General features: G+C 69.8%; 52 protein-coding genes (1 of these 52 running past the window's edge). 32 read left to right on the top strand and 20 right to left on the bottom strand.

Features of this window, described 5'->3' with window-relative positions; translation table 11 throughout:
• The 6 genes from FMP39_RS03075 to FMP39_RS03050 form a co-directional block, all read left to right on the top strand.
• Positions 1-348: the final stretch of a GAF domain-containing protein gene (locus FMP39_RS03075; protein ID WP_228557608.1), read on the top strand. 2,568 nt of this gene lie to the left of the window's left edge; the window shows 348 of its 2,916 coding nt (coding positions 2,569-2,916); its start codon lies off the left edge, out of view; it ends in the stop codon at positions 346-348.
• 41 nt (positions 349-389) lie between these two features.
• Positions 390-1,403, top strand: coding sequence for an OmpA family protein (locus tag FMP39_RS03070; RefSeq protein WP_228557607.1), 1,014 nt, complete (start codon positions 390-392; stop codon positions 1,401-1,403).
• A gap of 47 nt (positions 1,404-1,450) precedes the next feature.
• Positions 1,451-2,911, top strand: coding sequence for an adenylate/guanylate cyclase domain-containing protein (locus FMP39_RS03065; RefSeq protein WP_141588524.1), 1,461 nt, complete (start codon positions 1,451-1,453; stop codon positions 2,909-2,911).
• Positions 2,912-2,964: 53 nt separating this feature from the next.
• On the top strand, positions 2,965-3,387 hold the full coding sequence (locus tag FMP39_RS03060; RefSeq protein WP_141588523.1) for a type II secretion system protein GspG: 423 nt from the start codon (positions 2,965-2,967) through the stop codon (positions 3,385-3,387).
• A gap of 168 nt (positions 3,388-3,555) precedes the next feature.
• Entirely contained in the window at positions 3,556-4,917 is a 1,362-nt protein-coding gene (locus FMP39_RS03055; RefSeq protein WP_141588522.1) for a universal stress protein, read from the top strand.
• A gap of 136 nt (positions 4,918-5,053) precedes the next feature.
• Positions 5,054-5,641 carry a Fis family transcriptional regulator gene (locus tag FMP39_RS03050; protein ID WP_141588521.1) on the top strand — a complete coding sequence of 196 codons (588 nt, stop codon included), beginning with the start codon at positions 5,054-5,056 and terminating at the stop codon, positions 5,639-5,641.
• Positions 5,642-5,650: 9 nt separating this feature from the next.
• Here FMP39_RS03050 and FMP39_RS03045 read toward each other — a convergent pair whose 3' ends face one another.
• Positions 5,651-6,061 (bottom strand): hypothetical protein, encoded by a 411-nt coding sequence (locus tag FMP39_RS03045; protein ID WP_228557606.1) that lies wholly within the window; start codon positions 6,059-6,061, stop codon positions 5,651-5,653.
• A 189-nt stretch (positions 6,062-6,250) separates the two neighbouring features.
• Between FMP39_RS03045 and FMP39_RS03040 the strand changes: the two genes are divergently transcribed.
• Both FMP39_RS03040 and FMP39_RS03035 read left to right on the top strand, forming a co-directional pair.
• The gene (locus tag FMP39_RS03040) at positions 6,251-6,718 is read left to right on the top strand and encodes a hypothetical protein (RefSeq protein ID WP_194858216.1); all 468 of its coding nucleotides are present in this window, start codon (positions 6,251-6,253) and stop codon (positions 6,716-6,718) included.
• Between the two features lie 149 nt (positions 6,719-6,867).
• Positions 6,868-7,299, top strand: coding sequence for a hypothetical protein (locus tag FMP39_RS03035; protein ID WP_141588518.1), 432 nt, complete (start codon positions 6,868-6,870; stop codon positions 7,297-7,299).
• 111 nt (positions 7,300-7,410) lie between these two features.
• Here the strand turns inward: FMP39_RS03035 and FMP39_RS03030 are convergent, their stop codons facing one another.
• The gene (locus tag FMP39_RS03030; RefSeq protein ID WP_228557605.1) at positions 7,411-8,073 is read right to left on the bottom strand and encodes an SCO family protein; all 663 of its coding nucleotides are present in this window, start codon (positions 8,071-8,073) and stop codon (positions 7,411-7,413) included.
• A 242-nt stretch (positions 8,074-8,315) separates the two neighbouring features.
• Here FMP39_RS03030 and FMP39_RS03025 point away from each other — a divergent pair, with 242 nt between their 5' ends.
• Together FMP39_RS03025 and FMP39_RS03020 are read left to right on the top strand one after the other, a co-directional pair.
• Positions 8,316-9,410 (top strand): LysM peptidoglycan-binding domain-containing protein, encoded by a 1,095-nt coding sequence (locus FMP39_RS03025; protein WP_141588517.1) that lies wholly within the window; start codon positions 8,316-8,318, stop codon positions 9,408-9,410.
• Positions 9,411-9,606: 196 nt separating this feature from the next.
• Positions 9,607-11,070, top strand: a complete 1,464-nt coding sequence (locus FMP39_RS03020) for a hypothetical protein (RefSeq protein WP_228557604.1) — start codon at positions 9,607-9,609, stop codon at positions 11,068-11,070.
• A gap of 30 nt (positions 11,071-11,100) precedes the next feature.
• On the opposite strand, the gene FMP39_RS03015 is transcribed toward FMP39_RS03020, so the two are convergent.
• A complete protein-coding gene (locus FMP39_RS03015) occupies positions 11,101-11,874 on the bottom strand; it encodes a hypothetical protein (RefSeq protein WP_141588516.1) in 774 nt (257 codons plus the stop codon).
• A 153-nt stretch (positions 11,875-12,027) separates the two neighbouring features.
• Here FMP39_RS03015 and FMP39_RS03010 point away from each other — a divergent pair, with 153 nt between their 5' ends.
• The 4 genes from FMP39_RS03010 to FMP39_RS02995 all read left to right on the top strand — a co-directional run bounded on the left by FMP39_RS03010 (position 12,028) and on the right by FMP39_RS02995 (position 15,120).
• Positions 12,028-12,453, top strand: coding sequence for a nuclear transport factor 2 family protein (locus FMP39_RS03010; protein WP_194858215.1), 426 nt, complete (start codon positions 12,028-12,030; stop codon positions 12,451-12,453).
• Positions 12,454-12,822: 369 nt separating this feature from the next.
• Complete coding sequence (locus tag FMP39_RS03005) at positions 12,823-13,689, top strand: hypothetical protein (RefSeq protein ID WP_141588514.1); 867 nt, start codon at positions 12,823-12,825, stop codon at positions 13,687-13,689.
• 37 nt (positions 13,690-13,726) lie between these two features.
• On the top strand, positions 13,727-14,305 hold the full coding sequence (locus FMP39_RS03000) for a YceI family protein (RefSeq protein WP_090491236.1): 579 nt from the start codon (positions 13,727-13,729) through the stop codon (positions 14,303-14,305).
• A complete protein-coding gene (locus FMP39_RS02995) occupies positions 14,302-15,120 on the top strand; it encodes a ubiquinol-cytochrome c reductase iron-sulfur subunit (RefSeq protein ID WP_141588513.1) in 819 nt (272 codons plus the stop codon). The genes FMP39_RS03000 and FMP39_RS02995 overlap by 4 nt, the downstream gene beginning before the upstream one ends.
• 67 nt (positions 15,121-15,187) lie before the next feature.
• Here the strand turns inward: FMP39_RS02995 and FMP39_RS02990 are convergent, their stop codons facing one another.
• The 6 genes from FMP39_RS02990 to FMP39_RS02965 form a co-directional block, all read right to left on the bottom strand.
• Positions 15,188-16,336: a CBS domain-containing protein gene (locus tag FMP39_RS02990; RefSeq protein ID WP_141588512.1), complete on the bottom strand. Its 1,149-nt coding sequence runs from the start codon at positions 16,334-16,336 to the stop codon at positions 15,188-15,190.
• Between the two features lie 110 nt (positions 16,337-16,446).
• Entirely contained in the window at positions 16,447-17,571 is a 1,125-nt protein-coding gene (locus FMP39_RS02985) for an ArsA-related P-loop ATPase (protein WP_141588511.1), read from the bottom strand.
• A gap of 52 nt (positions 17,572-17,623) precedes the next feature.
• Positions 17,624-18,568, bottom strand: a complete 945-nt coding sequence (locus tag FMP39_RS02980; protein ID WP_141588510.1) for an ArsA-related P-loop ATPase — start codon at positions 18,566-18,568, stop codon at positions 17,624-17,626.
• A gap of 138 nt (positions 18,569-18,706) precedes the next feature.
• Entirely contained in the window at positions 18,707-19,927 is a 1,221-nt protein-coding gene (rocD, locus tag FMP39_RS02975; RefSeq protein ID WP_141588509.1) for an ornithine--oxo-acid transaminase, read from the bottom strand.
• A 133-nt stretch (positions 19,928-20,060) separates the two neighbouring features.
• Entirely contained in the window at positions 20,061-20,744 is a 684-nt protein-coding gene (locus FMP39_RS02970) for a hypothetical protein (protein ID WP_090491242.1), read from the bottom strand.
• A gap of 78 nt (positions 20,745-20,822) precedes the next feature.
• Positions 20,823-21,131: a hypothetical protein gene (locus FMP39_RS02965; protein WP_228557603.1), complete on the bottom strand. Its 309-nt coding sequence runs from the start codon at positions 21,129-21,131 to the stop codon at positions 20,823-20,825.
• 132 nt (positions 21,132-21,263) lie between these two features.
• Between FMP39_RS02965 and FMP39_RS02960 the strand changes: the two genes are divergently transcribed.
• Positions 21,264-22,214: a hypothetical protein gene (locus FMP39_RS02960; RefSeq protein ID WP_194858214.1), complete on the top strand. Its 951-nt coding sequence runs from the start codon at positions 21,264-21,266 to the stop codon at positions 22,212-22,214.
• Entirely contained in the window at positions 22,211-23,182 is a 972-nt protein-coding gene (locus tag FMP39_RS02955) for a zinc ribbon domain-containing protein (protein ID WP_141588507.1), read from the top strand. The genes FMP39_RS02960 and FMP39_RS02955 overlap by 4 nt, the downstream gene beginning before the upstream one ends.
• 22 nt (positions 23,183-23,204) lie before the next feature.
• Here FMP39_RS02955 and FMP39_RS02950 read toward each other — a convergent pair whose 3' ends face one another.
• Positions 23,205-24,557, bottom strand: a complete 1,353-nt coding sequence (locus FMP39_RS02950) for a protein kinase (protein ID WP_194858213.1) — start codon at positions 24,555-24,557, stop codon at positions 23,205-23,207.
• Positions 24,558-24,647: 90 nt separating this feature from the next.
• The gene (locus FMP39_RS02945; RefSeq protein ID WP_141588608.1) at positions 24,648-25,808 is read right to left on the bottom strand and encodes a serine/threonine-protein kinase; all 1,161 of its coding nucleotides are present in this window, start codon (positions 25,806-25,808) and stop codon (positions 24,648-24,650) included.
• Positions 25,809-26,028: 220 nt separating this feature from the next.
• On the opposite strand from FMP39_RS02945, the gene FMP39_RS02940 reads away from it, so the two are divergent.
• Positions 26,029-26,481: a helix-turn-helix domain-containing protein gene (locus FMP39_RS02940; RefSeq protein WP_194858212.1), complete on the top strand. Its 453-nt coding sequence runs from the start codon at positions 26,029-26,031 to the stop codon at positions 26,479-26,481.
• 46 nt (positions 26,482-26,527) lie between these two features.
• On the opposite strand, the gene FMP39_RS02935 is transcribed toward FMP39_RS02940, so the two are convergent.
• Positions 26,528-28,159 (bottom strand): PAS domain-containing sensor histidine kinase, encoded by a 1,632-nt coding sequence (locus FMP39_RS02935; protein ID WP_141588505.1) that lies wholly within the window; start codon positions 28,157-28,159, stop codon positions 26,528-26,530.
• 386 nt (positions 28,160-28,545) lie between these two features.
• On the opposite strand from FMP39_RS02935, the gene FMP39_RS37310 reads away from it, so the two are divergent.
• From FMP39_RS37310 to FMP39_RS02915, 5 genes are all read left to right on the top strand, one after another.
• A complete protein-coding gene (locus FMP39_RS37310) occupies positions 28,546-28,992 on the top strand; it encodes a hypothetical protein (protein WP_194858211.1) in 447 nt (148 codons plus the stop codon).
• Positions 28,993-29,087: 95 nt separating this feature from the next.
• On the top strand, positions 29,088-30,725 hold the full coding sequence (locus FMP39_RS02930; RefSeq protein ID WP_194858210.1) for a PQQ-binding-like beta-propeller repeat protein: 1,638 nt from the start codon (positions 29,088-29,090) through the stop codon (positions 30,723-30,725).
• 142 nt (positions 30,726-30,867) lie between these two features.
• Entirely contained in the window at positions 30,868-31,245 is a 378-nt protein-coding gene (locus FMP39_RS02925) for a response regulator (RefSeq protein WP_141588504.1), read from the top strand.
• Entirely contained in the window at positions 31,242-33,770 is a 2,529-nt protein-coding gene (locus tag FMP39_RS02920) for an ATP-binding protein (RefSeq protein ID WP_141588503.1), read from the top strand. Before FMP39_RS02925 ends, FMP39_RS02920 begins: the two co-directional genes overlap by 4 nt.
• Entirely contained in the window at positions 33,767-35,794 is a 2,028-nt protein-coding gene (locus FMP39_RS02915) for a response regulator (RefSeq protein ID WP_141588502.1), read from the top strand. The genes FMP39_RS02920 and FMP39_RS02915 overlap by 4 nt, the downstream gene beginning before the upstream one ends.
• A 10-nt stretch (positions 35,795-35,804) precedes the next feature.
• On the opposite strand, the gene FMP39_RS02910 is transcribed toward FMP39_RS02915, so the two are convergent.
• Positions 35,805-37,442, bottom strand: coding sequence for a hypothetical protein (locus FMP39_RS02910; protein ID WP_141588501.1), 1,638 nt, complete (start codon positions 37,440-37,442; stop codon positions 35,805-35,807).
• Between the two features lie 71 nt (positions 37,443-37,513).
• Positions 37,514-39,211 carry an LVIVD repeat-containing protein gene (locus tag FMP39_RS02905; RefSeq protein ID WP_141588500.1) on the bottom strand — a complete coding sequence of 566 codons (1,698 nt, stop codon included), beginning with the start codon at positions 39,209-39,211 and terminating at the stop codon, positions 37,514-37,516.
• A 293-nt stretch (positions 39,212-39,504) separates the two neighbouring features.
• Between FMP39_RS02905 and truB the strand changes: the two genes are divergently transcribed.
• Complete coding sequence (gene truB, locus FMP39_RS02900; RefSeq protein WP_141588499.1) at positions 39,505-40,413, top strand: tRNA pseudouridine(55) synthase TruB; 909 nt, start codon at positions 39,505-39,507, stop codon at positions 40,411-40,413.
• 633 nt (positions 40,414-41,046) lie between these two features.
• Here truB and tkt read toward each other — a convergent pair.
• The 3 genes from tkt to FMP39_RS02885 form a co-directional block, all read right to left on the bottom strand.
• Positions 41,047-43,110, bottom strand: a complete 2,064-nt coding sequence (tkt, locus tag FMP39_RS02895) for a transketolase (protein ID WP_194858209.1) — start codon at positions 43,108-43,110, stop codon at positions 41,047-41,049.
• A 171-nt stretch (positions 43,111-43,281) separates the two neighbouring features.
• On the bottom strand, positions 43,282-44,490 hold the full coding sequence (locus tag FMP39_RS02890) for a VWA domain-containing protein (RefSeq protein WP_141588498.1): 1,209 nt from the start codon (positions 44,488-44,490) through the stop codon (positions 43,282-43,284).
• A 12-nt stretch (positions 44,491-44,502) separates the two neighbouring features.
• A complete protein-coding gene (locus tag FMP39_RS02885; protein WP_141588497.1) occupies positions 44,503-45,351 on the bottom strand; it encodes a MoxR family ATPase in 849 nt (282 codons plus the stop codon).
• A gap of 185 nt (positions 45,352-45,536) precedes the next feature.
• Here FMP39_RS02885 and FMP39_RS37305 point away from each other — a divergent pair, with 185 nt between their 5' ends.
• The 3 genes from FMP39_RS37305 to FMP39_RS02875 all read left to right on the top strand — a co-directional run bounded on the left by FMP39_RS37305 (position 45,537) and on the right by FMP39_RS02875 (position 47,345).
• Positions 45,537-45,704 carry a hypothetical protein gene (locus FMP39_RS37305; protein WP_174257196.1) on the top strand — a complete coding sequence of 56 codons (168 nt, stop codon included), beginning with the start codon at positions 45,537-45,539 and terminating at the stop codon, positions 45,702-45,704.
• A 126-nt stretch (positions 45,705-45,830) separates the two neighbouring features.
• The gene (locus FMP39_RS02880) at positions 45,831-46,628 is read left to right on the top strand and encodes a cell wall protein (protein ID WP_141588496.1); all 798 of its coding nucleotides are present in this window, start codon (positions 45,831-45,833) and stop codon (positions 46,626-46,628) included.
• 162 nt (positions 46,629-46,790) lie between these two features.
• Entirely contained in the window at positions 46,791-47,345 is a 555-nt protein-coding gene (locus FMP39_RS02875) for a hypothetical protein (RefSeq protein ID WP_090491255.1), read from the top strand.
• Between the two features lie 171 nt (positions 47,346-47,516).
• On the opposite strand, the gene FMP39_RS37300 is transcribed toward FMP39_RS02875, so the two are convergent.
• Entirely contained in the window at positions 47,517-47,786 is a 270-nt protein-coding gene (locus FMP39_RS37300; RefSeq protein WP_194858208.1) for a hypothetical protein, read from the bottom strand.
• A 32-nt stretch (positions 47,787-47,818) separates the two neighbouring features.
• On the opposite strand from FMP39_RS37300, the gene FMP39_RS02870 reads away from it, so the two are divergent.
• The 4 genes from FMP39_RS02870 (at position 47,819) to FMP39_RS02855 (ending at position 51,898) form a co-directional block, all read left to right on the top strand.
• On the top strand, positions 47,819-48,931 hold the full coding sequence (locus FMP39_RS02870) for a 3-oxoacyl-ACP synthase III family protein (protein WP_141588495.1): 1,113 nt from the start codon (positions 47,819-47,821) through the stop codon (positions 48,929-48,931).
• On the top strand, positions 48,931-49,527 hold the full coding sequence (locus tag FMP39_RS02865) for a DUF2378 family protein (RefSeq protein WP_011557265.1): 597 nt from the start codon (positions 48,931-48,933) through the stop codon (positions 49,525-49,527). The genes FMP39_RS02870 and FMP39_RS02865 overlap by 1 nt, the downstream gene beginning before the upstream one ends.
• Positions 49,528-49,602: 75 nt before the next feature.
• Complete coding sequence (locus tag FMP39_RS02860) at positions 49,603-50,211, top strand: hypothetical protein (protein WP_141588494.1); 609 nt, start codon at positions 49,603-49,605, stop codon at positions 50,209-50,211.
• Between the two features lie 235 nt (positions 50,212-50,446).
• Positions 50,447-51,898, top strand: a complete 1,452-nt coding sequence (locus FMP39_RS02855) for a hypothetical protein (RefSeq protein ID WP_194858207.1) — start codon at positions 50,447-50,449, stop codon at positions 51,896-51,898.
• Between the two features lie 16 nt (positions 51,899-51,914).
• Here FMP39_RS02855 and FMP39_RS02850 read toward each other — a convergent pair whose 3' ends face one another.
• Positions 51,915-52,574: a hypothetical protein gene (locus FMP39_RS02850; protein WP_228557601.1), complete on the bottom strand. Its 660-nt coding sequence runs from the start codon at positions 52,572-52,574 to the stop codon at positions 51,915-51,917.
• A 9-nt stretch (positions 52,575-52,583) separates the two neighbouring features.
• The gene (locus FMP39_RS02845; RefSeq protein ID WP_141588493.1) at positions 52,584-53,066 is read right to left on the bottom strand and encodes a nuclear transport factor 2 family protein; all 483 of its coding nucleotides are present in this window, start codon (positions 53,064-53,066) and stop codon (positions 52,584-52,586) included.
• Positions 53,067-53,382: 316 nt separating this feature from the next.
• On the opposite strand from FMP39_RS02845, the gene def reads away from it, so the two are divergent.
• Entirely contained in the window at positions 53,383-53,889 is a 507-nt protein-coding gene (gene def, locus FMP39_RS02840) for a peptide deformylase (protein WP_140796157.1), read from the top strand.
• A 13-nt stretch (positions 53,890-53,902) separates the two neighbouring features.
• Positions 53,903-54,601, top strand: a complete 699-nt coding sequence (locus tag FMP39_RS02835) for a sterol desaturase family protein (RefSeq protein WP_141588491.1) — start codon at positions 53,903-53,905, stop codon at positions 54,599-54,601.
• Positions 54,602-55,448 lie beyond the last annotated feature (847 nt).

Genomic DNA, 55,448 nt, shown 5'->3' with positions numbered 1-55,448 from the left:
CCGGTGTCGGGGCACTGGGACCGGCTGCGGCTGGAGCAGGTGCTGGTGAACCTGCTCACCAACGCGGCGAAGTACGGCGCGGGCCGGCCGGTGACGGTGGAGGTGGAGGCGGTGGGCCCGGTGGCGCGGCTGTCCGTGCGCGACGAGGGCATCGGCGTGTCGCTGGAGGAGCAGGAGCGCATCTTCGAGCAGTTCGAGCGCTCCGCGTCGGTGCAGCACTTCAAGGGACTGGGCCTGGGCTTGTGGATTACCAAGCGCATCGTCGAGGCCCACGGCGGCAGCATCCGCCTGGCGAGCGAGCCGGGCAAGGGCTCCACCTTCACCGTGGAGCTGCCCTTGCCGGCTTGAGCGCCTGGACAGCTCGCACTCGCTGCGCTCTGGTGACGCGGATGATGAAGACGCGCGCACTCCACCGATTGGCCTTGCTCGCCGCCGCCGTGCTGGCCGTGGCCGCTCCGGGCTGCCGGCACGCGCCTCCGCTCGACCCGGGCTTGGATGCGGATGGGGACGGCGTCCTCAATGGGGCGGATGCCTGCCCCACCGTGCGCGGGCCCGCGCGGCTCCAGGGCTGCCCCGCGAAGGACACGGACGGCGACGGCGTGGAGGACGCGCTGGACAAGTGCCCGCGTCACGCCGGGCCCGCGTCGCGGGACGGCTGCCCCATCCGCGACTCGGACGAGGACGGCGTGGAGGACGCGAAGGACGCCTGCCCGCGGGTGTTCGGCCTGCTGGAGCGGCAGGGCTGCCCTGTCGACGACCCGGACCGCGACGGCGTGGAGGGCGCGGCGGACAAGTGCCCGGACGAGCCCGGGCCCGCCTCGCGCGAGGGGTGCCCCATCCGCGACGCGGATGGGGATGGCGTGCCGGATGAAGAGGACGCCTGTCCCGACGAGGAGGGACTGCCCTCGCTGCGCGGCTGCCCGGAGCGGGACGTGGATGGTGACGGCGTGGCGGACCACCGGGACAATTGCCCGCGTGAGCGGGGCGCGGTGGACAACCAGGGGTGCCCGGCGCCGCGCAAGCAGCGCGTCGTCATCCGCCCGGACCGGCTGGAGCTGTTGGAGCGCATCTCCTTCGCGCCCGGCACCGCCGCCCTCCAGCCGCGCGTCCAGCCGGTGCTCGACAACGTGGCCGAAGTCCTGCTGGTGCACCCGCGGCTGGGTGTCATCGCCATCGAGGGCCACACGGACAACCGCGGGGACCCGGACGTGCAGCGGGAGGTGACGCTGGCGCGCGCGGAGGCGGTGCGGAACTACCTGGTGGAGCGGGGTGTCCCACTGGAGCGGCTGGAGGCGTGGGGATTCGGCCCGGACAAGCCCGTCGAGTCGAATGAGACTGCCCAGGGACGCGAGGCCAACCGCCGTCTGGACCTCCGCGTGGTGGCGCCGCGCGGACGGCCGTAAGTCCCGGACTCCCCGTGGGTGGGGGGTGTGAGGTACACTCACCCACCATGAGTGCTTCCAGCCCCCTGTTTGGTGATTTGCTGCTCAAGCTGGGGATTGTCTCGCCCGGCCAGGTGCAGGAGGCGCTCGCCCTCCAGGCCCTCACCGGGCAGCGCGTGGGGGAAGCCCTCATCTCCCTGGGCTACGTCACGCGAGAGCAGATTCAGGACGCGCTGGGAGAGGCGCTCGGGCTGCACCAGGACAAGAGCCCCCTTCAGCCCGCGCTGGGGGAGCTGCTGGTGGGGCTCAAGTACGTGACGCTGGCGCAGCTCGACGAGGCGCTCGCGCGCCAGCGCCGCGACGGCCGCAAGCTGGGCGAAATCCTGGTGGAGCTGGGCCACTGCACCTACAAGCAAATCTACGAGGCGCTGGGGCTGCAGAACCGCATCGCCGGGCGGCAGGACCTGCCGCGCCCCTCCTCTGACGGCCGTCGCCGCGTGGTGGTGGTGGACGACAGCCCGCTGGCCTGCGCCTTCGTGCAGGAGGGCCTGGTGGCGCTGGGCTACGAAGTCCTCTGCTTCCAGGACCCGTTCGAGGCCCTGGAGAGCATGGGCCGCCTCCAGCCCGTCATCGTCCTCAGCGATTTGGAGATGCCCGGCCTGGACGGCGTGGAGCTGTGCCGCCGCCTGAAGGAAGGCCCCAGCCACGCGGTGCCCGCCATCATCCTCACCGCCAACGACGGGGAGGCCGAGCGCGTGCGCGGCCTGCGCGCTGGCGCGGATGACTACGTCAACAAGTCCGCGTCCATGGACGAGCTGGCCGCGCGCATCGAAAGCGTGGTGCGCCGCACCGGTGAAACGGAGCGCATGCGCAAGCTGTTCGCGCGCTACACGTCCGACGCGGTGGTGGAGGAAATCCTCAAGAGCGCGGACGCGGTGGTGCTCACCGGCGAGAAGCGCGAGGTGACGTTGCTGTTCGCGGACATCCGCAACTTCACCGGCCTGGCGGAGAGCCTGCCTCCAGAGCAGGTGGTGGGGGTGCTCAACCAGGTGCTCGGGCGGATGTCGGACGCGGTGCTCACCTGCGGCGGCACGCTGGACAAGTTCCTGGGCGACGGGCTGATGGCCGTCTTCGGCGCGCCGGTGGCCCGTCCGGATGACGCGCTGCGTGCGCTCCAGTCCGCGAAGATGATGATGGATGCGCTGACGGACCTGCGCATCGAGGCGGAGGCGGAGTGGGCGGCGGGCGGGCGCGAGGGCCAGCCGCTGGTGCTGGAGCTGGGCATCGGCATCAACTCGGGCGTGGTGGTGGCGGGCAACATCGGCAGCACGGTGCGCGCCGAGTACACCTGCATCGGTGACGCGGTGAACGTGGCCGCGCGGCTGTGCGCGCTGGCGGGCCCGGGGGAAATCCTGGTGGGGGAGCGCACCCGCGAGTTGGTGGACGCCAACGAGACGGCCTTCGAGGACCTGCCCCCCGTGCGGCTGAAGGGCAAGCAGCAGCCCGTTCCACTGTTCCGCGCCCTGTAACAGGTGAAGTCCACGCGCGCCTCGCGACCGGAAAGCGGCTATAGGAAGAGGTCATGAACGCCTCGTCTGACGAGCCCCCTCCGTCCCGCCGCTCCCCCGTGTTGTTCGTGGGGCTCGTCTTCGGACTCGGGTTGGTGGTCGCCGTCCTGGTGGGCGCGCTGAGCGGCTCCAAGGCCGTGCACGCCGACCGCATCCACCAGGACCTCGCCCTGCTGGAGGAGGCCCTGGGCCGCTACCGCGCGGACAAGGGCACCCTGCCGGAAGACGCGGACGTGGAGGAGCTGCTGGTGCCCGCGTACCTGCCCTCCGTGCCGTTGGACCCGTGGGGCCGGCCGTACCGCTACACGAGCAACGGCGACGAGGTGTTCCTGTCCACGTTCGGCAAGAGCGGAGACCGGGGTGGTTCGGGCGAGGAGCAGGACCACACCAACCATGACGGGCATGCCGCGCCCAAGGTTGCGCCTGAGCGTACGTGACGTGCGGGCGGGCAGGCGCTGGGGCGTGCCCAGGCCCCGCGAGCCCGCGGGTGCGGTGCGCGCCGGGCCCTGGAGCGAGCCAGCGTAGGGCGGGTGCCCGCTTCCTGGCGTCGCCATGGCCATTGTTTCCTTCACGGGGAAGGGTCTTCCCGAACCTGGAGGGCAGCCATGGCCATCGTGTGCGTCACCAACCTGTCCCCTGAGTCCCTCGCGGCTGCCCACGTGGCGGCGGCCGTGGCGGGGCGGCTGCAAGAGCCGCTGCTGCTCCTGGGCGTCGCGGAGGGCGACGCATTCCTCGACGATGGCACTGGCGCGCTGGCCCTCACCCAGCAGCGGTTGGAGGCGGAGGCCGCGCGGCTCGAAACGCTCGCGAGGGCGGTGCGCTACCGGCTGCAGGCGGGCACCTCCGCGGATGAAGTGCTCAGTGACGAGGAGTGCCGGCACGCGCGGTGGATTGTGGTGGCAGCGACTGGCTGGCGCACCCCGGCGTGGCGGCGGGCCACGGTGCCCGAACGCCTGTCCCGCTACGGCTGCGCGCCGGTGCTGGCCGTGCGCAGCGACACCGCGCTGACCGACTGGGCGCGGGGCCGCAGGCGGCTGTTGGTGTTGGTGGGCGTGGACCCCGGCTCCTCCACCACGGGCGCCGCGGTGTCCTTCCTGCGCGAGCTGCGCCGCGTGGGGCCGTGTGACGTGCTCGCCACCTACGTGTGCTCGCCCATGGACGAGCGGGAACGGCTGGGCATCCACAGCCCCGTGCACGTGGAGCTGCTGGAGCCGGCGCTGCAGGGCATGGAGGCGCTGGACCCCATCGTGGAGCGCGTGCTGCAACGCGAGGTGCGCGAGCAGGTGGGGGACCTGGTGGGCGAGGGCCGCGTGGAGGTGGTGCTGGAGCCCGGCTTCGGCCGTCCGGCGGACCACCTGATGCACGTGGCGCACACGCGCGGCGCGGACCTGATGGTGGTGGGCACGCACCAGCGCAGCGGGGTGAAGCGGCTGTGGCATGGCTCGGTGTCCGCGGGGGTGCTGCGGCACGCGGCGCAGTCCGTGGTGTGTGTGCCCCCCATGGTGCAGGCCCGGCGCGCGGACCGCCCACCGCGAAGCGTGCTGGTACCCGTGGACTTCTCCGAGGCCTGCACCAAGGCCATCTCCCATGCGCGCACGCTGGTGGGACCCGGGGGCCGGGTGCACCTGCTGCACGTCCACCGCCGCAAGCTGGAGGACCGCGGCTTCGCGGACCACTACGGCGTGCTGCCCGAGCCCGCCAGGGACAGGGACCAGGTGCTCCAGCGGCTGTGGGAGCTGGTGCCGCGCGACGAAACCGCCCAGACGGTGCGCTGGAGCGTGGAGGGTGTGACGGGCGAGGACGTGACGCTGGCCATCTGCCAGGCCACGGAGCGCGAAGGGGTGGACCTGGTGTGCGTGGGGACGTCCCTGGAGCCCTCGCGCCTGCGGGACGCCCTGGAGGGCGAGGTGGCCCATGAGCTGGTGACGCGTTGCCGCCGGCCCGTCATGGTGGTGCCCTCCGCCTGAGGCAGGTGTTTCAGACGGGGGATACCTGTCATCACATGAATGGATTGTCAGGTGGTGCCGGCTCCGACGTGCCCGGTAGGGCACGTCTGCATTAGAATCTAGAAATCACGCATTTCCAGACGCAGGGGGGCCGCCGGTGACACCGCAGGGTTATCGTGAAGTGGAGCTCGTCTGTAACCGTTCCTCGCTGCTCCTCCATGGCGGTACGGAAGAGGAGCGGCGCTGCTGGGCGCAGGAAGCCGCGCGCAACTTCAACGTGGAGCTGGTGGAGGTGCGGCAGGCGGCCGAGCTGCCGCAAGCGCTCCGGCATCCCAACGGGGTGGTGTTCATCCCGGACGTGGCGAAGCTGGGGCGGGACGCGCAGTTCGTCCTGCTGCAGTGCCTGCGGACGCAGGAGGAGCGGCCGAAGCTGGTGCTGGGCGTCTCCGGCTCGGCGGACGCGGCGCTGGCGCGCGGCACGCTGCGCGAGGACCTGCACTACCGTCTGCACAAGGCCCAGGTGGACCTGCAGAAGGACGGGCTGCGGGACGTGTTGAAGCGCCGCTGGGCGCAGCAGGCCGAACAGCTCGCGCTGAAGGCCGCCGCGGCCCGCGCCGCGGAGGAAGCGGCCCTCGAGGCGGCCATGGCCCGGCGCCCGGGCACGGTGACGCGCATCGCTCCCAAGCAGAAGAAGGTGAGCGGAGGCGCTCGAGCGAAGGCCGTGTCCAGGAACGCCGCCCGCTGAAGCCGCGCCTCAGTGCCGGTGCTTCTGCCCGCGCTTCGCCTTGGTGGCGGGGCGCGGTGTCTTCGCGGTGCCGCGCCTGGCGGCGGCGGCCTGGCCGGGCACGGACTTGCGGCCCACCTGATTGTTGGCGCCCGCCGCGGAGGCCGTCTTGATGGACGGTGACTTGCGGCGCGCCGGGGCCTTCGTGGGCTTGCCACTCTCGATGACGCCGCGGGCCGCCTTGGCCGTGCGCCGCGTCCCCTCCGCCGCCGCCGTCTTCACGCGGCCGCGGGCCGGGGCGCCCCGAATCTTGGACTGGAGGTTGGCCACTCCCCGGGCCGTCACCACCGCGGTGCCCAGGAGGACCCGCGCGCCGCGCGTGCCGGCCTGGACGGCCACCTCCTTCACCCTGTCCACCAGCCCCCGCTTGGAAATCGCCATGGCGCGCCTCGTCTCCGTGACTGTCCTTCGCTGGCGCCAAAGGTAGTCACGGGCACACGGGCGTGAAGCCGTCCCCCTCCCTCTCCCGCACGCGGGCTCCGGCCATTCCAAGGTGGGCGGGAATGTGTGAAGCGGGGAAACTGGGCTAGAGTCCGGCGCACTGTCCCATTTCCTTCTCGGAGCAAGAGCATGTCCCAGGAAAACACCGGAAAGCCGAAGCGCGGCCTGAAGCGACCCATCGAGGTCGTTCGCGCGGAGCTGCTCAAGGATCCGGAGACGAAGAAGATCGCCGAGGCCGTGAGCATGAAGCTCGAGGACTACGTGGAGCTGGTCCTCAAGTACGCCCAGGACAAGGACAAGGAGGCCGAGGTCGCCGTCATCTCCGACGAGGAGCTGCGCCGCAACGGCTTCAACCCCCTCTCCACCGAGGAGGCCGCCAACATCCTCATCAAGGGCATGAAGGGCGAGCTGCCCGGCTCCCCCCCGGACTTCGAGGCCTCCAAGTTCACCCAGGACAAGGTCTCCACCGCCGGCAAGCCGTCCCTCACCTCGCCTCCCGTGGGCGGCGCTGCTCCCACCGGTCCGCAAGATCCTGCCGCCCGCCAGGAGCTGATGGATCAGCTCAAGAAGGGCAGCAGCGGCGGTAACCGTCCGTAATCCCTGAGACCCCGGGCGGGGGCCGGTGGGGAAAATTCGACGAAAAAGGGGAGAGGAAACAATTCCCCACACGCACCGAGAATCCCCTCGAGTTTTCCTTCCGGCACAAATCTCTGCTTCCAAAGCACTAAGAATTCGAGGGTACGACCATGGGCAGCGCTCTCCAGGCAGTCACGAAGACGATTGGCAAGGTTGCTAGCACGGTGAGCAAGATTGCCGGTGGCATCGCGAACATCGGCGGCAAGGCCATGGAGTTCCTCCAGAAGCCCCTGAGCTCGCTGGTGGACCCCATCGCCAAGTTCATCGGTGAGAAGGTCGGCAAGCTGCCCCTGGTCGGCAAGTTCCTGGGCCCCACGGCGGAGAACCTGGTGAAGCAGGGTGCCGCGTCCTTCCTGGGTGAGGGCACGCTGGGCAGCCTGGGCTTCCTGTCCAAGATCGCCCCCAAGGTGCAGGACATCACCAACATCGCGCAGGCGGTCAAGGGCGCGGCGGACAAGGTCGGCGCCTTCGCGGAGAACCCGCTGGGCCTGCAGAACTTCCAGAACATCATCGCGCAGAACCACGCCCGCTTCGTGGAGTGATGATCCGCGCCTCTGGCGCGAACTGGTAGCAAGCCCCAGGGCCGGTCTCCCGCGAAGCTGCGGGGCCGGCCCTTCGGCTTTGCGGGCGACGCGGCCCCCGCGCGGCGGCGCTCAGTGCCCTGTCTGGGCCAGGCGCTGGGTGTCGCGGATGAGGCGCTCGGTGGAGTCGCTGTCCGCGCTGTCGTAGTAGCCGCGAATCTGCCCGGCGTCGTCCACGAGCACGAAGTGCGTCCCGTGGAAGATGGAGAGCAGGTCGTCCTCGGGCGCGCCGGGCTCCCGGCCCATGCTGACCTTGAAGCCCTGGACGATGGTCTCCTTCAGCTGCTCGTAGTCGCCGGTGAGGAAGCTCCAGCGGGAGAAGTCCGCGCCGTGGCGCTCGCCATACTCGGTGAGCCGCTCCGGGGTGTCGTACTTCGGATCCACGGAGAACGACACCAGCTGGAGCCCGGCGCCATGGGACGCGGTGGCGTCCTGCACGCCCACCATCTTCCGTGTGAAGGCCGGGCAGACGGTGGGGCAGCGCGTGAAGATGAAGTTGGCCACGAAGGGCTTGCCCCGGAGCTGCGTGCTCCCGAAGGGCTGGCCGTCATGCCGGGTGAAGGTGAAGTCTGGCAGCGCGCCCAGCTGGGGCAGGGGGCCACTGCTCTGGCCACGGATCAGCATGGCCCCCGTCGTGGCGGTGACGCCAAGCGCGGCCACGGCGACACCAGCCCAGAAGCCCGGGCGCTGCGTGAGACGGGCCCGAGGGGCCGGAAGGACGGAGTCAGCGGACATGGCCCCGGAGGTAACGGAACCCCCGGAGTCACACAAGCGTGGCCGCTGGGGTGCGACATCCTGGCTACTTGGGGGGATGATGTCACGAGTCTGTGACGACCCATCCCGTGTGTCACAATTTCGTGATTTCAGTGATTTTGCATAAGTTTATGCATAAATAACTGATCTTGCGGGGAAACATCCTCTCAGTCGTTACGAAAATGTGGGTACGTCGCCTCTCTGTTTCCAGGAGTCTGCCCCCCGTGACGATCTACTCCGTTCGCCGTGGCGATAGCCTCAGCGCGCTGGCCCAGCGCTTCAACACCTCGGTGTCGTCGCTCGCGAAGAGCAACGGCATCTCCAACCCGGACCTCATCTACGCGGGGCAGAAGCTCCGCATCCCGGACGGCTTCGACGCGCCTCGTGCTTCGGGTGGCGGTTCGTACACCGTGAAGTCGGGCGACACGCTCAGCGGCATCGCGGGCCGGCACGGCACGTCGGTGGGCGCGCTGGCCAAGGCCAACAACATCTCCAACCCCAACCTCATCTACGCGGGCCAGCGGCTCACGATTCCGGGTGGGGGCGGTGCGTCGCCTTCCTCGGGCGGCGGTTCGTACACCGTGAAGTCGGGCGACACGCTCAGCGGCATCGCGGGCCGGTACGGCACGTCGGTGGGCGCGCTGGCCAAGGCCAACAACATCTCCAACCCCAACCTCATCTACGCGGGCCAGCGGCTCACGATTCCGGGTGGGGGCGGCGCGTCTCCCACCCGGCCGGCGCCGAACAAGCCGCCGGTGGGGGGCGTGGGTGGCCCGAAGCCGCCGACCGGTGGATCCGCCGGCGTGACGGTGCAGCAGCTCCGGGCGGTGATGCCCAACCTGTCCCAGGCGAAGGCGGAGCAGTACCTGCCCCACCTGAACCGGGCCATGGCGGAGGCGAACATCACCACGCCCATGCGCAAGGCGGCCTTCCTGGCGCAGCTCGCGCACGAGAGCGGCCAGCTCCGCTACATGGAGGAGATTGCCTCCGGCGCCGCCTACGAGGGCCGCAGGGACCTGGGCAACACCCAGCCGGGCGACGGCGTCCGCTACAAGGGCCGTGGCCCCATCCAGCTGACGGGCCGCGCCAACTACCGCGCCGCGGGCCGGGCGCTGGGCATCGACCTGGAGGGCAACCCCCAGCGCGCCAAGGACCCGGACGTCGCGTTCCGCATCGCCGGCTGGTACTGGTCGTCGCGCAACCTCAACACCTACGCGGACGCGGGCAACTTCCGCGAGGTCACCCGCCGCATCAACGGTGGCTACAACGGCATGGCGGACCGCGAGATGTACTACCGCCGCGCGCAGAACGTCTTCTGAGCCCGCGCTCCCAACGCGCGGTGCGGTGAAGCGGGGACCGTGGCCAGGGAGGCCCCGGTCCCCGTCGCGTTTCGGGCGAGTCCCATTGGGGAGATGCCGCGTCCAGCCGGGGCGACCGCCGAACGCGCGTGGCCCTGGGAGGCGCCCTGGTGTGCCAACTGCATCGGACAGGCCGTTCCCACCCGGAGCGCGTCCCATGCCTCGTATCGATTCGTCCGGCAGTTCCTCGTTGTCCACCATCGACACCCCCACGGAGGCCGGAGCGGCGCCCCCTTCTCCGTCACGCGCCGCGGCGCCCCGCGCGCAGGCATCCCCTCAGCGTAACGAGGTGCGCGCCTTCGACGGATCCACCGCCAGGACACCGGAGCCCTCGTCTCACGGATCCACGCCTGCTGGGGCGGGCCCCGCCCGGTCCGCGGGGGAGATGGCCGTGCTGGGAGGCTGGTCGCGCCCGGAGGGCTCGAAGGAGGCGCCCACGGACGTGCTCGAAGGCATCCGCGCGCGCCTGACGCGGAGCCTGGAGAACTGGACCGTCGGTGCCGATGACGTGCGGGCGGTGCACATCGCGCTGGGAAGCCTCCCGGCGGGCACGTACCGGGTCGCGCTGGAGCGCTTGCAGCAAGAGGGGCTGCTGGGCGCATACGTGAAGGCGCAGGACGCGGGCTCGCGGCTCGCGTTCCTGGAGCAGGCGGAGTCGAAGGGCGTGCTCCATCGGCGCAACGGGGAGTCGGGTCCGGTGGGCCCCCTGGGCTACCCGGCGGTGCCGGACGTCTTCGTCAATGACCGGCGGCTGCCGGGGGCGATGCGTGACGCGGTGAACGCACACGCCATCGACGTGGGCGCGGGCTTCTACCGGGCGCACACCGAATACCTCGGCCGGTATGCCCGCGCGGTGGATGGGGCCCAGAGCCTCCAGGAACTGGGAGCGCTGGGACCGCCACGCGCCGCGCACCTGCCCGAATCCCTCCTGGGCCTCGAGTGGAAGGACCCGTCGCGGCGGGACTACGAGGCGGCCTGGAAGGCGGGCATCGGCCAGCCGAAGACGCTCAACCTGACGCTGCAACACGTCAGCGCCCGGCAGCGGGCGCTCTCTGGGGAGCGCGCCGGGGGCACGGTGCAGCTTCACGGCAAGGTGGGTGTCAGCAACGAGAGCGCCCAGTGGAGCGCGAAGGCGGCGCTCGACACCCGGGGACACGGGGAGCTGAAGGGGGACGTGGGCGTCTCCGCGCGCTCGGGCCCCGTGGGCGTCGAGCTGTCACACGACAGCTCGGGCGAGACGGAGAGGAAGGTCAAGGTGAACCTGGGACTCGTGGAGCTCAGCCTGGCATCGGACGGCGAGCAGCGCGTCGCGGTGGGTGTCGGCTCGCTGTTCCAGGTGCACGCGACACTCAACGCGAAGAAAGCGGAGCTCGGGGGCGGCGTGTCAGCGAAGCTCAAGGCGGATGGGAGCCAGGCCAGCGCCGAGGCGGGCTTCTCCATGAAGGGCCTGACGGCGGAGCGGGCCCAGCAATCCTTCGACCCCGGGCATCGGAACATCTTCCAACCACCCGCCGAGCTGGCATCCCGCACGGCCTGGGACGCGCTGCCTGAGTCCACGCGAGCGGCCTATGCGAAGGAGGGGTGGAATCGGGAGGCGTGGACCCGGGCCTTGCCGCGCTGAGGACACGGACCTGGGCCACGAGCCCAACGCTCAGGAATCTCCCTCGGTGGGCGGCAGGGGGCGAGGCCACACCAGGTAGCAGGCGATGAAGGGGAGGTACCAGGGCGCGGCCACCCACAGCCACGGCGCGTTCGTCGCCATCCGTGTCAGCATGAAGACGCCGCCGAACCAGAACAGGCCCTGGATTCCCAGGCCCAGGCTTCCGAGGTACTGGAGCGGGCGCGTCTTCGTCCAGGTTCCGAGGATGGCCAGCAGCGCGGGCGCGATGACGGGCAGCAGGTAGGGCGTCAGCAACGCACCGATATCGTCGAGCGTGCGGACGTCCGGGAGGGCCATCAGGACGAGCTGCAACACCAGGCAGAGGAGCGTGGCGGTTGTCGCCAGGATGGGCGAGCGGAGGAAGCGGGGCGTGGGGGCCGCCGTCGTCGGCAGCTTCCGCTCGCGCCGGGCCCGCTCCAGGGCGTCGGGGGGGACCTCCAGCGCATACGGGTAGCCCAGCTCCAGCAGGGCCTCCACCGCCGCGGTGCGCACCGTGATGCCGGCGCTCCCCGTCTGGACGCTGGCATCCCCCGGCAGCGTCATCAGGGACAGCAGGTAGTCCGTTCGCTCGCGCAGGGCCTCCGGGTCTTCAGCGGGATGCTGGGCAATCGCCGCGATGAGCGCGTCCACCTCCGAGGGGATGACGCCGGGCGAGCTCAGGGCGTCCCGCAGCGCGGCCAGCGAAGGGGGGGCAGGCAGCGGCGCCAGAGACTCCACATGGGAATCGCTCGTCGGCTCGGCGGGGCGGGTATGCGTGGAGGTCATGGCCGCGGAGACGTGAGTCTACCACCGGGCCCCGCGGCGAGTCCCCCGCGCGGCCGTCCGGAGGGCGAGGGGCCGGGCCCTTCGGAGGGACATGTCCTCGAGGCGTGCGCACCCTTCACCTGGGTGACTCTTTCACGAGGAGCGAGGCAGCGCATGGCGACGGAGCGAGCGCAGCGGTTCGTGGATGCACTGGCGAAGCTGGAGAAGGAGGGGGACCTGGAGACCCTCGTCTCCCTCTTCAGTGACGACGCACAGGTGAGCAACGTGGCCTCGCCGCAGGTCTTCTCTGGCCAGGAGGGCGCCCGGCGGTTCTGGCGTGAGTACAAGGGTACCCTCCAACGCGTGGAGTCCACCTTCCGCAACATGATTGAGGCGGGCTCCCGCGTCGCGCTCGAATGGGAGACGCAGGGCACCGCCCACAACGGCGCGGCGGTGGCCTATGAGGGCGTGTCCATCATCGAGTGGGATGGCGACCGGATCCGCCGCTTCTATGCGTACTTTGATCCGCACGCGCTCGGCCTGGAGCTGACCACCGGCAACGCGCCGCGCTCGGAAGTCCCCGCCACCACCCCCGCGTGAGGCGTGAGGCCGCCCCGCCTCGGGGCGTCAGGTTGTTCCCTGTGAAGTGAGCCGCCGGGCTCGACGGCCCGGACGCGCCCTTCACCCCTGGCCGGTGCTCGACACTGAGCCGTGACCTTCAGACACCTCCCGATTCCCAAGTGCGGACGCTACCGTCAGCCGCCGCGTCCCCGGACTGCCGACGCTGTTCGAACAGGGGGGCCGCGGAAAATGATGCCGGTCCGCCGATTTTTGGGCGGTACCGTTCGACGCGATAGCGTTTGCTCCGTCCTCGGAGAAGGTGGGTTGGTGATGGTGTGGCGGAGGACACGCGCTCGGATGACCGGTCCTGACCCGGCAGTTTGCTTTGCGTCTACACGGATAAGCCTGATGACCCGCTTTGCTGCCTTCTTCGTCGTCCTGTCGTTGATTGCCGCCCCCCATACCGCCTGGGCCCAGCAGCGCCAGACCGAGTCCGCGAAAAAGACCCGGGCGGTGAAGTCCTCCACGAAGGCGAAGGCTACGAAGACGAAGGCCGCGAAGCCGGTCAAGGCCACGTCCAAGCGCAAGCCCGCGAAGAAGGGCAAGAAGGCCGCGCCGGCCGTGGATTCGCGGGGCGTGAACGCCCCGGAGCTTCAGGCCCAGCCCACGATGCAGGTGGAGCCCGCCAAGCCCCTGTCTCCAACGGACGATGCGCCCACCGCCCAGAAGAAGTCCGGGGAGGCCCCGGCGGAAGAGGGCGACTCGCTGGACTTCGACCTGCTGGAGCCCGCCGAAGCCGCGGCCGCCGCGCAGGTGGACCCGGACCTGGAGAAGCGCATTGGCCGGCGCCGCACCATGCTCAAGCTGCACCAGGGCCTGGGCTTCGCGATGGCCGCCGGTCTGGTCGGCACCACGGTGGTGGGCCAGCTCCAGTTCAACGACTCGTTCCGCGGCGGCGGTGATGACCGCAACCTGCTGGGTCTGCACCGGGGGCTCGCCATCGGCACGTCGGCGTTGTTCGCCACCGTGGGAATGCTGGGGGTGCTGGCGCCGGAGCCCTTCGAGAAGGAGAAGCTCCAGTGGGACACCATCACCGTTCACAAGATGTTCATGGCGCTCGCCACCGTCGGCATGGTGGCGCAAGTCATCCTCGGCATCATGGCCACGGACCGTTTTGGCCGGCTGTCCGAGACGGACCTGGCCACCGCGCACCAGATCTCCGGCTACGTGACGTTGGGCGCGGTGTCGGCCGGCGTCTTCACACTGTTCTTCTGAAGCGCATGCCTTTCGTAGTGGTTCCCTGGAGGTTGACGTGATTGCTCGACGAATCGCCCTGATCGCCACCCTGGTGCTCGCGCTGCCCGCAGTCGCGCAGTCGCAGGCCCGCACGTATAGTGTCAAGAAGGACGCCAGCTCCCTCACCTACAAGCTCAAGCACAAGCTGCATGAGGTGGTGGGCAAGGCGCCGCCCAGCGACGGCAAGGCCCGCCTGCTGCCGGACGGCACGCTCCAGGTGGCGGTGCGCGCCAACGTGAAGGACTTCGATTCGGGCAACGCCAACCGCGACGCGCACATGCTGGAGACGACGGACGCGGCCAGGTTTCCCATCATCGACTTCAAGGGCGTGGCCACCGGCGTGAAGCCGCCCACCAGCTTCCCGGCGAAGGTGCCGGTGAAGGTGAAGGGCCAGCTGACGTTCCACGGCGTGAAGAAGACCGTGGAGATTCCGATGACGGTGCTGTTCAAGTCGGAGAAGGAGGCGGTGGCCGAGGGCAGCTTCGACATCAGCCTGGATGCCTACAACGTCAACCGCCCGTCGCTGTTGATGGTGAAGGTGGACGACGTCCTGGTGCTGGAGCCCAAGCTGGTATTCGAGGTGGAGGGTACGTGAGTTCGACGCGACGAGGATTCCTCAAGGGCATTCTGGGAACAGGCGCGGCGAGCGCGGCGGCGACGACGCTGCCGGGCTGCGCGCCGGACATCAACCCCGCTCCGGTGACGGACGTCACGGCCAGCGAGCAGGGGACAGTGGACATCCTGGTGTCGCGCTATCCGGATTTGGAGCCCGTAGGCGGCGCGTTGACGGTCCGCGTCCCGGGTGAGCAGGTGCCGCTGCTGGTGGTGCACTCCAAGGACGACGGCGCGCCAAACGACTTCTCCGTGCTGTCGTCGCTGTGCACCCACGTGGGGTGCCCGCTGGGCTTCGACGGCAAGGACGTCATCTGTCCCTGTCACCTGTCGCGCTTCAGCGCCACGGATGGCTCGGTGCTCCAGCGGCCGGCCACCGTGCCGCTGCAGACGTTCGCGGCGGAGTACAACCCGAACACGGGCGTGCTGCGCATCAACCTGCGCGCGGGCCAGAGCGACTTCCCGGCCGCGGTGAACGGGCAGGTGGTGTTCCCGCTCAGCCAGTTCCCCCAGTTGCGTGACGTGGGCGGCTCGGTGACGGGGGTTCCGTCCGGGTACGGCAAGCGCATCTTCGTGTTCCGCTTGCAGGACGGTTCGCTGTCGGCGGTGGACTCCGTGTGCACCCACGCCTTCTGCGAGGTGAACTACCGGGAGCAGGAGGCGGACCTGTTCTGCGCCTGCCACGCGTCCATCTTCACGCGCGATGGCGCGGTGACGCAGGGCCCGGCCACCCTTCCCCTCAAGAAGTTCACGGTGTCGGAGACGGGCGACTCCGTGGTGCTGACCGGCGTGGCGTGAGCCATGCGCCGGGCGCGGGTGGGCCAGACACAGGGCCCGCCCGCACCCGAAGGGAACGCGGCATTGCTCAGCCGAGCCGGCTCCAGAAGGAGCGCTTGGAGGAGATGCGCTCCAGGGCTTGTTGCAGCTCCTCGTCGTGGTCGGCGCGCAGGGCGATGTCGCCCAGGGAGATGATGCCCACGATGCTGTCGTCGCGCTCCACCACGGGGATGCGGCGCAGCTGGCGGCGTCCCATCAGTCCGATGACGTCATGGAGCGTGTCGTCCGGCGTGACGGCCTCCACGTCATCCGTCATCACGTCGGACGCGCGGAGCTGTTCCGGCGAGCGGCCCCCGGTGAAGGCGCGAACCACCAGGTCCCGGTCGGTGACGATGCCCACCAGCCGGCTCCGCTCGTCCACGATGGGAACGACGCCGCAGGACTCGTCCTTCATGATTCGCGCGATGTCCCGCAGCGGACTTTCCGGGCGCGCCGTGCGCACGTTGCGCGTCATCACCTCGCGGGCCAGCAGGGGCTCGTGACGCCAGCGGCCGTGGCGGGCGCGGTCGTCCCGGCGGGAGGTGCTCGCCTCGGAGCGGCCCGCGACGGCGGTGTAGACTTGGGTGCTCGCTCCGTCACGCCGTGCGCCGGTGGACGAAGGCGCGCCTGTTCCTGCCCAGCGGTGGGTGCTCGCCTCGTCGCGGCCCGGGCCCAGGGAGGCGCTCCGGTTCATCCGGTAGCGGGGGCGCGCGTCTCCATGGCGCTCCTCGCCGTGCAAGCCGCGTTCACGGCCGTGGAAGCGCACGTCGCGGTGGGACTCCCCCTGTGGCGGCTGGGGGCGGGAGGGCTCGCTCCCGCCGCCGTAGCCGGAGCGGTCCCAGGGCCGGTAGTCGGCGCGTTGGCGAGAGAGCTCGACGTCCTGTTCGCCGGTGTCGTGCCGGGGGCCCCAGCCGGTGGCGTAGCGGCTGTCCCGGTCATCCCGGCCGTAGGGGCCGCTGTCCTCCGGGGGCGTGCCGTACATGTCCTCGCGAGGCCCGTCGTCCACCTGGGTGCGCGGCAGGGCCATGCGCATCGTCGCCGCGCGGTAGTAGCGGCCCTGCCGGGTGGAGGACTCCTCGTCGCGGGCGGGGTTCCAGCCGGTGAGGTCGGACTCGGCGCGCTCACGCGAGCCCGGAGGCGCCACGTCCGCCTCGCGGTGGGTTTCGTCCCTGCCGTTGTCCATGCTTCTGTGGGCCATGACGCTCCTCGGGCGAAGTCGGGTTCAAACTGCAACGCTGGTGGTGAGGCAGCGTGCCTCCAAGGGACGGGCGTCCAGGCGAGCGGGTGCTCGTCCCGCCCTGGCGTTCCTCACCCCGCGGCCAGTGCGTCACCCAGGCGCACCAATCCGCTGAACTCCTCCAGCTCCGCGCCTGCGTCCGGCGCGGCCACCGCGAGCGTCCCCAAGGGAAGGTGCCGGGTGAGGCGGTCGAGCACGTCGCGGTGGGCCTGGGCCCGCGCCTGCTCCACAGCGGCCAGGCGGGCCAGCGCCGCCACTGCGTGCTCCGCGTGACGGTCGCCTCCCGTGTGCTCCAGCAGTGCCTCCGGCGCCGCGAGCACGTCGTCATGGGCCCAGCTCCGGTTCAGCACGTAGCCCGCGAAGGGCAGGCCCCGCGCGGCCAGCGTCTCGCGGAACCAGGTGGCCTCGCGCAGGGAGGCGGGTTCGGGGGACGTCACCAGCAGGAAGGCCGCGTCCGGCGACGCCAACCGCTGGTGCAGCCGCTCCGTGTGCAGCCGCATGCCGGAGAAGAGGCCGCCGAAGGCGCCGATGAAGCCGCGCATCTCCTGGGTGAAGCCCGCGCCGAAGATGCCCGCCAGGACGCGGTCCACCACCGCCTGCGCGCCGTGCCACAGCCGCCCGCCGCGCGCCCCCTTCTTCGGGCCGAACAGCGACACGATGCGTTCGTCCAGGAAGCGCGCCAGCCGGCCGGGCGCGTCCAGGAAGTCCAGCGCGTGCCGGCTGGGGGGCGTGTCCAGCAGGATGAGCTCGTAACGGCCGTCCGTGAGGAAGGCGTCCAGGGCCTCGGCGGCGGCGTACTCCTGCACGCCCGCCACCAGCTCCGACAGGAAGCGGTAGAGGCGGTGGTCGACAATCGCTCGCGCCGCCTCGGGTGTGGGCGCCAGCTGGTGCACCATGCGCTCGAAGATGGCGCGCGGGTCCAGCATCCACACGTCGAGGAGGCCCGTGCCCCAGGGGCCGTCGGCGAAGAGGCGCTCGGGGGGAATCGACGTGGGTTCGGAGCCGCTCTCCTGCAACCCCATGGTCTCCGCGAGCCTGCGCGCCGGGTCGATGGTGAGCACCAGCACCCGCCGTCCCGCGCGCGCGGCGGCCACGCCCAGGGCCGCCGCCGTCGTCGTCTTGCCCACGCCGCCCGCGCCACACAGGACGACGATGCGCTTGTCCCGCAGCAGCCGGCGCAGGTCGCCCGCGCTCACGGCGTGCGCCCCTGTGACACGCGCCGGGGTCCACCGCCATGCGGTCCATGGCTCACGGCAGGGCCTCCTGCCAGGGTGCGTGCTCCGGGTGGGGGGCGAAGCCCTCCGCCAGCGCCTCGACCAGCGCGGGGCCCGTGGCGTGGAGCTCCGGCAGGGTGAGCAGCGGCGCGCGCAGCGCGCGTGACAGCCGGACGGAGGCGGCCCGGGCCCGCTCCAGCCGCTCCAGCTCACGCCACCCCTGGTGCCGCCCGTACGCGGCGAGCATCCGGCGCAGGGCGGCGCGGGACTCGGGCGTGAAGGGGTCCTCCGGCATCCGGTTGAGGACGGCCGCGGACAGCGGCAGCTCCAGCCGGCGCAACTCGGCGGCCACGGTGAGCGCCTCGCTGACGGGCAGTGGCTCCGGCAGGCTGGTGAGGACCACCGCGGTGCGCGCCGCATCCTGGAGGAAGTCGAGCCCCTCCCGCACGTCGCGTCCGATGGGGCCCCCGGGCATCAGGGACAGCACGCGCTGGGGAAGGGCGGCCAGCGCCAGCGCGTGTCCCGTGGCGGGCAGGTCGACGACGGTCAGCGGGTGGACGAAGCGTCCATCCGGCCGCGTGCGCCGGAGCAGGGCCAGCAACTGGTACATCAGCCCCATCTCCCGGAGCGCGGGCCCTGCTTCCAGGAAGCGGCGCAGGGCGCGGGTGCGCAGCGCGGCGTCGGCCAGCCAGCGCGCGGGCAGGGCGCGCTCCAGGAAGTGCCGGTGCCCTTCCGATGCGGACAGCCGCACGAAGTGGAGCCCGGGACGCACCCGCGTCACCTGCGGCCCCGCCTGGCGCGCCCCCACGCGCGCCGCCAGGGGCGAAGGCCCGTCCTGCTCCGGCGCCAGCTCCGCCAGCAGCACGGTGCGGCCCGCGCGCGCGGCGGCCACGGCCAGCGCCGCCGCCAGCGTCGTCTTCCCCACGCCGCCCTTGCCCGATACGAGCAGCGCACGCCTGTCCCAGAGGGCTTCGAGCACCGGCCACCGTCCTGTCGCAGCGCCCCAGGCCGCGCGCTGTTCCCCACACGGTGTGGAAGGCGAAACGCCTGGGCAACCGAGGCCCCGGTGCGGCCGTCCCAGGCACGCGGTCGCTCGCGTGCCCGGGTGGCGCTGGGACTACAGCGCCTCGATGACCTTCTTGATGCGCTCGAAGGCCCAGTCCAGCTCGGCCTGGGTGACGATGAGCGGCGGCGTGAGGCGGATGACGGAGTCGTGCGTCTCCTTGCAGAGCACGCCTTCCTTCATCAACGCCTCGCAGGCGGGCCGCGCGGAGATGTCCAGCGCCACGCCAATCATCAGCCCCCGTCCGCGCACCTCCACGATGTGGCGGTTCTTCAGCGTCTTCAGCATGGCCAGGAACGACGCGCCCATCTCGGCGGAGCGCTCCACCAGGCGCTCGTCGCGCAGCACGTCCAGGGCGGTGCGCGCCACGGCGCAGCCCAGCGGATTGCCGCCGTAGGTGCTGCCGTGCTCGCCGGGACGGAGCACGCCCATGACCTCGTCATCCGCCATGACGGCGGACACCGGGTAGAAGCCGCCCGACAGCGCCTTGCCCACCACGATGACGTCCGGCCGCACGTCCTCGTGCTGGAAGGCGAACGTCTTCCCGGTGCGCCCCAGGCCCGTCTGGATTTCATCCACCATGAACAGCACGCGGTGCTGCTTGCAGAGCTCGGCCACCTGCTTCAGGTAGCCGTCGCGCGGAATCAGCACGCCGGCCTCCGCCTGGATGGGCTCCATCAGGATGGCGCAGGTGTTGGGGGTGATGGCGCGCCGCACCGCCTCCACGTCGTCGTAGGGCACCACGGTGAAGCCGGGGGTGAAGGGGCCGAAGCCCTGCCGGTAGCTCCGCACGGTGGAGAAGCTGATGAGGCTGATGGTGCGCCCGTGGAAGTTGTTCGCGAAGACGATGACCTCCGCCTTGTCCTCGGGGATGCCCTTGACGGTGTAGCCCCACTTGCGCGCCAGCTTGATGGCCGTCTCGCACGCCTCCGCGCCGGAGTTCATCGGCAGCGCGCGGCTCAATCCAGACAGCTCGCGCAGCGCCTTGTACAGGTGGGGAAGCTGGTCGTTGCGGAAGGCCCGTGACGTCAGGGTCACCTTCGCGGCCTGCTCGCGCAGCGTCTCCAGGATGCGCGGGTGACAGTGCCCCTGATTCACCGCCGAGTACGCGCTCAGGCAGTCCAGGTACTTGCGGCCCTCCACGTCATGAACCCAGCAGCCCTCGCCCCGCTCGATGACGAGGTCCAGCGGATGGTAGTTGTGCGCGCCATACCGCTCCTCCATGTCGATGAAGTCTCGCGTGGAGAGGGCGGGGGCGGCGTGCTCGGTGCTCATGGAACTCCCTGGGGAATCGGGTGGCGCGAAGCAGGACCATCGATTTCGATGAAGTCCTTCGACGTGTCCACCCCCGCATCGCCCCAGGCGGCTGCTTCGTTGAGCACTGCACCCGAGCCCATGGCTCGCCGCGTCAGTGGACGGACCAGCGCTCCGCGATTTCCTCGCAGGCGAGCACCACGTCGCTCAGCCGCCGGATGTGCGCTCGCGGCGCGGTGAAGACCGTCCCCGCGAAGACGTCCACCACCTGGATGAGGCGGTGGTCACACGGGCCCAGCGGGCACAGGTGCTGCTCGGTGAAGCGCTGGAGCAGCGTGCCGATGTACTGCCCCGACCGCTCATCCAGCGGCTGGTGCTTGGAGAAGTACAGCTTCATCAGGCCCACGCGCGCGTTGCCATGTCTGTCCATGCGCTGGAGCACGACCTCCGGTCGCACGCTGATGGTGACGCCCGCCACCTCCAGCACGGGAGGCTCCGCGCCCACCGCGCTGATGAGCGTCTCCTCCAAATCCAACCAGGGCACCAGGTCCGCGAAGCGCTCGAGCGCCTCCGAGCACAGTTGCAGCCGCTGCGCCTCGAACTCCGTCTGGGGCACGCTGCACGCGAAGCGGCGCTGGTGCTCACGGAGGATGGACAGGTCCATGCCCCGGCAGAGGAAGTCCGTAATCGCATGCGACGCCTCCGGGTAGCGCAGGTACTGCTGCTCCGGCGGGTGCTTCTGGTCGTGGATGATGCGCTTGCGACGCGCGGGCGTGGCGACGAGGTACTCGCCCAACTTGTTCACGGACACACGCGGCAGTTCACGGATTTCCGCCATGGAATCGCTCCCCCTGGGTGCTGGCGAATGAGCACACAGTACAGAGGGGGGCTGACATGCATTGGGCGGCGTGAGTGCTCACTCCCTCTGGGGTTCGCCGTCGGGGTAGGCGCTCCAGTAGGTGTCGGGCAATGGGTTGGTGCCGGCGTCGCTGCGCGGACCATCCCCGTCCCCAATCTCATCCAGGATGGCGCCGGGCGTGCGCTCCGTCGGGTCGATGGTGCGCATGCGATGCGTGCCTTCCGACGACTCGGCGGCGTCCGCCTGGTCGCGCTTCTCTTCGCTCTCTTCTGTCTCCGGAGCGTGTTGCCGCGGTTCCTCCGTACGGCCGTAGTAATCCTCGGGTGGCTGGATGCCCGGCTGTTGCTGCTTGTCGCGCTGAGCCATGATGGATTCCCTCCGCCACACTATGTTCGTGACGGCACGGGTCCGCGGCAACGGGCCAACGGGCATGCACGCCAGGAGGGCAGGCCGGCGGACGGAATGGACGTCCCGGGTCCGGTGCGCCAAGACTGACGGATGGCCGAGCAATCTCAACAGACACCGTCCGCCGTGGCCGGACCGTTGCTCCATCTGGGGTGTCAGTCCTGTGGCGCGCGTCTGGTGCTGGAGCCCGCGCTGCGGACCACGCGCTGTCCCTACTGCGCCGCGCCCGCCGTGGTGGAGCGTCCTCCGGTGCCCGGTGTGCCCGAGCCCGTCTTCGCGCTGGGCTTCGCGCTCACGCACACGGCGGCGAAGGCGCATGTGGCGCGGTGGTTGCGTTCGCGCAGCCGCTTCACGCGCTCCGGCATCCGCTCCGCCGCGCCGGGCGAGGTGCGAGGCGTGTACGTACCCGCGTACCTCTACAGCGTGCTGGCGCAGGCGCGCTACCGCGCCTCCATTGGGGAGAACTACCAGGAGACGGAGACGTACACGACGACGGAGAACGGGAAGCGGGTGACGCGCACGCGCACCGTGACGCGCACGGAGTGGCGTTCGCTGGAAGGCGAGCGGGTCAGCTACGTGGCGGACGTGCTCGTCACCGCGTCCAAGGGGCTGGACAACGCGGAGCTGGAGGCGCTGGAGCCCTTCGACCTGCGCGGCCTGGCTCGCTACACCCCGGCGCTCATCTCCGGCTGGGTGGCGGAGGAGCCCTCGCTCACGCTGGCACAGTGCCAGGAGCTGGCCCGGAAGGAAGCGGTGGAGCGGGTGGGCGGGCTGTTGTCGCGCTTCATGCCGGGGGACTCGCACCGGGGCCTGGAGCATCAGTCCCGGCTGGACTGGGAGGCGCTCGACGTGTGCCTGCTGCCCGTCTGGGTGCTGGCGGTGAAGTACGCGGAGGACGCGCCGCCGCTGCGGGTGCTCGTCAACGGGCAGACGGGGGCCGTCCATGGCAAGGCGCCCATCTCTTCCTGGAAGGTGCTGTCCGCCGTGGTGGCGCTGCTGGTGGTGCTGGCCCTGGGCTGGCTGCTCGCGGGAGGTGGGCGATGAGCGCCGAAGCGGTGAGGGTGGCGCCCTGCCAGCGCTGTGACTCCGCGCTGGAGGCGGAGGACCTGCGTTGCCCCATCTGCGGGCTGACGGCGCCGCCTCCGCCGCATGCCGCGGTGGAGCGCGCGCGGGCGCGCGTGGTGCGGTGTGACAGCTGCGGCGCGGCGGTGGAGTACTCCGTGGAGGCGAAGGCGCCCCGGTGTGACTACTGCGGCTCCGTCACCCATGTGGAGACGACGGCGGACCCGGTGGAGCAGGCGCAGCACTGGCTCCCCTTCACCGTGGACACCGAGGCCGCGCGCGGCGCGCTGATGGGCTTCCTGGGGCGGGGCGGCTTCTTCCGGCCGTCCGGGCTGGCACAGGAGGCCTCGCTGGAGTCGCTGCGTCCGGTGTGGTGGCCGGCGTGGATGTTCGATGCGGGCGTGGACGTGAGCTGGACGGCGGACTCGAACGCGGGCTCGCGGCGGTCGAACTGGGCGCCGCACGCGGGCCGGACGCGCTTCGATTTCGAGGGCATCCCGGTGCCGGCCTCGCGCGGGTTGACGGTGCGGGAGTGCGAGGCGTTGGCGCCCCACTACCAGCGAGGCTCCAGGCTGGACACGCCCCAGGGGCCGGAGGGCGCGCACGTCGAGCGCTTCGAGGCCACGCGCTCGGGCGCCCGGCGGAGCGTGCTGGAGGCGGTGGAGCGCCTGGCCAGCGAGCGCCTCCAGCAGGGCGTCATTCCGGGCAGCCGCTTCCGGAACATCCACGTCGCCGTGGCGCTGTTCAGCCTGCGCACCCAGCGGCTGGCCCTGCCCGTATACGTGCTGGCTTACCGCAACCGCGACAAGCCGTACCGGGTGCTGGTGCACGGGCAGGATGCGCAGGTGGTGTTGGGCGAGGCGCCCATCTCCCCGTTGCGCGTGGCGGCGGTCATCCTGGCGACGCTGCTGGTGCTGGCGGCCGTGTTGTTCGGCATGGGCGTGCTGTGAGCTCGCCGTGACGCCACGCGCGTCACGGTGTGTCGGGCTCCTCGGGCGTCGTGGACTCAGGGGCCGTGTCAGGGGGCTCCGGTGCCTCGGGGCGTGCCTCGTCCGGTGCCTCGGTGGCGGCGTGCCGCGCGTCCGCTGCGGGTTCCACCGTCTGGGTGATGCGCGCCTCCAGCGTCAGCTCGGCCACCTGTGACAATCGGACCGCGGACCCCGCGGCTTCGCCCAGGGGCGTCTCGGACGAGGGCTCTCCGGCCAGGGCCGCTTCCTCCACGGTCAGCCCTTCCGGGTGCAGCCCGCCCTCGAGCAGCTCCGCCTGGTTGCGCCGGACCGTCGCCTCCACGGCGGCCTGCTCCACCTCCTGCGCGATGGCCTGACGACCCCGGTGGCCTCCCTGCGAATCCAGCCACGCGCGCAGCGCCTCCGCCATCTCCGCGCCCGTCTGGAACCGCTCCGAGGGGTTCTGCCGCAGCGCCCGCAGCAGGATGCGCCGCAGGGGCTCGGCGACCCCCGCCGCCAAGCGCTCCACCTGCTCCGGGCCCACCTGGGCCATGCGCGCCGCCACCTCCTTCACGGGCATCCACGTCGGCCCTTGCGCGTGAAGCTCCAGCGGCTCCGACTCCTGCACGGGCGCCAGGTCATCCACCATCAACGGGTGCCGGCCCGTCAGCAGCTCCAGCAGCACCAGTCCCAGTGAGAACAGGTCCGACCGGGCATCCACCTTCCGTCGCCGCAGTGCCTCGGGCGAGGCATAGGCGATGTCACCTTTCACCAGCTCCTGGCTCGTCACCTCGCGCCCGGAGAGCGACGAGGCCGCCACCGTGAAGTGGGTCAGCTTCACCTCGCCATGGATGCCCACGCGGATGTTCCGAGGGCTCACGTCCCGGTGGACGATGTGCAGCGGCCGGCTCCACTCATCCGTGAGGCTGTGCGCGTGGCTCAGCGCCTCCGCCACCTCCGCCGTCACGTGCGCCGCGAACTCCGCGGACAGGGGCCGCCGCCGCATGGCCGCCAGGTTCAGCACCGTGTCCAGTGAACGTCCTTCCACGTACTCCATCACCACGTGAGGCGCGCCGCGGTAGAGCTTCAGCAGCATCACCTTGGCGATGGCGGGATGGTTGAGCCGGAACGTGAGGTCCACCTCCTCCACCAGCCGTCGCCGCTCCACGAACGTGGCGGGGTTGCGCAGCCGCTTCACCACCACCGGGCCGCTCAGGCCATTGCGGTAGCGGCGCTGCGCCAGCATCAGCAGTTCCCCCGTGGAGCGCATCTCCAGCTTGCGGACGAACTCGAACACCGTGCCGGCCACGGTGAACAGCACGCGTGGCCTGTGGGGACCTCCAGGAAGCTCCTCGGTCGTCGTGTCAGGCGTCATCATGGGCTCATGGACCTCTGAGGTTGAATGAAAGTGAGTGGACTTCCCGGAGGGTCAGGCGCGCAGGCCCTTCCCAATGAGTGGCGGGCCGGCTCAGCGCCACGCGCGCAGCGTGGCCCAGAGCCGCTTCAGCGCGTCCCGCCACCAGGTGCTCGCGCGGCCCTCCGTCAAAGCCCAGGGTGAGGCGGGCTCGGTGGGAGGCGCGAAGGATGCTGGCGGGCGCGCTCGCTCCGGGACACGCATCCAGTGGCGCAGCTCGCGCGCTTCCTCGTCCCCGTCGAAGAACTCCAGCGCCTCCTCGGTGATGGCCTCCTCGGGAGCGAGGGGCGGAAACAGGTGCTCATCCCAGGCCGAGTCCGCGCCCGCCAGCGCCGCGTCCAGCGCATCGAACAGGGCCGCTCCCGATGGAGGCCGCCCCGCCGCGGAGGGCGACAGCAAGCGCGCCACGATGGCGTCCAACGCCTTCGGGACGCGCGGGTTGCGGACAGAGGGCAGGGGAAAGCCACCGGATTCGATGCTGGCCAGCAGCCCGGCGGGCGGCAGGTGCGCCGGGTAGGGAAAGCTCCCGGTGAGCACCTCGTAGAGCACCAGCCCCAGCGAGTAGAGATCATCCGTGGGCGCGAACGCGTAACGCGAGCCCGCGGGCCGAGGCTGTGCCCAGAAGCGCAGGGCCTCCGGGCTGCGATAGCTGGGGGTGCCCGGCGGCAGGGTGTCCTCGGTCAGCACGGGCGAGCACGCGTGGTCCCCCGAGCCGAAGTCCACCAGCACCGGCTGCCCATCCGACGCGCGGATGATGATGTTGTTGCCCTTGATGTCGCGGTGGAGCACGCCCGCGCGGTGGATGGCATCCAGCGTGAGCGCCAACTGCTGGAACACCTGCACCGCGCGCCGGGGCGTGGGCTGCGCGGCCAGGGCCCACTCGGACAGGGTGGGGCCCTCCACGTAACCCATGATGAGGACCAGGTAGCCATCGCGCGCATCCGGCCACCGCCGGTAGCCCAGCAGCTCCACGACGTTGGGGTGCTCCAGGCGCATGAGGACGTGGACCTCCTTCCAGGTCCGCGCGTCCGCCGCGGGCGAGTCCTCCTCCGAGGGGCCCTGGAGCGCGAACTTCAGCGCCACCTGCCGGCGCGTCTCGGATTCGGCCAGGAAGATGGCGCCAAAGCCGCCGGTGGCCAGCCGCCGGACGATGCGGAAGGCCCCCACCTCCTCTGACTCCTGGAGCATCAGCGGGTGCAGGTCCTCTCCCGGCATCACGGATGAACTCCCATGGGACCTTGGAGGTCCAATTCAGACGTGGTTCCAGCGGCTGTCATTGTGAGCGGCGTCATGATTCAACCTTGGAGGTCCATAGCATGACGTCTGCCCTTTGAGGTAGTGTCCTGACTTGAAAGGTAGGTTTCAGGGGAGGGGATGCGCCAGGGTGGCGGATGGAAACTTGCAGGACCCGGCGGGCGTGCCACCCTCGGCCGTCATGCGTGAGCCCGTCGACCACAAGCTGGCAGCCGTGCTGGGACGCGCCGCGCGTGAAGCCCGCCTGCGTCTGGGCCTCACCCAGAGCGACGTCGCCGAACGCATGGGCATGGCCATGGAGGTCTACAGCCGCCTGGAGCGCGGGAAGATGCTGCCCCGGACCCAGACGCTGCGCCGGCTGTGCGACGTGCTCCAGGTCTCCGCGGACACGCTGCTGGGCGTGGGCCGTCCCGACGGCGCGCCCGTCACGCCCCGCAAGGCGGTGAAGGAAGACCCGGTGGAGCTGCGCCGCATGACGCGCAAGCTGCGGGAGCTCGAGCCCGGTCAGCTCCGCGCGGTGTCCCGGGTGGTGAACGCCGTCGTCACCGTGCTGCCTCAGCCGGCGGCTCCGGCGCCCGCCGCCCCTGCGAAGCCCGCCGCGCGTGCGGCGCGCAAGCGCCGGGCGACGGGCTAGCGCTCAGCGCCGCCGAGCAGCACTTCCTCCACGGCGTGGGAGCGCTTCATGACGCCTTTTCCCGCGCCGCGTTCACGCTGGACATCTGGCAGGGCAGGCGCACGGTGAAGGTGGCGCCCTGGCCCAGCGTGCTTCGCACGTCGATGGTTCCACCCATGGCCTGGACGTTCTGCCGCGTGACGTACAGCCCCAGTCCCAGTCCGCCGTAGTGTCGCTCGGAGACGGCGCGCTCGAACTTCTCGAAGATGCGGCCCACCGCCTCGGGGGGAATGCCAATGCCTTCGTCACGGACGCTGAACCAGGCGTGCTCCGCCGTCCTGCCGACCTGTAGGTGGACGGGGTGACCCACGCCGTACTTGAGGGCGTTGGAGAGGAGGTTCGCCACCGCCTGCTCCAGTCGCGCCCGGTCCCATCGGCCCACCACCACCTCGTCCAGCTCCGCGTGGATGGGCGTCCCGGTGCGCTGGGACTCACCCTCGAAGCGCGCGGCCACCTCTTGGACCAGCGCTCCCAGGTCCACCGGCTCCAGCTCCAGGCGCAGATGACCGCTGCTGATGAGCGTCACGTCCAGCAGCTCACCCACCAGCGTCGACAGCCGCTTCACCTGCCGCTGCATGACCTCCAGGTCCGCGGGCAGCCGCTCCAGCAGCTCAGGTCCGCGCTGCTCCTGGGTGGCCCGTGCCAGCGTCTGCAGCTTCAAGCTGAGCGGCGTCAGCGGCGTCTTGAGCTCGTGGCTGGCCACGGTGAGGAACTCGTCGCGCAGCCGGATGGCCTCGTCCATGGCGGCCAGCAGCCGCTCGCGCTCCTGTTCGGCCTGCTTCCGCTCGGAGATGTCGATGACGGAGCCGATGTAGCCCAGGAACTCGCCGTTCAGCCCGAAGCGGGGGCTGGCCGAGTCGATGGCCCACCGGTACTCACCATCCTTGCGCCGCAGCCGGTAGTCGAGCCGGAAGGGGCTGCGCCGCGCGTTGGCGCCGAGGAACACCGTCCCTGAACGCTCGGAGTCGTCGGGATGCACGGCCTTGAGCCAGCCGAAGCCCAGGCCTTCTGCCTCCGTCTGTCCGGTGAACTCGTACCAGGTCCGGCTGAGATAGATGCAGCGGCCGGTGGCGTCCGTCACCCACAGCATCACTGGCGCGTGGTCCGCCATGTTCCGGAAGCGGGCCTCGCTCTCCTGGCGCGCCCATTGGGACGCCCTCTGCGCGGTGACCTCCCGCAGGGTGACGAAGACCCGGTCGCTCCGCTCCCTCGAAGGCCGGGTGAGGGTGAGCATCACCTCGATGCGGCGGCCCCCCAGGGTCTGGAGCTCGGTCTCCAACTCCAGCCGCGTGCCGCCGTCCCAGAACAGGAGGAGCTCGGCGGTGAAGGCCTTCGACGTCTCCGGAACGAAGATGTGGGACCGGGACAGGGACAAGGTGCGAAGCACCTCATCCCGGGTGCGCGCTTCGAGCAGGCGTACCGTGGCCTCGTTCACATCCACGACCTTCACCCACTCCGCGGCCTCCATCACGAACCCGGGATGCGCCGCGAGCCAGGCACGCAGGTCCTGGACGCCGGAGGCACGCAGGTCATCGAGCGCGGCCGAAACGGCGGTGAAGTCCTCTTCCCAGAGGGAGACATCCGCTCCGTTGAACAGCTCCTGGTAGCGCGCGTCTCCGGCTGTCTCAGCCCCACCCAAATGTGTCTCCTCCGTACCCCGGCCCGGGTGGATTGAGTCGACAGCGCGGATGCGTCCACCGCGTCACAAGGAGTCTGGAGCCGCCAGGAGTCAACGAACAGGCGTCTTTCTGGCGGCTCACGGTCGAACGCCTTCCTGGGGGGCCGCTACGTCCACCCGTCCGCCCGTCCGCCCGCTCGCCTTCCGCGCTGGACCCGCCAAGGTGCGCAGGGGCGCTCCCGTTCGTCGTCTTGGCTGTTCCGTGGGTGCCGCGACGGGTGCGCGCCTTGAACAACCGTTCAGGCTGGGGCGTGGCAATCCAACGCACCCGGCAACCTTCGATTGGAGACGCGGCCCCTTCTGGTGAGGATGCGGGGCCGGGGTCGACGACACAGATGGAGATGCGGATGCGCAAGCTGGCGTTGCTGTTGTTCGTGGGGTTGTGGCTGGGCTGCCGTGCGGATGGGACTGAGTCCGCGGAAGGCACACTGCCCCTGCATCCCCAGGAGACGTACACGTATCCCGGGTGCGCCAACGAGGACTACAACTGCCCGCGCCTGAAGACGGTGCACTGCGCGCTGGAGAGCCTGCGCGCGGAGCGCGACAGCTGCCAGCAGGACAGTGACTGCGTGGCCGTCACCGTCAACGGCCGGTGCACGGGCTATGGGGAGTGCCCCCCGGCGATGGTGAACACCGCCAGCCGCGCGGAGTTCGCGACGCGGGCCGCCGAGGAGGTGCTGCGCTACTGCACCGAGTCTCCCCTCTGCGCCAGCACCGGCCAGTGTGCCTACCCATCCTTCGTGCCCCGCTGCAAGCAGGGGCACTGCGTGGCGGAGCCAGGCGACGCCCAATGACAGACACAGGCGCACCGTCCGTGCGGGCTCCACTCGAGGTGGGTCCAGGGGGAGTCACTTGTCACGCGGACAGGGGCTCACCTAGAAGGCCGCGCATGCTTCGCAAGCCTTTGCTCTCCCTGCTGCTCAGCGCGTCTGTCCTTTCCGCCGCGTGCTCCGACGACGAACGGAAGCCGGCCGTGCTCATCATCGACCGGGAGACGGTCGACTTCGGTGAGCAGGAGGTGGGCCAGGTCTCCCCCGAGCATCTCGTCACCATTCGCAATGCGTCTCCGTCGGCGGTGGAGTCCGTGTCCGTCAAGGTGGAGGGCAGCGGGTTCACCATCGCCGCCAACACCTGCGAGCGCTTCCTCGACGCGGGCATGGAGTGCGAGGTGCGGGTGCGGTTCTCGCCCCGGCTGGCGGGGCCGAGCGAGGGCCGCCTCGAGGTGGCGGGCGCTCCCGACGTGGACAGCGCGGTCCTCAAGGGCATGGGCGTCGGCTATGTGGAGGTGCGGAGCCTGCCCGGTGACGGAGCGCACGTGGTGGCCGAGGAGGAAGGCTGGTTCTGCGGCGAGCCGTGCAAGGTGCCTGTCCGCAAGGCGCAGGTGACCCTCCGGACCGCGCCGGCGGGGATTCCGACCTGGGGCGGAGACTGCGTCGTGGTGGCGGGCGGCGGCTGCTCGCTCGTCATCGACGGGACGAAGGTCGTCTCCCTGGAGGCGCTCGATTCCCTCCTGCGGTGGGAGGCGCGGCGGGGCGCTCATCCGCGGAGCGTGGCGGTTTCGGCCGGTGGTGACATCGTCGTCCTGGAGGCCGGGCAGTTGCAGCGGCTCAGCAGCACCGGGGAGGTGCACTGGTCGGTCTCCCTGAGCGACGGGGTGGCGATGGCCCTGGATGGCGCGAGCAATGCCTACGTGGTGGACTCCTCCGGGCGGGTGACCCGGTACGACCCGAGCGGGCAGGTGCTGTGGACCGCGTTGGTGGCTGTCGAGAATCCCAGCTGGCCCGAGCTCGCGGTGAGCGCCAGCGGGCACGTCTACGTGCTGTTGAGCCTGGGCAACCATGAAATCGCGCGTCAACTCAAGCTCATCGCCGTCTCGCCGCAGGCTGCCGAGCGCTGGAGCCTGCTCTTCAATGAGGGCCAGTTCAACTACAGCTGGGGCCTGGCGGTGAATGCCCAGGGCGAGGTCTATCTGGCCGGCAGCGTGCACAACCGGGACGCGACGTCCGGGCAGTCGGTGTTCGTGAAGTCCTACTTGCGGAAGTACAGCGCCGAGGGCGCCATCCGGTGGGAGACTCAGGACATCGGGAACCTCTTCGCCGTCAACGCCGAGGGCGCGACGAGCACCCTCTCCCCCGGGGACGGAACCACCGAGGGCTTCACCCAGCGGTGGATTGGTGCGAACGGGATGACGCAGTGGAACGCGGCGGTCTCGAACGTGCCGGGCGTGGTCACCCTGCAGACCTTCTCGCCCTCCGGCACGCTGCTCGTCGGCGGGCACGAACTCCTCGAAGGCGGAACGGAGATTGGTCGAGGCTGGTTCGCGGCGATGAACCTCACGACCCGCGCGCTCGGCCCGGTGACCTACGTCGAGGGGAGCACTGGGGGCGGAGGCCCGGTCCGTATCAGCGGCCTCGCGCTCACCCCGGGAGGTCATGTCGTGGTGACCGGTGGCTTCAGCGCCACTTGGGACCAGGACGGGGGCTTCATCCGGGTGTACGACGGGCGCGTGCTCACGGGCGTGCCGTAGCGCCCTCTCTGCGCGGGGACCACGTCTCCACCGCTGCATCGCCAGGTGGCCGGTAACGGACTGTTCCACGAGACGGGCCAATCCCTGACGCCGGTGCGCCCGCTTCCGGGCACAGCCGCCCTGGTAGAGTCCGGCCTCAGCCATGACGACCCTTCGCAAGGTGATGCTCGTTGACGATGAAGATGACATCCGCACCATCGGCAATCTCAGCCTCAGCCGTGTGGGGGGATGGCAGACGGTGCTCGCCGCGTCTGGGGCGGAGGCCCTGGAGAAGGCCCGCACGGAGAAGCCCGACCTCATCTTGCTGGACGTGATGATGCCGGGCATGGACGGGCCCACCACCTTCGGCCGGCTGCGCGCCGAGGCGTCCACGGCGCACACGCCCATCATCTTCATGACGGCGAAAATCCAGAAGCAGGAGGTCGCCCGCTACCTGGAGCTGGGCGCGCTGGGCGTCATCGGGAAGCCCTTCGACCCGATGACGTTGCCCCAGGAGATTCGCGAGCTGGTGCCAGGGTGAGTCAGGGGCTTCGCCTCTCCCGTCGCTCGGGCGTGTTGGCGGCGGGCGCGCTGCTGCTTTTGTGCGGCCTGTTCGCCATGGGCCGTCCGTGGGCCACCTCCGACAATGACCGCTACCGCAGCGCGCTGCGGCACCTGCGCGTGGCCAGCGGTGATTTGGAGATGGATGTGCTGCGCGAACGCATGGGCCTGCGCACGCTCCATGGCTCGGACCCGGAGGACTTCGCCGCGCTGAGGGCCCGCGCGGACGCGCTGCGACAGTTCCCCTCCTTCCTGTCCGCCATGGACCGGCGCACGATGAACGCGGCGCTGGACCTGTTCGTCAGCGCGCTGGAGGAGAGTGCCGCGCTGCTGGAGCGAGCCCGCGCCGCGGACGCGCGGGGTGAGAAGGAAGCGGCGGACGCGGCCGTCCAGGCCCTGTTGGAGGGCACCGTCAGCACGCGGGCGGAGCGCCTCATCAACACCTACCTGGAGCTCTACGAGCGCACGCAGGCGCGCAACGAGCGCTCGCGCATCATCTTCTTCATCGTCTCCCTGGCGCTGGTGGCCTACGTGCTGGTGGTGATGGTGCGGCTGTCGCGCGCCACCGCCGACCTGGCCGCGCTCAACACGGACTTGGAGCGGCGCGTGGAGGAGCGCACCCGTGCCCTGTCCGCCGCCAACGACGGGCTGCGCGCCAGCGAGGCACGCAAGGCCGCGATTCTGGAGGCCTCTCCGGACGGCATCCTGCTGCTGGACGGCGGCGGGGACTTGCTGGAGCTGAACCCCTCGGCGCAGAAGACCTTCCAGGTGGGCGCCGCGGACGTGGTGGGCCGCGACTTCCTCTCCGTGGCGCTCCCGGCGGAGCTGCCGGACGGTGCCCGTCAGAAGGTGCTGGCCGCGGGGCGGAACACCGCGTCGGGGCAGGCCACGCGGTTGGAGTCCCCGTGCCTGCGCAGGGATGGCAGCACCTTCCCCGCGGAGCTGACCATCGTCCGCGTGCCCGGAGAAGGTCCGCCTCGCTACACCGTCTTCGTGCGCGACATCACCGAGCGCAAGGCGGTGGAGCGGATGAAGAACGAGTTCATCTCCACCGTCAGCCATGAGCTGCGCACGCCGCTTACCTCCATCCGCGGCTCCCTGGGCCTGCTGGAGGGTGGCATCGTGGGCGATATTCCGCCCCAGGCGCTGGACATGGTGCGCATCGCCCGCACCAACACCGAACGCCTCATCCGCCTCATCAACGACATCCTCGACCTGGAGAAGATGGAGGCGGGCAAGCTGGAGCTGAAGGTCTCCACGCCGGAATGCTCGGACCTGGTGGAGTCCACCTTCGCGAGCGTCCGGGGCATGGCGGATGGCGCGGGTGTCTCGCTCCACGCCGAGGTGACGGGCACGCCGCAGGTGAAGGCGGACCGGGACCGGCTGGTGCAGGTGCTCACCAACCTGGTGTCCAACGCGGTGAAGTTCTCCCCGCAGGGCGCGGGAGTGACGGTGCGCGTGGGGGAAGAGGCGGACGGGCGGGTGCGTTTCAGTGTGGTGGACCAGGGCCCCGGCATCTCCCAGGAGCAGCGTGCGCGCCTCTTCGGCCGCTTCCAGCAACTGGACAGCTCGGACACGCGCTCCAAGGGAGGCACGGGGCTGGGGCTGGCCATCTCGCAGGCCATCGTGGAGCAGCACGGCAGCCGCATCACCGTGGAGAGCGAGGAGGGCCGGGGCTCCACCTTCACCTTCACGCTGGAGTCGGCCCGGCCCGCGTCCGTCATGCCGCCGCCCGTCTTCCCCAAGGACGCGTCCCGCCATGAGGTGCTGGTGACCACCGCGGACGCGGAGCTGGCGTCGCTGCTGGGCGGGCTCCTCGCGCACGAAGGCTACCGCGTGGTGCGCGCCACCAGCCTCATCGAGGCGGCGAAGCATCTGGACACGGCCCTGCCGGACGCGCTGGTGGTGGACATGCGGCTTCCGGAAGGGCACGCGCTGGACTGGGTGCGGCGTCTGCGCGAACAGCCGCGCACGCACGAGTTGCCCGTGCTGGCGCTGTCTGGCCGCTCGGAGGACGCGGAGGGCGTTCCGCACTGGGTGGACTGGATGCCCCGGCCGTTGGAAGAGTCACGGCTGCTCAAGTCGCTGCGCTACGCCACCCGGCAGCCGGGCCAGGCGCGCGTGCTGGTGGTGGATGACGACGCCAGCACGCGGCGCACGCTGTGCGCGCAGATGGAGCGGCTGGGCGTGCAAGTGTTCGAGGCGGCGGACGGCGAGAGCGCGGTGGAGCTCGCGCGCGAGACGACACCGGACCTCATCGTCCTGGACGTTGGCCTGCCGCGCCTGGACGGCTTCGAGGTCGTCGACATCCTCCGTCAAGGCAAGGGCCGCGCCACGCCGCTCATCGTCTTCACGGGCCGGGATTTGACGCGCATGGATGAGCGGCAGCTCACCCTGGGCATCACCCGGCACTTCACCAAGTCGCGCGCGTCGGAAGAGGAGCTGGTCTCCTCCGTGCGTGACCTCCTCAACGGCCTGCTGGCGAGAAAGGCACACCTCTCATGAGCAGCAGGACGCTCCTGTTCCTGGAGGACGACAAGGATTTGCAGTCCCTGGTGGGCACCTTCCTGCGTGAGAAGGGCTACCGCGTGGAGCCCGCGCGCAGCGCGGCGGAGGCGCAGGCCGTGCTCGCGCGCGTGCCGGTGGACGCCGCCATCGTGGACGGTCTGCTGCCGGGGATGACGGGCGCGGACTTCATCCGCGAGCTGCGCAAGACGCAGCCCAAGCTGCCCATCCTCTTCGCCTCGGCCTTCTGGAAGGACTTGAAGAGCCACGAGCTGCTCACGCGGCAACTGGGCGTGGTGCGCATCATCCACAAGCCCTACAAGCCGGAGGAGCTGCTCGTCTGGGTGAACCAGCTCTTCCCCGCGCCCGCCCTGCCGCATCCGCCACCGCCCGAGGCGCTGGAGGAGGCGGAGGACGTGGAGGTGGAGGTGGAGGTGGACGACCTGGCCGCCAGCCTCGCGGCGCTCAACGCGGAGTACGGCGCCCGGCTGAAGGAGAAGGTGGCGGCACTGGAGGCGCTGCTCGTTCGCGGGCGCGGGGGTGACGCGGCGGCGCTGGAGGAGGCCTACACGGTTGTCCACAAGTTGCACGGAACCGCGGGCAGCTACGGCTTCGCGGAGGTGAGCATCCGAGCGGGCCAGTTGGAGGCGGTGCTCTTGCCGGCCCGGGCTGGGGCGCCCGTGGATGTGGCGGCGCTGGACGCATCCTTCCGCACGCTGGCCGCCGCGGCCTCCGTTCCGGTGAAGCCCGCCGCCGCGCCGCCGCAGTCCTCCGAGGGCGTGCTGCTGGTGGTGGATGAGGACGCGAAGCTGCTGGCCGAAGCGGAGCGCATGGGGCGCCAGGTGGGCGTGGGCGTGGTGACGGCGCGCACGGCGGACGCGGCGTGTGAGGTGGCGCGGCGGCAGTGGGTGGATGGCGTGCTGGTCCACCTGGACCTGGGCGGTCCACTGGGTGGCCTGGCCGTGGCGCATGCGCTGCGCGCGGAGGAGAGCCTGCCCGTGCTGCCGCTGGCCGTCACGGGTGCCCGGGACGTGCTGGAGGAACGGGTGGCGGCGGCGCACGCGGGGGCGTCCCTCTTCCTGCCACGACCCTTCACCGTGGGGGACTTCTCCGCCGCGGCCGAGCGCATGGTGGCGGCGCGCCGCCCGGAGCGCGCGCGGGTGATGGTGGTGGATGACGACCTGGACGCCATCGCCGCGCTGACGCAGGCCCTCGCCAGCGACCAGATTGAGGTGGTGGGGCTGAACGACGCGCACGGGCTGATGGAGGCGCTGGCGCAGCACCGGCCGGACCTGTTGCTGCTGGACGTGCAGATGCCGGGGCCCAGCGGCTTCGACCTGTGCCGCATTCTGCGCTCCACGCCGGAGTGGCAGGAGCTGCCGGTGCTGCTGATTACCGCGCACCTGGGGCTGGAGTTCCGGCTGGCGGCCTTCCAGGCAGGGGCGGATGACTACCTCTCCAAGCCGGTGCTGCGCGAGGAGTTGCGAGCGCGCGTGCAGGCTCGGTTGGAGCGCACGCGCCTGTCTCGCGAGCGGGCGGAGCGGGATGGGCTGACGGGCCTGCTGCTGCGCCGGCCCTTCCTGGACGGGCTCCGCGCCCGGCTGGCCGAGTCACGGCGCCAGGGAAAGCCGCTGGCCTTGTGCTTCCTGGACGTGGACCACTTCAAGCGGGTGAATGACCGCTACGGCCACCTGGCGGGAGACCGCGTGTTGATGTGGTTGGGCCGGTTGCTGGGCGCGCGCTTCCGCCGCGAGGACGTGCGCGGCCGTTGGGGCGGCGAGGAGTTCGTGGTGGGGCTCTTGGGGGAGAGCGCGGGCAGTGCCTCGGAAATCCTCGCTCGTACCGCGGCGGAGCTGTCGGACATGACCTTCGACGGCGACACCGGCGAGCCCTTCCACGTCACCTTCAGCGCGGGCATCGCGGTGTCGCCGGGGGACGGCGACACGGTGGAGTCGCTGCTGCGGACCGCGGACGCGCGGTTGCTGCGCGCGAAGGAGAACGGCCGCAACCGCATCGAGGCGTGAGTCCCAGGGCTCACGGCTCGTTGAAGATGAGCAGCCCGCGCGACGTGTCCACCACATAGATGCGGCCGTCTCCCGGCACGCGGATGCCGATGGCGCCGTCGGTCAGCTTGTCTGTGCGGTTCCGGTCTGACTCCCGGAAGGTGTTGTAGTGCGCGATTTCGCGAGGCTGCGAGGGGTTGGACACGTCCAGGACGCGCACGCCCTCATGGTAGTACGCGACGTAGAGCCGCGTGCCCACCAGCAGCATGTTGTGGACGGAGGTGAGGCCGCGCAGGCGGTACTCACCAATCTTCACGATGTTCGCCGGGTCGGTGACGTCCAGCACGCGGATATGGGCGCCCATCGTCTCGCCGCCCTCGAAGGCCACGGTGCGGCCATTGAAGGTACCCACCGCGTTGGCGTGGCTGAAGACATGGGGATAGGTGTAGCGGCCGAGCAACTCCGGTGTCTCGCCGTCCAGCCCTGCGATGAGGAAGCCATCGTCGAGGTGGTTGATGTAGAGGCGCCCCTCATACGCGAAGGCGTCATGCGGATAGCCCACACTTCTGGGATACGTGAAGCGAGTGAGGAGCTGAGGCTCCAGCGGTTGGGTGATGTCGAAGATGAGCGTCTGCTTGTGGGATGGCGACATGGCATAGAGCCGGTTTCCATCCACGAAGAGGGTGTGCACGTCGACTGGGCTGCCACCGCTGGGGTGGTTGCGCACGAAGGCGGGCAACCGCGGGTCGGCCAGGTCGAACACGAGCAGGCCGGAGCGAGCGCTGCCGACGTAGAGCGCATTGTCTCGAGCCCACACGGCATTCCAGTAGTCGCTATGGCCGAATCGGATGACCGTCTGCTGGACGGGAATGTAGGGATTGCTCACGTTGAAGACGGCGAGGCCGCCGCCGACGCCTCGCCGGTCGATGGCCACGACATAGGCGTGGCCATGGGTGACATACACGTCCACAGGCGTGTCCAGGCCCACGGGCATTTCGGACAGGAGCTGGAGGTTGGCGGACTCGGGCTCGCCCTCTCGCCACGTCATGCGCTCGGCGCGGAAGCTACCGCTATGGCGCAGGGTGCTGCCTCGGCACCAGAGAACGCAGCCGGTGAGGCTCCGTGGCCCCTGGGCGTGACAGCCGATGAACGTGTAGCGGTCTTGGAGCCCGGTTTGGCTCGTGGGTTCGGAGGAAATGAAGAACCGCTCGCCATTCATGGTGGCTGCATGGGGCTTGCGTCCCATGATGGACATGGGCTGGCCCGAGGCATCGAACTGGAAACCACCGTTCTCCGGGAGGACTCGTACGGTGCCGGGCTGCACCTGGGTCTCGTACCGGATTTCCGCGCGGTAGATGGCGCCCTGCCGCTCCAGGCCCGCGAGCGAGCCGAAGTCACAGTCTGGCATCACCAGTGTCTCCGGCGCGTTGCACGCCGCCTGGGACGTCTGCGCGGGACAAGACTCGAAGGCTCCGGGGTCCACCCATTCCCCCAGCTCCGGAAGCACCTCCCAGGGGCCGTTATAGGTCGGTAGCGTGGGCTCCGGTGGCGTGGGCTCCGAGGAGGAGCAGGCGGACAACGAAACGGCGCAAACAAGCGCCAGCAGCGGGCGCGCGGCACGAACAGACATGAGGTGCAGCCTCTGGAGGAGGAGAAGGGGCGCCCGCATCGTTTCGCGGGCGCCCTGTGTTTCAGCATAGAAGCCATCGCGAGCGCCGCAAAGTGACGCCCCCTGCTGGCTCACGGCTCGTTGAAGATGAGCAGCCCGCGCGACGTGTCGACGACGTAGACGTACCCATCCCCGGGCACGCGGATGCCAATGGCGCCTTCGAAGGCGCCGTCCGTCCGGTGCGGGTCTGTCTCCCTGAAGGTGTTGAAGTGCGCCACCTGCCGGGGCTGGGTGGGGTTGGCCACGTCCAGCACGCGCACGCCCTCGTGATACCAGGCGACGTACAGCCGCTCGCCCTTGAGAATCATGTTGTGGATGGAGGTGGAGTACCGCATGCGGTGCTCGCCAATCTTCACGATGTTCGCCGGGTCGGTGACATCCAGCACGCGCAGGTGCGAACCCGGAAACTCGCCGCCCTCGAAGGCGATGGTGCGGCCCGCGAAGGTGCCCACCGCGCTGTGGTGCGCGAAGCCACCGAACCCCGGGTAGATGTATTGGCCCAGGTGGCGCACGTTCTCCAGGTCGGTGACGTCCACGATGGAGTAACCGCCATACGCATTGCTGAGATAGAGGCGGCCCTCGTACGCGAAGAAGTCATGGGGCCCGCCGAGCGACGAGCTCTCGGGCAGGGTGATGACCTGCCGCAGGACGGGCGCCAGCGGCGCGCTGATGTCGTAGACGCGAGTGCTGCCCACGAAGTCGGTGATGTCGGACGCATACAGACGGTCCCCATCCACCAGGACGGTGTGCACGTTGGAGGAGCCGTTGTCCGGCAGGCTGCGGATGAACTCCGGTGACCCCGGGTTGGAGATGTCGAAAACGGAGACGCCGGTGTCGGCGCTGGCGACATACAGCACGTCGCCCTTCGCCCACACACCGTTCCAATACGAGTCGCCCGGCAGGCTGATGGAGGCCTTGAAGAAGGGATGTGCCGGGTCGCTCACGTCGAAGACGGTGAGCCCGCCGAAGCGGCCTGCCCGGTTGGCGGACACCACATAGGCGTGGCCGTGGGTGACGTAGACATCCACCGGTACGCCCAGGTCCACGAAGGACTCGGCGACGAGCCGCATCCCACCGGACGACTCGGCTTCGCCGCGCCGTTCCGCCCGCTCGGCCTCGAAGGTGCCCGTGCTCCGGGTGGAGGACCGGGGCGTCTCCGTGCAACGGACATAGCAGCCGGTGATGACGTCGGGCCTGGGCGTCTCACAGCCCGCCAGCGAGACGACGCGCTCCCCGGTGTAGGGATTCGACTGTCTGCCGGAGAGGAAGAAGGTGCCGCCGGTCGTCTTCCGCGTGGTGACGGGAAGGCCCAACACCTTGTCGGTTCCCCCATCCGCGAAGAGCTGGAAGGCGGCGCTGCCCGGCGTGACGGACGTTCCCCCATCCGCGAGCCGCCTTTCCGACCGACCGTCGCCCACATAGATGCCGTGTTGCTCCACCGCGGCGAGCTGGTCCGCGTTGCAGGACGACATGTCGAAGTTCGCTGGATCCGCGCAGGCCTCGAGGCTGGGGTTCTCCACGGTGAACCGGCACGCGGAGAACGCTCCCCGGTCAATCCAGTCACCGGGGTCGTCCAGCACGGTGTAGCCCCCATCCCAGGGCGCCTCGGGCCCCGCGTCCTCGGAACCCGCGTCCGTGCCGGAGTCCGTGGGCTGCTGGCCCGCGTCGGGAACGGGCGGAGGCGGGTCGTCATCACAGCCGGTGGTGGCGGACAGCAGCAGGGTCAGGGCGGACAGCAGGACCCAGCCCGGGCGAAGCGGGGACGTCATGGAGACACCTCATGGGGAAATGCGAGGCACTGCGGGGATGGCCGTCCTGCACCTGCACGCAGGCATACGCCTGTCATGGCGTTCCCGATTCGAGATGATTGCCAGGTGAATGCCAAAGGACGGGCAATGCGGCCGTTGCTTGTTTTTTGGGCGGGAAATGGTCCTGGGCTTGCGAGCGCGCGGCGCCCCGGCGCACGACATGAATTGTCTTTCATTGCGGACATGGCGGGAGTTCCTCCTTCCGCCACCGCACTCCCGGCCGGGGTAGGGTGGGAGGCCACAGGAGGGTCGCGGTGGGAGGGAAACTGAGTCCGGGCATCTACCGGGTCCACAAGCCGGTGGGCGCCACGAGCTTCTCGGTGGTGCAGCGGTTCATGGAGGAGGCGAAGGCCGCGCAGCCGGGCAAGCGGATACCGGTGTGCCACGGCGGGACGTTGGACCCCTTCGCGGAAGGGCTGCTGCTGGTGCTGGTGGGGCAGGCGCCGCGCCTGTTCGAGCTGCTGCACGCCGTGCCCAAGGTCTACGAGGCCGAGGTCGTCTGGGGCACGGAGACGGACACGGGGGACCTGCACGGCCGGCCCGTCCTCCAGGGAGACACGGCGGCGCTGACGCCCGGGGCCCTGGACGCGGCGCTCACGTCCTTTGTGGGCTGGCGGGAGCAGGTGCCTCCGGCCACCAGCGCGAAGAAGGTGGGGGGCGAGCCCGCCTACCGGAAGGCGCATCGGGGAGAAGCCGTGGAGCTGCCGCCCTCGCGCGTGTACCTGCACGCCGCGCGCTGGCTGTCCCATGACCTGCCGCGCGCCAGCCGCCTGTGGCTGAGCTGCCGTGGGGGCTACTACGTGCGCTCGCTGGCCCGCGACGTGGGGCGCGCGCTGGGCTGCGGGGCGCACCTGTCCACCCTGCGGCGCACGGCGATTGGCCCGTGGGAGGACCCGGAGCCGGAGCAGCGGGTGTGGCTGCACGGACGCGACCTGTTGCCCTGGGCCCGCGTGCGGACGCTCACGGACGCGGAGGTGGGCGAGCTGCGCCGCGAGCGCCCCGTCCCCGCGAGCAGCCTCCAGCCGGCGGATTGGGCGCTGCCCCCCGGCTTCCCGGATCCGGAGGCCCCCATTCGGGGCTTCCACCAGGGGCGCCTCGCCTTCCTGCTACGGGAGCGCGACGGCGCGCTGTGGAGCGAGCTGGAGCTGCGCGGAGGGCTGTAGGCCCGCGCGCGGGAAGCAAGCCCCGCCCCGCCGTTGCCAAGGTGTCACGTGCCCCGCCCGGGATGGGCCACCGGTGACAAGAGTCACCACCTGGGAGCCGTCCCGGTGATGACGGTTGTCACCGGTGATGACAGTTGTCACCACCCCGCACAGCCCCGTGAACAGGGCACCCGAATCCATAACCCATTGGAAAGACTTGGGACGCCCAGGTGGGCCCACCGGGACCCGTGTGTGGCACGCCACGCGCAATAGGACAGGACATCACGCTCCAGCACGGAGCGGGGCTCGAAGCACGGGGGGCCTGGCCGGGGGGCCAGGCGCCGGGGGGCGAACCTCCCGAGCGAACGAGCCAGTCGGACCTGGAGGACTTGAAGGTGCGAGCGGAAGCCGGTTCGGGGGAACCGGGATGCGACCGGGGGGACGCAGCGCTCACGCCCACGAGGCAGCCGGGAACGACGTTGAAGTGACCTGATGGGCTCATGGCGTGGGGGGAACCCCAGCCGGGGGGCTGGGATGCGACGGGGGTCGCACCCTTCCGCGCCATGAGTCCGCCAGGACGAGCACCTGGATGCCGAAAAGGCCCGAGGGCCTCGGACCGTTGGGGGACGGTCCGAGGCCCTCTCTTTTTGCGGGCTACGGCCGCGTCTTCGTCTTCTTCAGCGAGTCCTTCGCCTGCAGAGCCACGTGGTCCGCGGTGAAGCCGAACTTCTGCTGCAGCGCCTTGATGGGCGCGGAGGCGCCGAAGCTGCGCATGGCGACGATGTTGCCGTCATGCCCCACGAAGCGCTCCCAGCCGAAGGCGGCGCCCTTCTCCACCGCGACGCGGGCGCGCACGGACGGAGGCAGAACGCTGTCCCGGTACTCCTGGGACTGCGCCTCGAACAGCTCCCACGACGGCAGGCTGACCACTCGCGAAGGAATGCCGTCCGCCTTGAGCTTCTCCTGGGCGTCCAGGCACAGCGACACCTCGCTGCCGGTGCCGATGAGGATGACCTCCGGCTTGCCGCCCTCCGCCTCGGACAGCACGTAGCCGCCGCGAGCCACGCCGGACGCCGCGCCGAACTTGCTGCGGTCCAGCGTAGGCACGGGCTGGCGCGTGAGCACCAGCACCACCGGGTGCTTGCGCTGCTGGGCAATCACCCGCCACGACTCGACCACCTCGTTGGCGTCACCGGGGCGCAGCACGATGATGCCGGGAATCGCGCGCAGCGACGCCAGTTGCTCCACCGGCTGGTGCGTGGGGCCGTCCTCGCCCACGCCAATGGAGTCGTGGGTGAAGATGTGGATGGCGGGCAGCTCCATCAGCGCGGACAGGCGGATGGCGGGGCGCTCGTAGTCACTGAAGATGAGGAACGTGGCGCCGTAGCCGCGCAGCTTGCTCAGGCACAGGCCGTTGACGATGGAGCCCATCGCGTGCTCGCGCACGCCGAAGTGGATGTTGCGCCCCGCGTACTCGCCCGGCTTCATCGCCTCCCCGCCGGTGATGTACGTCTTCGTGGACGGGTTGAGGTCCGCCGAGCCGCCCACCAGCCACGGGTAGTGCTTGGCGATGGCGTTCAGCACCTTGCCGCTGGAGTCGCGCGTGGCCAGTCCCTTGGCGTCGGCGGGGAACGTCGGCAGCTCCGCGTCCCAGCCCTGGGGCGCGTCGCGGCGCTGCATGCGCTCCAACTGGTCGGCCAGCTCGGGGAACTGCTTGCGGTACTCAGCGAACTTCTGCTCCCACTCCGTGCGCAGCTGCTTGCCCCGAGCGCCCATGCGCTCCTGGAAGCGCTCGCGCACGCCGTCGGGGACCAGGAACTTCTCGTCCTCGGGCCAGCCGTAGAAGCGCTTGGTGCCCTTGATTTCCTCGTCGCCCAGCGGCTCGCCGTGGGCCTTGGAGGAGCCCTGGAGCTTGGGCGCGCCGTAGGCAATCTGGGTGGTGACGATGATGAGCGTGGGCTTGCCGCGCGCCGTCTTGAAGGTGCGCAGCGCCTCACCCATGGCGTTCAAGTCGTTGGCGTCCGGCACGTGCAGCACGCGCCAGCCGTAGGCCTCGAAGCGCCGGCCCACGTCCTCGGTGAAGGCCAGGTCGGTGCTGCCGTCGATGGAGATGTGGTTGCTGTCGTAGATCCAGCACAGGTTGGGCAGCTGGAGGTGGCCGGCGATGGACGCCGCCTCGGACGCCACGCCCTCCATCAGGTCGCCGTCGCCGCAGATGGCGTAGACGTCGTAGCCGAACATCTCGAAGCCGGGGCGGTTGTAGTAGCTCGCGAGCCAGCGGCTGGCCATGGCCATGCCCACGCTGTTGGACACGCCCTGGCCCAGGGGGCCGGTGGTCGTCTCCACGCCGCTGGTCCACCGGTACTCGGGGTGGCCCGGGGTGGACGAGTCGAGCTGCCGGAACTTCTTGATGTCCTCGAGCGACACGGTGGGCGCGTCCTCGACGGTGTACTCCCGCGTGACGCGCTTCACCCCGGCCAGGTGGAGCAGCGCGTACAGCAGCATGGAGGCGTGGCCGTTGGACAGGATGAACCTGTCCCGGTCCGGCCAGATGGGGTGGGACGGGTCATACCGGAGCTCCTGCTGCCAGAGCTGGTACGCCACGGGGGCCAGGGACATGGGAGCCCCCGGGTGGCCCGAGTGGGCCTGCTGTACCGCATCCATGGCGAGGGTGCGGATGGTGTTGATGGCCAGCACGTCCTGCTTGTCGGTTGTCATGGTGTCCTCGCGGTCCCGCTCGCGTGCGCGCGCACCATGCCGCAAGTGACGCTCCAGGTGCTGCACCAAATGCGCTGGGGCTCGCCCGGCCGTCCGCCAGTCCACGGGCGCACCCGGAATTCCTGCCCTGGGGGGCACGGGAATGAATCCCGCGCGCCCTACGGACACGCCTCAGCGCCGCGCCGCCGCGCCCCTCACGGTCCGTCCGCGCGTCAGGTGCGTGACGGCTTCACCCAGGCCCTCCACCGTCAGGGCGAACATGGGGAAGAGGCGGGCAATCACGGAGATGGTCCCCGTGCGCCACGTGCCCATGGGCTCCGGGTTGAGCCACACGTTGCGCTCGAAGTGCTGCGCCAGCTGCATCAGCCACGTCAGCCCTTCCAGCCCGTCCGTCTTGTAGTGCCCCTGCGCGTCGGTGCGGATGGACAGCTCGTAGGGCGCCATGGAGGCATCCCCCACCATCACCAGCTTGTGGTGCCGTCCCACCTGGGCCACCAGTTCCGGCACCGTGATTCCGCCAGTGAGCTGCGGCGTGGCGTAGAGCTTTCCGTAGACGCAGTTGTGGAAGTAGTAGGTGCGCAGCTCCTTGAAGTGCGTCGCCTGGCTGGCCACGCTGAACAGCCGGCTCACCAGCGCCGCGTACGGGTCCATGGAGCCGCCCACGTCCATGGCCAGCACCACGCGCGTGTTGGGGCGTCGTGGCGGCCGTGTCACCACTTCCAGCTCACCGGCGTTGCGCGCGGTCGCGGCGATGGACTCGTCCACGTCCAGCTCGTCTGGCGCGCCGTCCCGGGCGAAGGCGCGCAGCTTGCGCAGCGCCACCGCCATCTGTCGCGTGTCCAGCACCACGTCGTCGCGGTAGCCGGCGTACTTCCGGGCGCCGGCCTGCATCAGTGCGCGGCCCTGGCGGTTGCCCGCGCCGCCGCCCACGCGGATGCCCTCGCGGCCGAAGCCGTTGTTGCCGAAGGGAGAAGTGCCGCCGGTGCCCACCCAGCGGTTGCCACCGTCGTGGCGCTCCTTCTGCTCCTTCAGGCGCTCCTCGAAGAGCCGGCGAATCTCCTCCGGGTCCAACTGCTCCAACAGCGCGACTTCCTCGGGGCTCAGGTCGGGCCGCTCGCGGGCCTCCTCCAGCCAGTTGAGCAGCTCCTGCGTCAGCTCCAGGCTCGCCGACTCCACGCCCTGGAAGTGGGCGAGGAAGGCCTGGTCGAACGCATCCAGCTGCGTCTCCGAGTGCACGAGCAGCGCCCGGGCCACATGGTAGAAGCCGTCCAGGTGGCTGTCGTGCAGGCCCGCTCGCAGCGCGCCAGCCAGCGCCAGCGCCTCCTGGGCGCCGACCTTCAGCCCGCGCCGGCGCAGCTCATAGAAGAAGGGCAGGAACATGGCAGCGCCTCGTCAGGCCCGGGGACGGCGCCCGCGCCCGAAGGCCTCCGCCACGGAGACCAGGTCCTGCTCCTTCTTCAGCAGCGCGCCCAGGAAGGGGAGCTGTTCGTCCAGCTTGAGGTCGTTGACGCCCTGGGCCTTGAGCACGGCAATCCAGTCGATGAGCTCGCTGGTGGAGGGCTTCTTGCGCAGGCGGGTGAAGCTGCGCAGCTCGTAGAAGACCTTCAGCGCCTGCTCGGACAGCGCGCTGTCCAGGCCCGGGTGGTGCACGTCGACGATGCGGCGCATCAGCTCCGCGTCTGGGAAGTCGATGAAGTGGAACACGCACCGGCGCAGGAAGGCGTCGGGCAGCTCCTTCTCGTTGTTGGATGTAATCACCACCACGGGGCGGTGTTTCGCCACCACCTCGTCACCCGTCTCGGTGACGCGGAAGCGCATCCGGTCCAGCTCGTGGAGCAGGTCGTTGGGGAACTCCAGGTCCGCCTTGTCCACCTCGTCGATGAGCAGCACCACGCGCTCGGGGGAGGAGAAGGCTTCGCCCAGCGGCCCCTGGCGGATGTACTTGCGGATGTCTCGCACGTCCCCGTCGTTGAAGCGCGAGTCATACAGGCGCTGCACGGTGTCGTAGACGTAGAGGCCGTCCTGCGCGCGGGTGGTGCTCTTCACGTGCCAGGTGATGAGCCGGTGCCCCAGGGCCTCGGCGATGGCCTCCGCCAGCAGCGTCTTGCCGGTGCCGGGCTCGCCCTTCACCAGCAGGGGGCGCTGGAGGGTGAGCGCGCAGTTGACCGCGGCCTGGAGGCTCTCGTGGGTCAGGTAGGTGTCGGTGCCTTTGAAGCGGACGGGAGTGGGCGCCTGGCTCATGCTCCGTCCCTTTAACACCCGCCGCGGTGTCTGGGGGGCTCACGTACCCGGGGCTCCGGAAACGTCAGACCCGAACGGCAAGCTCGTTCGTATGTCTCGGGCAGAAGCAGCCGGGCGGACTCGCGGGGAGGAGACCCGCGGGGTTGGTCGGCATTCACGTCCGTCACTTGCATCGAGGAGGCGCCATGGGTCACCTGTTTGTTCCAGCACTGTTGCTCGTGGGGGCCTTCTCCCTGGCGGCGCGCACCTGCGGGACGGCCGCCGTCAGCCGGCCGCCCGAGCTCCAGCGGGAGGCGCCGGAGCGCGCCCTCCCTCGGGCCGAGCCGCCAGCCACCGTCAGCGTCCGGGGGTAGGCGCTGCGCTGGCGGGAGGGGCCGACCTCACGGGATGTATGGCTTCGCCCGCCGGTCAACGATTGGTGCGAGCCAAGCACAGGTTTTCACACCGGTTTCCCGGGGCCCGGTGTATTCTCCCGAGCAATGTCCATTGCGAATGCTCTTGGCGAAGTCTTCCGGCGCGAACTCGATGCGCAGTTGGTCCCGTTGCAGCAGGCGGTCCGGCGCATGGAGGAAGGCCTGGAGGCCCTGGAGTTGCTGCGTGAGGTGACACACCGGTTGGCGCCGCTGACCAGCCGTCTCGGCGCCATGGCGGGAGTGCGGACGCCCACGGCGCTGCCCGCGTCCACGCGCGGAGGCCGCAAGCAGGTGGTCGCAGCGCCAAAGGGGCGCGCAGCCGTGGGCCGGCCCGTGGCCGCGAAGCCGGTCGTCAATCAGGCGCGCGCGGAGGAGGGCACCCGGGCGTGCGCCGTCATCGGTTGCGAGCGCCCCAGCCGTTCCAAGGGGTACTGCTCGGCGCACTACCAGAAGCTGCGGTTGCTGATGCGGACCAACCGCCGGCCGTCGGCGTGGAAGGACGACGCGCTTCCGCAATCGGTGGAGGACGTGACGCTGCCGCGTGGCCGCGCCGCCAGCAAGGCGCTGCGTGAGGGTGGCGCCAGGAAGAAGGCCCCGGCCCCCGTGGTGGCGCCGCCGCCGCCCGCCGCGGAGAAGGCGCCGGCCGCCGCGAAGAAGTCAGCGGGTCGGAAGGCCGCGGGCGCGAAGAAGGCCGCACGGGCGAAGAAGGCCCCGGCCGCCGCGAAGAAGTCGGTGGCCAAGAAGGCGCCGGCCGCGAAGAAGGCCGCGGCCAAGGGTGGGCGCCAGGTCAAGACCACCAAGGCGAAGGCTGGAGCCGGCAAGCGCAAGAAGGGCCGCTCCTCCTCCCAGGGCTCGCTGTTCTGATTCGAGCGCCGCGCTCGGCGGATTCCCTCGGGCCTTCGGGCCCGAGCAGCTCAAGTGGAATCCAGGAAGCGCGGCGAGCAGGCCGGACGAGCGACCGGTTCCCGGACATCCCCTTCGAGTCTCCGTTGACAGTGGCGGGGCGGGGATGGGATTCGGCCCGGCATGAGCGAGCAAGGTTATCCGGTCACCGTGGCGGTGCGTCGTCCCGACGGGCGGGTGGAGCAGGTGCGTGTGGGCACGGCGTTCAAGAGCGGCGAGGGCTTCACGCTGACGCTGGGAGAGATGTCCATCGGTGGCACGCCGGACGCGGCGGCCCCGGCAGCGCGGCGTTCAGCGCCCGCGAGCAGCGGTGGCGGCGGTGGTGGTGATGGAATGGTCTTCCCCAACTACGGCCGCAGCAAGGGCGGACCCATTGTCGGCGCCAGCATGGGCGACCTGGAGTTCTACGCCAACGGCGCGCGCCGCACGCTGAATGACGCGAGCAAGTCGCGCTGGCACGACAAGGAGCGCCAACTGCTCGCCGCCATCGAGGCGGAAATCGCGCGGCAGCGGGGCGGCGACGCGGGGGGTGGCAGCGACGGTGGCTATGGCAGCCAGGGCGGCTATGGCAACCAGGGCGGCTACGGTGGTGGCCGGGGCGGTGGTGGCTTCGGAGGCGGAAGCTACGGCGGCGACGACATCCCTCCACCGAACGACGACGACAACATCCCGTTCTGAGCCGCGCCAGGTCGGTGAGTGGCCGCCCCCAATGGGTGGGCGGCCTTCCCGATGTGTTGATTTCAGCACAGCCGTCTCATCTGCCCTTCAATCCAGATACTCCCAGTGAGAGGCTCGGCGCCCGGATTCGTCGCATGGGTCATCAATCACTCATGCGCGCAGCGGCCCTTTTCACAGTGCAGTGAAGTCATCGGCGACACCTGGGGTGACATGCTCAGTCACTGAGAGGAAATTCTCATGACGGAGCGCTTCATTCGCAACGGTTGCCGCTTCATTTGTGAAGCACTGGAAATCTCCAGTAATCTCAGTGGCTTCGTCGCACCATTGACTGGAGGATGATTCACGGGTGAATCGGTCCCATTCGCCAGCGGCAGTTGTTTCAATGACTTCGTATATGGCCTGAATCCTGCTCAATCCCCGTTGCCAGGGAATCCCTCCCATATGGCGAGGCTGTGAAAAAACGGGGCCATTAAATGACACCCAATGTCTGTGTCGTCGGAGCCGGTGCCTTCGTTCCTTCACGCGTGGTGAGCAACGAGCGGATCGCCAGGGCCATCCCAGGGTGGCCGGCGGAGCGCATCGAGGAGAAGGTCGGCATCCGGGAGCGCCGCTTCCTCTGGGACATCGACGAGGCCACGGGCCGGGCGATTCCGCCGCCCGAGAATGACGGACACGTCTACCCGGCCAACAACACGGACATGTGCGAGGTGGCGCTCCAGAAGGCGCTCGCCCAGGCGGGTGTGGATGCCAAGGAGTTGGACGCGCTCTTCGTGGTGACGTGTACGCCGGACGCGCCGCATTTCAACCACGACGCCATGGAGCTGCACCGGCGGCTGGAGCTGCGCGAGGACGCGTTTGGGCTCGTGGTGGACGACGGCTGCGGTGGCACGCCGTACGTGTTGGACATGGTGAAGAAGATGATGGACGGAGGGCGCTTCCGCACGGTGGCGGTGGTGGCCTCTGCCTTCACGTCTCCGCTGGTGAACCGGGAGGTCTACACGGACGAGCTGCCGCCCGGGCCGGGCCGCTCGAAGACGCTGCAGGGCTACCTCTCCATGTATGTCTTCGGCGACGGCGCGGGCGCGGTGGTGCTCCAGTCGAAGCCAGGGGAGTCGGGGGCGGAGGGTATCCTGGCGTCCTTCTCCGGCAACGCGTACGGAGACCTGGTCATCCGCAAGGGGGGCGGCCTGTTGAAGCTGCCGTATCAGCCGGGGCGGATGCGCCCGGCGGACATGGCCTTCGTGGTGGATGGCTTCCGCGTGGCGCGCAGCTATCCAGAGTACATGCAGAAGTGCCTCGACGCCGTCCTCGGGCCGCGTCCGGAGCTGCGTTCGAAGGTGGAGCGGTACTACTTCCACCAGCCGAACAAGCGGGTGATGGACGCCTTCGTGGAGCGGGCGGGACTGCCGCGTGAGGCGGTGGCGTGCAACGTGGACCGCTACGGCAACACGTCGGCGGCGGGGATGCTCATCCTTCTGGCTGAAGACTTGGAAGCAGGACGCGTGCGTCTGGGAAGTGGTGACCTGGTGGTGGTGGCAGCGGTAGGCGCGAACGTCCATTACGGCGCGCAACTCGTGAGGTTGTAATGAACAAGATGGATCCAAATATCGCCAAGGAGTTGGACGCGCGATTGGCGCTGGCGACGAAAGACGACACGGCCCGCGGGCTCTTCTTCAATGGCGTGGTGTCCGCCGTTCGCACGATGGGAGGGGACGCGGCGGTGGAGCGCTGTCTGGCGGCCAGTGGTGAGACGCGCTTCATCGACTTCTTCAACTACCCGGTGGCCGCCTTCCTGCGGATGTCCTTCACGGCGGCGCAGGTGATGGGCCCGGAGCACGGCGGCTTCGACGGAGCGCTGCGGCGCATGGGCGTGGTGGCCACGACGGACTTCCTGTCTTCGGCGGCGGGCAAGACGCTGCTGCTGCTGGCGTCGGACAGTCCGAAGCGGCTCGTGGGCAACCTGCACTCGGGTTACCGCGCGGCGGTCAGCTATGGCGAGCGCGCGGTGAAGTGGACGGGCGACACCAGCGGCATCTTCACGATGAAGCGGGACTTCATGCCGCCCGCCTACCACGAGGGCACGCTCCAGGCCGTCATCGAGGCGGTGGGCGGCAAGCAGGTCCAGGTGCACGGCCGGCAGACGGGGCCGCTCGACACCGAATACACGCTGTCGTGGCAGTAGCCCTGGCGCGGGGCGCGTCGAAGGGGTGCAAGCGGTGGGCTGAAAAGCCCCTCACGGTCTGGAGGGAGATACGCCATGTCGCGAAAGCTCGGCGGTGCGGTGGGGATGTTGGGTGTCCTGTTGCTGTCGGCGCAGGCGGGGGCCAATGAGGTGGTGATGCAGTTCCGCACGCAGGAGGACCCGGCGAGCCCTGCGGACCCAGCGGTGTGCGCGGCGGCGCCCTTCGAGGTGAACGTGAAGCTGGGCGGGAGTGTGTATGTGCCAGAGCACAATCCCAAGGACGGCAAGGTGGTGGACGGGGGCGGCCGGCGCGTGGGCTCGGCGACGGCGTGCGTCCAGGTGACGGACAGCGCCTTTCCCGCCGGGCAGCAGCTGAATGTCTACATGCGCTACAACCTGCCGGAGGGGCGCTTCACCGCGCGGGGCACGTGCACGCTGGTGAGCAACGACGTGCCAGCGGCGGGGCTGGTCCTGGCTGGCTGCGCGATGCGACTGGTGGACGTGCCCAAGGGCTTCGTGGGTGGCTCGGTGTCGAGCACCAGCGTCTTCAATCCCCGCAAGCTGCCGGGCTACGCCACGGGTTCGTATTACACGCTCTACGCCTACCGTGATGGCCGCCAGCGTGACGCGAGCAAGGTGACGGAAGCGCATGCGGCCGAGGCCGCAGCGAAAGCGAAGAAGTAGTCGCCACTCGGCCACACTGGATCCACGGGACTGGGCACTGGGCAGGCGCTGGACAGAGGTTTGCCCAGACACAGGAGGGTGCTGTAGACGGCGCCACCCTGTGTTCATTGCCCAGGCCCGATGAGCAAACGTGGCGGTCCTGCGGCAGGCTCGGCCATCCCCACGTCGGCCCAGGCCCGACGAGCGTGTCGAGCATGGCATTCCCCGCGTCGGGCCAAGGGGCGATGATGCGCCCATGGACCGCAAGCGGATGGAGTTCTACACGGCACTCGGGTACCGGGCTCCTTCAGCCGCGGTAACGGCTCAGGCGACGTCCGGAGTCGCGAGCGCCGACGTATCGGAGTTACCGCCGCTCGGTCCAGACGACCTGGGCGCGCTGCGCGAGCGCTTCCTGCGCGAGCCGGAAGAGGTCCTGAGCCTCATCTGCCAGGACTTGGGCGCGCCCGTTTCAGAGGGAGCCCTGGTGTACGTGCTCCAGGAACTGGAGCAGTCCTTGCGCGAGCCCGAAGCCGCGCTCCAAGCCCTGCGGCAACCGGCATTCCAGGCGCGGGCCTCGGCGTCACTGCCGCCGGAATTCACCTTCCCGCTGATGACGAATGAAATCCCCATCGACTCCTCGCGAACCCGCTTTGAGCCAGTGGCGGACCTGCGCGGATGGCTCCTGTTCAGCGGTCGCGCCTGGCTTCACGGCGGCTGGCACCGAGCGGAGTTCCGTCGGCACGACGATGCGCATCACGCCACCCGTTTCCGTTACGAGCTCCGCGAGCCCGCGCCGGGACGGCCGGTGGAGGTAGCGTTGTTCGGAGGCTTCGGCACGGGCGAATACCCCGCGCGCTATGTGGCCCGTCAGCTCATCATGCGAGGCGAGCGGCTGGAGTACGCGGTGCACCTCGGGGGCGTGTACTACGCGGGCCGTCGGGGCGAATTCGACGCGCACGTGGCCGAGCCGCTCGAACCGATGCTGCCCGTCACAACGCTGATGACGTTGAACGCGGGCCCGGAGATGCGCTCCGGAGGCACGCCCTTCTACCGCTACCTGGACGAGCGGCGAGGCGCCTCACGAGCGAAGCAAGTCCAGGAGGGAAGCTACTTCTGCCTGGCCTCGGAGCGCTTCCAACTCATCGGCCTGGACACCGCGTACTTCGAACCAGGACGGCACCAGGACCCCGCGCTCCTGAGTTGGCTGGAGTCAGTGCTGAAGGAGGGTCGCCAGCGAGGCGCAACGAACATCTTCCTGAGCCACGATGCGCCCTACCGATACGGAGAAGCAAGGCACGCCGGTTTGCTGGAAGACCTCCGGGAACTGGCGGTCGAGCGCGCACAGGTCGACGTGTGGTTCTGGGGCGCCACGCCCTACGGAGCACTGTTCGACCGGAGCGCCGCGCTCCCGTTCCTGGGAGGAAGCCTGGGGCACGCGGGGCTCCCGGTGCGAGCGGTGACGCCGGGTCTGAAGTCTCCAGCACCCGTGCGCTTCCTGGAGTCGCACGCACGCTTCCCCGAGTGGACGGACCTGAGACCCGAGCTGGGCAACAACGGCTATGGCTCGCTGCTGCTGCACGAGGACGGCACGTTGGGCCTCCAGCTCCTGGACTGGCGGGGCAACGTTCGCTGCACGGCCAAGTTGGCCCGCGAGGGGGACGGCCCGCTGACGTACCAGCACCTCGAGACGTCCGAATCGGAGCCGTGAGCGCGCGGGCGCGGTGTCACAGCCAGACGCGTGTGTACCAAGGCGGTCGGGAAGGCACGCTCCTTTTCCGGTTCGGGTCGGCAGGGCGCGGCACGGTGACGTACCGGAGCCGGTATCCGTGAGGCAGCGTCTTCCAGTACGTCACCTGCCACGGCGTCAGCACCTCGCCGTGTTTCGACTCGCCCACCGGCTGATGCACATCGCCGAGTGACTCATGGAAGTGGAACTCTGCGTCCGCGGCTTCAAGGCTCGCGGCCTCGATGACCCAGGCGTCCTGGGCCTCGTCGGCGGAGGGCTCCTGCCCCGCGTTGACGAACCGGCTCCAATCGGGCCTGGCGTGATGCTCCCAGACGACGCCGCCGGCATCCGTGAGCGAATAGCCAAAGGGAGTGCGGGACTGCCGGGCCTCGATGGCGCTTGAAATCTCCTCGGGGGAGAACAGCTCCTGCAGCCCGTCCGGAAGCGCGTGGACGCGAATGAGTCCGCGCTCGGCGAGCAGCGACAGCCGCTCACACAGCTCCTCCCGGTACAGCCGCGGATCGTCCGCCATGTTGAGCGCGATGTGCGGGTTCGGCTCCACGAGCATGTGCAGGGGCGTGGGCAGCTCCATGGCGGCCTCCAGAAGCCAGAGGTCCAGGGCCTCCACTGGCGGGCGCTCACTAACGGGCGGTGCCATGCGTTCTCCTCACTCCTGGGGAATGCCACGCTCGCGCATGAAGATGTCCAGGGACTTCCGGGCCTTCGACTGGACCTTCTTCTTCAACAGGGGCGTCCACCCGAGCACCAGCCCGGTGGGGCCCAGCGCCTGACGGGACCAGGTCCAGAAGTCGAAGTGGTCGCGGTGCCGGACAATCTTGCCGTCGCGGAACTCGAACTCGGCATCGATGCGGTTGAGCACCTTCCTGCCGGTGCCGCTGAACGTGTAGGTCGCATCCCAGTGGGCGCGGCCCCGGTGGTCATCGGCCTGCACGTCTCGGAAGGTGACCTCCAGGTCCTTGCCGCGCTCGCAGAGCATGAGCCACATGGCTCCGGGCTCCCGGCGACGGAGTCCGACGAAGGCGGCGTCAGAGAACTCCACCTCTGGGTGGTAGCAGGCGGCCATGGCCTGGGCATCCCGGCGTTGGAACGCTGAGTAGAAGTCGGTGATGAGTTGGGCGTGCGGGTGCATGGGACAGGTGTAGCAGACCTGTCAGTGAAGACGCGCCAACTGTCCGGATGGCCTCGCTCGGAGGGTGAAGCTGGGGATGTTCCGCTCGAGCGAACACCCCGCATGGGGGGCCGGCGGGAACAGGCGTCCGGCTGGGGCTGGACGGATGGCTTCAATGGGGAGCGGGAGGTCCTGACGCGCGCCACGATGGGGCCGGGCGTTGCCTTGGACCGGCGGAGAACGGGCCCGGTGGGGGAGGGCCGTCGTGTGAACCGGTGGACCGTTGCCATGCGGAATCGGGCGGCGCTGAGGAGGCGTGCATGGCAGATTGCGGCCCATGGCTCGCGACATCGTCATCTGGCCCCATAAGGTCCTCACCTCGTCCACCAAGCCCGTGACTGACTTCGGCCCCCCGCTCGAGAAGCTCTTGGAGCAGATGGCCGAGTCCATGAAGGAAGCCGAAGGCATCGGCATCGCCGCCAACCAGGTCGGCGAATCCCTGCGCGTGGCGCTGGTGGGTCGGGAGGACGGCACCTTCTTCGAAATCGTCAATCCGCAGATTCTGGAGAAGAAAGAGCCGGTGACGATGGAAGAGGGCTGCCTGTCCGTCCCGCGCGAGTGGGAGAAGTGCCCGCGCTTCCACAAGGTGAAGGTGCGCTACCAGGACAAGTCGGCCGAATGGCATGAACTCGAGGCGGAAGGCCGGCTCGCGCACGTGCTGCAGCATGAAATCGACCATCTCGACGGGCACGTCTTCGTGGACCACCTGTCCAGCCTCAAGCGCACGCTCATCCTGGACCGGATGAAGAAGCTCCAGAAAGTGAAGGCCCGCCAGAAGGGCTAGTCAGGATGACAGGATGGCCGAAGCCGCCAGGGCCACGCGCTCCATCCCCGAGCGCGTGGCGCGATTCCGCGAGGACTATCGGCGCAAGCACGTGAGCCCCCACTACTCCGGGCGCGCGCACTTCGTCTTCACGAGCCTGGGCTCGCTGGCGGTCATCGGCTTCGCCGTGTCCCTCCTGGAGGGAAGGCGACCCCTGGAATGGCTGACGCTGCCCGCGGTCTTCCTGCTGGGCAACGTGGTGGAGTTCCTGGGGCACCGAGGGCCCATGCACCACCGCCGGCGAGGGCTGGGCCTTCTTTTCCAGCGGCACACCGAGCAGCACCACCGCTTCTTCACGCACGAGGCCCTGGCCTACGAGTCCGCTCGGGACGTGAAGATGGTGCTCTTTCCCCCGGTATTGCTGCTGTTCTTCCTGGGCGCCATCGCCGCGCCACTGGGGGCGCTGTGCTTCGTCCTCATCTCGCCGAACGTGGGGTGGCTCTTCGTCGCATCAGCGGTCGGGTACTACCTGACGTACGAGTGGCTGCACTTCTGCCACCACCTGCCGCCCGAGCACCTGGTGGCCCGGCTCGCGCTGATGCGGCAGCTGCGCCGCCACCACGAAGCCCATCACGACCCTTCGAAGATGCAGCGCCACAACTTCAACATCTCGTTCCCGTTTGCAGACTGGCTCTTCGGGACGTCATGGCGGGCTGACAATGACCGTCGCTAGAAGCCCTGAACGCCAGGATCGCGCGCCCTGACTTGAAGGGCCGGCTGCTCTCCGAGCGGTAAACTCCGGATTTTTCAGGTGGAATGCTCTTCCCCGGGACCTGGGTTGTCACCAATGAAGGTGCGTTGAACCCGCAGGGGCGGACGCTGGGGTACGACGCCGATCAAGATCCATTGACGTGCAGGAAGCGGCGCGTTAGTAAGTGAACCCCTGCTCGCCGCCTCGGTGCCCGTCACCCAGGAGACGATCGGGAAGAACGGGCCGACGAAGTTTGTTGACCCTCAACGCGGCGGTGATAGAAGCCGCGCCCCTCGCAAAGAAGCCCGCGCACTGGCGCGGAAGGCACTTCGAGCGAGTCAGTACGACAATACGGAATACGGCAGTCAACGCAGCGAGTTGACAGGAGACGCGGCGGTGGTACAAGCCGCGCCCCGACGAAGAAGCCCGGAAGGAAAGGGCGGACGAGTCGAGGGAGTCAACGAAGCAGCGGTTGACAGGGAGGGCGGCGAAGCGGTAGAAGCCGCGCCCCTCTGGAGGAAATCAGCGGAAGCCACTGGGCGGCGCTGAAGACTCCGGAAGCCAGCAGGACGGCGAAAACAGCAGCTTGACAGAAGACGCCGAACTGAAATAGAAGCTGACACCCCGCCGGGCAGAAAAAGACGGCGAGGCAGCAACGAAGAAGACGGTAGCAGGAAGTCGCTGGCAAGACAAGCGACTCGGTCTTTGAAAACCAAATAGCAAGCCCAAGAAGAAGCTAGATTGCGGAAACCGCAGTCAATTTCTTAAGACGGTGCCAGCCAGGTCGCGCTGCGAAGCGCAGCCGGCAGCACTGTAACGAATCAGCGAG

This window comes from Myxococcus sp. AB056, from assembly GCF_006547365.1.
GTDB classification, from domain to species: domain Bacteria; phylum Myxococcota; class Myxococcia; order Myxococcales; family Myxococcaceae; genus Myxococcus; species Myxococcus virescens.
The sequence above is the reverse complement of the archived record's forward strand: the minus strand, read 5'-3'. Positions and strand labels throughout refer to the sequence as shown.

What these genes read in the sequence shown, in the direction of transcription:
- FMP39_RS03070 (WP_228557607.1), top strand. Translation starts at nt 390, where the DNA reads ATGATGAAGACGCGCGCACTCCACCGATTGGCCTTGCTCGCCGCCGCC.
- FMP39_RS03065 (WP_141588524.1), top strand. Translation starts at nt 1,451, where the DNA reads ATGAGTGCTTCCAGCCCCCTGTTTGGTGATTTGCTGCTCAAGCTGGGG.
- FMP39_RS03060 (WP_141588523.1), top strand. Translation starts at nt 2,965, where the DNA reads ATGAACGCCTCGTCTGACGAGCCCCCTCCGTCCCGCCGCTCCCCCGTG.
- FMP39_RS03055 (WP_141588522.1), top strand. Translation starts at nt 3,556, where the DNA reads ATGGCCATCGTGTGCGTCACCAACCTGTCCCCTGAGTCCCTCGCGGCT.
- FMP39_RS03045 (WP_228557606.1), bottom strand. Translation starts at nt 6,061, where the DNA reads ATGGCGATTTCCAAGCGGGGGCTGGTGGACAGGGTGAAGGAGGTGGCC.
- FMP39_RS03040 (WP_194858216.1), top strand. Translation starts at nt 6,251, where the DNA reads ATGTCCCAGGAAAACACCGGAAAGCCGAAGCGCGGCCTGAAGCGACCC.
- FMP39_RS03035 (WP_141588518.1), top strand. Translation starts at nt 6,868, where the DNA reads ATGGGCAGCGCTCTCCAGGCAGTCACGAAGACGATTGGCAAGGTTGCT.
- FMP39_RS03030 (WP_228557605.1), bottom strand. Translation starts at nt 8,073, where the DNA reads ATGTCCGCTGACTCCGTCCTTCCGGCCCCTCGGGCCCGTCTCACGCAG.
- FMP39_RS03020 (WP_228557604.1), top strand. Translation starts at nt 9,607, where the DNA reads ATGCCTCGTATCGATTCGTCCGGCAGTTCCTCGTTGTCCACCATCGAC.
- FMP39_RS03015 (WP_141588516.1), bottom strand. Translation starts at nt 11,874, where the DNA reads ATGACCTCCACGCATACCCGCCCCGCCGAGCCGACGAGCGATTCCCAT.
- FMP39_RS03010 (WP_194858215.1), top strand. Translation starts at nt 12,028, where the DNA reads ATGGCGACGGAGCGAGCGCAGCGGTTCGTGGATGCACTGGCGAAGCTG.
- FMP39_RS03005 (WP_141588514.1), top strand. Translation starts at nt 12,823, where the DNA reads ATGACCCGCTTTGCTGCCTTCTTCGTCGTCCTGTCGTTGATTGCCGCC.
- FMP39_RS02990 (WP_141588512.1), bottom strand. Translation starts at nt 16,336, where the DNA reads ATGGCCCACAGAAGCATGGACAACGGCAGGGACGAAACCCACCGCGAG.
- rocD (WP_141588509.1), bottom strand. Translation starts at nt 19,927, where the DNA reads ATGAGCACCGAGCACGCCGCCCCCGCCCTCTCCACGCGAGACTTCATC.
- FMP39_RS02970 (WP_090491242.1), bottom strand. Translation starts at nt 20,744, where the DNA reads ATGGCGGAAATCCGTGAACTGCCGCGTGTGTCCGTGAACAAGTTGGGC.
- FMP39_RS02965 (WP_228557603.1), bottom strand. Translation starts at nt 21,131, where the DNA reads ATGGCTCAGCGCGACAAGCAGCAACAGCCGGGCATCCAGCCACCCGAG.
- FMP39_RS02960 (WP_194858214.1), top strand. Translation starts at nt 21,264, where the DNA reads ATGGCCGAGCAATCTCAACAGACACCGTCCGCCGTGGCCGGACCGTTG.
- FMP39_RS02955 (WP_141588507.1), top strand. Translation starts at nt 22,211, where the DNA reads ATGAGCGCCGAAGCGGTGAGGGTGGCGCCCTGCCAGCGCTGTGACTCC.
- FMP39_RS02950 (WP_194858213.1), bottom strand. Translation starts at nt 24,557, where the DNA reads ATGATGACGCCTGACACGACGACCGAGGAGCTTCCTGGAGGTCCCCAC.
- FMP39_RS02945 (WP_141588608.1), bottom strand. Translation starts at nt 25,808, where the DNA reads ATGCCGGGAGAGGACCTGCACCCGCTGATGCTCCAGGAGTCAGAGGAG.
- FMP39_RS02940 (WP_194858212.1), top strand. Translation starts at nt 26,029, where the DNA reads ATGCGTGAGCCCGTCGACCACAAGCTGGCAGCCGTGCTGGGACGCGCC.
- FMP39_RS37310 (WP_194858211.1), top strand. Translation starts at nt 28,546, where the DNA reads ATGCGCAAGCTGGCGTTGCTGTTGTTCGTGGGGTTGTGGCTGGGCTGC.
- FMP39_RS02930 (WP_194858210.1), top strand. Translation starts at nt 29,088, where the DNA reads ATGCTTCGCAAGCCTTTGCTCTCCCTGCTGCTCAGCGCGTCTGTCCTT.
- FMP39_RS02925 (WP_141588504.1), top strand. Translation starts at nt 30,868, where the DNA reads ATGACGACCCTTCGCAAGGTGATGCTCGTTGACGATGAAGATGACATC.
- FMP39_RS02915 (WP_141588502.1), top strand. Translation starts at nt 33,767, where the DNA reads ATGAGCAGCAGGACGCTCCTGTTCCTGGAGGACGACAAGGATTTGCAG.
- FMP39_RS02910 (WP_141588501.1), bottom strand. Translation starts at nt 37,442, where the DNA reads ATGCGGGCGCCCCTTCTCCTCCTCCAGAGGCTGCACCTCATGTCTGTT.
- FMP39_RS02905 (WP_141588500.1), bottom strand. Translation starts at nt 39,211, where the DNA reads ATGACGTCCCCGCTTCGCCCGGGCTGGGTCCTGCTGTCCGCCCTGACC.
- tkt (WP_194858209.1), bottom strand. Translation starts at nt 43,110, where the DNA reads ATGACAACCGACAAGCAGGACGTGCTGGCCATCAACACCATCCGCACC.
- FMP39_RS02890 (WP_141588498.1), bottom strand. Translation starts at nt 44,490, where the DNA reads ATGTTCCTGCCCTTCTTCTATGAGCTGCGCCGGCGCGGGCTGAAGGTC.
- FMP39_RS02885 (WP_141588497.1), bottom strand. Translation starts at nt 45,351, where the DNA reads ATGAGCCAGGCGCCCACTCCCGTCCGCTTCAAAGGCACCGACACCTAC.
- FMP39_RS37305 (WP_174257196.1), top strand. Translation starts at nt 45,537, where the DNA reads ATGGGTCACCTGTTTGTTCCAGCACTGTTGCTCGTGGGGGCCTTCTCC.
- FMP39_RS02880 (WP_141588496.1), top strand. Translation starts at nt 45,831, where the DNA reads ATGTCCATTGCGAATGCTCTTGGCGAAGTCTTCCGGCGCGAACTCGAT.
- FMP39_RS02875 (WP_090491255.1), top strand. Translation starts at nt 46,791, where the DNA reads ATGAGCGAGCAAGGTTATCCGGTCACCGTGGCGGTGCGTCGTCCCGAC.
- FMP39_RS37300 (WP_194858208.1), bottom strand. Translation starts at nt 47,786, where the DNA reads ATGGGAGGGATTCCCTGGCAACGGGGATTGAGCAGGATTCAGGCCATA.
- FMP39_RS02870 (WP_141588495.1), top strand. Translation starts at nt 47,819, where the DNA reads ATGACACCCAATGTCTGTGTCGTCGGAGCCGGTGCCTTCGTTCCTTCA.
- FMP39_RS02865 (WP_011557265.1), top strand. Translation starts at nt 48,931, where the DNA reads ATGAACAAGATGGATCCAAATATCGCCAAGGAGTTGGACGCGCGATTG.
- FMP39_RS02860 (WP_141588494.1), top strand. Translation starts at nt 49,603, where the DNA reads ATGTCGCGAAAGCTCGGCGGTGCGGTGGGGATGTTGGGTGTCCTGTTG.
- FMP39_RS02855 (WP_194858207.1), top strand. Translation starts at nt 50,447, where the DNA reads ATGGACCGCAAGCGGATGGAGTTCTACACGGCACTCGGGTACCGGGCT.
- FMP39_RS02850 (WP_228557601.1), bottom strand. Translation starts at nt 52,574, where the DNA reads ATGGCACCGCCCGTTAGTGAGCGCCCGCCAGTGGAGGCCCTGGACCTC.
- FMP39_RS02845 (WP_141588493.1), bottom strand. Translation starts at nt 53,066, where the DNA reads ATGCACCCGCACGCCCAACTCATCACCGACTTCTACTCAGCGTTCCAA.
- def (WP_140796157.1), top strand. Translation starts at nt 53,383, where the DNA reads ATGGCTCGCGACATCGTCATCTGGCCCCATAAGGTCCTCACCTCGTCC.
- FMP39_RS02835 (WP_141588491.1), top strand. Translation starts at nt 53,903, where the DNA reads ATGGCCGAAGCCGCCAGGGCCACGCGCTCCATCCCCGAGCGCGTGGCG.